52 protein-coding genes and 3 tRNA genes (2 of these 55 only partly in view) are annotated in these 55502 nt (G+C 61.9%); 36 read left to right on the top strand and 19 right to left on the bottom strand.

Features of this window, described 5'->3' with window-relative positions:
* The 5 genes from ACFOKJ_RS09045 to ACFOKJ_RS09025 all read left to right on the top strand — a co-directional run.
* Nucleotides 1-1472, top strand: the 3' portion of a protein-coding gene (locus tag ACFOKJ_RS09045; RefSeq protein ID WP_390278815.1) for a YifB family Mg chelatase-like AAA ATPase. Its footprint begins 46 nt before the window's first position; 1472 of the gene's 1518 nt are visible here — the last part of the coding sequence; the start codon falls outside the window, past its left edge; its stop codon occupies nucleotides 1470-1472.
* 32 nt (nucleotides 1473-1504) lie between these two features.
* Nucleotides 1505-2206 (top strand): SPOR domain-containing protein, encoded by a 702-nt coding sequence (locus tag ACFOKJ_RS09040; RefSeq protein ID WP_390278813.1) that lies wholly within the window; start codon nucleotides 1505-1507, stop codon nucleotides 2204-2206.
* Nucleotides 2207-2220: 14 nt separating this feature from the next.
* Nucleotides 2221-2823: a thiol:disulfide interchange protein DsbA/DsbL gene (locus tag ACFOKJ_RS09035; protein ID WP_390278812.1), complete on the top strand. Its 603-nt coding sequence runs from the start codon at nucleotides 2221-2223 to the stop codon at nucleotides 2821-2823.
* 65 nt (nucleotides 2824-2888) lie between these two features.
* Nucleotides 2889-3707, top strand: a complete 819-nt coding sequence (locus ACFOKJ_RS09030) for an undecaprenyl-diphosphate phosphatase (protein ID WP_390278810.1) — start codon at nucleotides 2889-2891, stop codon at nucleotides 3705-3707.
* Nucleotides 3708-3754: 47 nt separating this feature from the next.
* Nucleotides 3755-3831, top strand: a tRNA-Met gene (locus ACFOKJ_RS09025).
* A 135-nt stretch (nucleotides 3832-3966) separates the two neighbouring features.
* Here ACFOKJ_RS09025 and purB read toward each other — a convergent pair.
* The 3 genes from purB to ffh form a co-directional block, all read right to left on the bottom strand.
* Nucleotides 3967-5337: an adenylosuccinate lyase gene (gene purB, locus ACFOKJ_RS09020; RefSeq protein WP_390278982.1), complete on the bottom strand. Its 1371-nt coding sequence runs from the start codon at nucleotides 5335-5337 to the stop codon at nucleotides 3967-3969.
* 73 nt (nucleotides 5338-5410) lie between these two features.
* Nucleotides 5411-6310, bottom strand: a complete 900-nt coding sequence (locus ACFOKJ_RS09015; RefSeq protein ID WP_390278807.1) for an ATP-grasp domain-containing protein — start codon at nucleotides 6308-6310, stop codon at nucleotides 5411-5413.
* A 58-nt stretch (nucleotides 6311-6368) separates the two neighbouring features.
* Complete coding sequence (ffh, locus tag ACFOKJ_RS09010; RefSeq protein WP_390278805.1) at nucleotides 6369-7733, bottom strand: signal recognition particle protein; 1365 nt, start codon at nucleotides 7731-7733, stop codon at nucleotides 6369-6371.
* A 121-nt stretch (nucleotides 7734-7854) separates the two neighbouring features.
* Here ffh and ACFOKJ_RS09005 point away from each other — a divergent pair, with 121 nt between their 5' ends.
* Both ACFOKJ_RS09005 and ACFOKJ_RS09000 read left to right on the top strand, forming a co-directional pair.
* Nucleotides 7855-8658 (top strand): cytochrome C assembly family protein, encoded by an 804-nt coding sequence (locus ACFOKJ_RS09005; protein ID WP_390278802.1) that lies wholly within the window; start codon nucleotides 7855-7857, stop codon nucleotides 8656-8658.
* A 58-nt stretch (nucleotides 8659-8716) separates the two neighbouring features.
* A complete protein-coding gene (locus ACFOKJ_RS09000; RefSeq protein WP_390278800.1) occupies nucleotides 8717-9025 on the top strand; it encodes a ComEA family DNA-binding protein in 309 nt (102 codons plus the stop codon).
* A gap of 74 nt (nucleotides 9026-9099) precedes the next feature.
* Here the strand turns inward: ACFOKJ_RS09000 and ACFOKJ_RS08995 are convergent, their stop codons facing one another.
* Nucleotides 9100-10908: a diguanylate cyclase domain-containing protein gene (locus tag ACFOKJ_RS08995; protein ID WP_390278798.1), complete on the bottom strand. Its 1809-nt coding sequence runs from the start codon at nucleotides 10906-10908 to the stop codon at nucleotides 9100-9102.
* A 157-nt stretch (nucleotides 10909-11065) separates the two neighbouring features.
* On the bottom strand, nucleotides 11066-11548 hold the full coding sequence (locus ACFOKJ_RS08990) for an Lrp/AsnC family transcriptional regulator (RefSeq protein WP_390278796.1): 483 nt from the start codon (nucleotides 11546-11548) through the stop codon (nucleotides 11066-11068).
* A gap of 334 nt (nucleotides 11549-11882) precedes the next feature.
* On the opposite strand from ACFOKJ_RS08990, the gene hppD reads away from it, so the two are divergent.
* The 5 genes from hppD to ACFOKJ_RS08965 all read left to right on the top strand — a co-directional run bounded on the left by hppD (nucleotide 11883) and on the right by ACFOKJ_RS08965 (nucleotide 15234).
* Nucleotides 11883-12956 (top strand): 4-hydroxyphenylpyruvate dioxygenase, encoded by a 1074-nt coding sequence (hppD, locus tag ACFOKJ_RS08985; protein ID WP_390278793.1) that lies wholly within the window; start codon nucleotides 11883-11885, stop codon nucleotides 12954-12956.
* 131 nt (nucleotides 12957-13087) lie between these two features.
* Complete coding sequence (maiA, locus tag ACFOKJ_RS08980) at nucleotides 13088-13744, top strand: maleylacetoacetate isomerase (protein WP_390278790.1); 657 nt, start codon at nucleotides 13088-13090, stop codon at nucleotides 13742-13744.
* Nucleotides 13745-13867: 123 nt separating this feature from the next.
* Nucleotides 13868-13943 (top strand) — tRNA-Phe (locus tag ACFOKJ_RS08975).
* A gap of 22 nt (nucleotides 13944-13965) precedes the next feature.
* Nucleotides 13966-14041: transfer RNA gene (locus tag ACFOKJ_RS08970), tRNA-Phe, on the top strand.
* A gap of 185 nt (nucleotides 14042-14226) precedes the next feature.
* Nucleotides 14227-15234 carry an HD domain-containing phosphohydrolase gene (locus ACFOKJ_RS08965; RefSeq protein WP_390278787.1) on the top strand — a complete coding sequence of 336 codons (1008 nt, stop codon included), beginning with the start codon at nucleotides 14227-14229 and terminating at the stop codon, nucleotides 15232-15234.
* Nucleotides 15235-15370: 136 nt separating this feature from the next.
* On the opposite strand, the gene ACFOKJ_RS08960 is transcribed toward ACFOKJ_RS08965, so the two are convergent.
* Complete coding sequence (locus tag ACFOKJ_RS08960; protein ID WP_390278784.1) at nucleotides 15371-15970, bottom strand: MarC family protein; 600 nt, start codon at nucleotides 15968-15970, stop codon at nucleotides 15371-15373.
* 93 nt (nucleotides 15971-16063) lie between these two features.
* On the bottom strand, nucleotides 16064-19225 hold the full coding sequence (locus ACFOKJ_RS08955; protein WP_390278781.1) for a THUMP domain-containing protein: 3162 nt from the start codon (nucleotides 19223-19225) through the stop codon (nucleotides 16064-16066).
* Nucleotides 19226-19309: 84 nt separating this feature from the next.
* Here ACFOKJ_RS08955 and mutY point away from each other — a divergent pair, with 84 nt between their 5' ends.
* From mutY to ACFOKJ_RS08900, 11 genes are all read left to right on the top strand, one after another.
* On the top strand, nucleotides 19310-20407 hold the full coding sequence (gene mutY / locus ACFOKJ_RS08950) for an A/G-specific adenine glycosylase (RefSeq protein WP_390278778.1): 1098 nt from the start codon (nucleotides 19310-19312) through the stop codon (nucleotides 20405-20407).
* A gap of 127 nt (nucleotides 20408-20534) precedes the next feature.
* The gene (locus tag ACFOKJ_RS08945; protein ID WP_390278776.1) at nucleotides 20535-22745 is read left to right on the top strand and encodes a RelA/SpoT family protein; all 2211 of its coding nucleotides are present in this window, start codon (nucleotides 20535-20537) and stop codon (nucleotides 22743-22745) included.
* A 103-nt stretch (nucleotides 22746-22848) separates the two neighbouring features.
* Nucleotides 22849-23562 carry a purine-nucleoside phosphorylase gene (gene deoD, locus ACFOKJ_RS08940; protein WP_390278773.1) on the top strand — a complete coding sequence of 238 codons (714 nt, stop codon included), beginning with the start codon at nucleotides 22849-22851 and terminating at the stop codon, nucleotides 23560-23562.
* A gap of 354 nt (nucleotides 23563-23916) precedes the next feature.
* The gene (gene rplM, locus ACFOKJ_RS08935) at nucleotides 23917-24345 is read left to right on the top strand and encodes a 50S ribosomal protein L13 (RefSeq protein WP_390278770.1); all 429 of its coding nucleotides are present in this window, start codon (nucleotides 23917-23919) and stop codon (nucleotides 24343-24345) included.
* A 17-nt stretch (nucleotides 24346-24362) separates the two neighbouring features.
* Complete coding sequence (rpsI, locus tag ACFOKJ_RS08930) at nucleotides 24363-24755, top strand: 30S ribosomal protein S9 (RefSeq protein WP_390278767.1); 393 nt, start codon at nucleotides 24363-24365, stop codon at nucleotides 24753-24755.
* A 183-nt stretch (nucleotides 24756-24938) separates the two neighbouring features.
* Nucleotides 24939-25982, top strand: a complete 1044-nt coding sequence (gene argC / locus ACFOKJ_RS08925; RefSeq protein WP_390278764.1) for an N-acetyl-gamma-glutamyl-phosphate reductase — start codon at nucleotides 24939-24941, stop codon at nucleotides 25980-25982.
* A 181-nt stretch (nucleotides 25983-26163) separates the two neighbouring features.
* Nucleotides 26164-26514 (top strand): iron-sulfur cluster insertion protein ErpA, encoded by a 351-nt coding sequence (gene erpA, locus ACFOKJ_RS08920; RefSeq protein WP_390278761.1) that lies wholly within the window; start codon nucleotides 26164-26166, stop codon nucleotides 26512-26514.
* Nucleotides 26515-26721: 207 nt separating this feature from the next.
* Complete coding sequence (locus tag ACFOKJ_RS08915; RefSeq protein WP_390278758.1) at nucleotides 26722-27582, top strand: CheR family methyltransferase; 861 nt, start codon at nucleotides 26722-26724, stop codon at nucleotides 27580-27582.
* A 354-nt stretch (nucleotides 27583-27936) separates the two neighbouring features.
* Nucleotides 27937-29196, top strand: coding sequence for a D-amino acid dehydrogenase (locus ACFOKJ_RS08910; RefSeq protein WP_390278755.1), 1260 nt, complete (start codon nucleotides 27937-27939; stop codon nucleotides 29194-29196).
* Nucleotides 29197-29274: 78 nt separating this feature from the next.
* A complete protein-coding gene (locus ACFOKJ_RS08905) occupies nucleotides 29275-29661 on the top strand; it encodes a group II truncated hemoglobin (protein WP_390278753.1) in 387 nt (128 codons plus the stop codon).
* Between the two features lie 98 nt (nucleotides 29662-29759).
* Entirely contained in the window at nucleotides 29760-30068 is a 309-nt protein-coding gene (locus ACFOKJ_RS08900; RefSeq protein WP_390278750.1) for a hypothetical protein, read from the top strand.
* A 76-nt stretch (nucleotides 30069-30144) separates the two neighbouring features.
* Here ACFOKJ_RS08900 and folB read toward each other — a convergent pair whose 3' ends face one another.
* Nucleotides 30145-30504 (bottom strand): dihydroneopterin aldolase, encoded by a 360-nt coding sequence (gene folB, locus ACFOKJ_RS08895; protein ID WP_390278747.1) that lies wholly within the window; start codon nucleotides 30502-30504, stop codon nucleotides 30145-30147.
* Between the two features lie 68 nt (nucleotides 30505-30572).
* On the opposite strand from folB, the gene plsY reads away from it, so the two are divergent.
* Both plsY and def read left to right on the top strand, forming a co-directional pair.
* Nucleotides 30573-31199: a glycerol-3-phosphate 1-O-acyltransferase PlsY gene (plsY, locus tag ACFOKJ_RS08890; protein WP_390278744.1), complete on the top strand. Its 627-nt coding sequence runs from the start codon at nucleotides 30573-30575 to the stop codon at nucleotides 31197-31199.
* A gap of 66 nt (nucleotides 31200-31265) precedes the next feature.
* A complete protein-coding gene (gene def, locus ACFOKJ_RS08885) occupies nucleotides 31266-31766 on the top strand; it encodes a peptide deformylase (protein WP_390278741.1) in 501 nt (166 codons plus the stop codon).
* A gap of 45 nt (nucleotides 31767-31811) precedes the next feature.
* Here the strand turns inward: def and ACFOKJ_RS08880 are convergent, their stop codons facing one another.
* The gene (locus tag ACFOKJ_RS08880; RefSeq protein ID WP_390278738.1) at nucleotides 31812-32771 is read right to left on the bottom strand and encodes a histone deacetylase family protein; all 960 of its coding nucleotides are present in this window, start codon (nucleotides 32769-32771) and stop codon (nucleotides 31812-31814) included.
* Between the two features lie 126 nt (nucleotides 32772-32897).
* On the opposite strand from ACFOKJ_RS08880, the gene ACFOKJ_RS08875 reads away from it, so the two are divergent.
* From ACFOKJ_RS08875 to ACFOKJ_RS08865, 3 genes are read left to right on the top strand one after another with little or no spacing between them, the layout of a single operon-like run.
* Nucleotides 32898-33806: an AAA family ATPase gene (locus ACFOKJ_RS08875; RefSeq protein ID WP_390278735.1), complete on the top strand. Its 909-nt coding sequence runs from the start codon at nucleotides 32898-32900 to the stop codon at nucleotides 33804-33806.
* Nucleotides 33790-34731: a DUF58 domain-containing protein gene (locus ACFOKJ_RS08870; protein WP_390278732.1), complete on the top strand. Its 942-nt coding sequence runs from the start codon at nucleotides 33790-33792 to the stop codon at nucleotides 34729-34731. Before ACFOKJ_RS08875 ends, ACFOKJ_RS08870 begins: the two co-directional genes overlap by 17 nt.
* A 10-nt stretch (nucleotides 34732-34741) precedes the next feature.
* Nucleotides 34742-36700, top strand: coding sequence for a transglutaminase family protein (locus ACFOKJ_RS08865; RefSeq protein WP_390278729.1), 1959 nt, complete (start codon nucleotides 34742-34744; stop codon nucleotides 36698-36700).
* A gap of 28 nt (nucleotides 36701-36728) precedes the next feature.
* Here ACFOKJ_RS08865 and rpoS read toward each other — a convergent pair whose 3' ends face one another.
* From rpoS to nadA, 5 genes are all read right to left on the bottom strand, one after another.
* Nucleotides 36729-37676 carry an RNA polymerase sigma factor RpoS gene (rpoS, locus tag ACFOKJ_RS08860; protein WP_390278726.1) on the bottom strand — a complete coding sequence of 316 codons (948 nt, stop codon included), beginning with the start codon at nucleotides 37674-37676 and terminating at the stop codon, nucleotides 36729-36731.
* A gap of 44 nt (nucleotides 37677-37720) precedes the next feature.
* Nucleotides 37721-38809, bottom strand: coding sequence for a peptidoglycan DD-metalloendopeptidase family protein (locus ACFOKJ_RS08855; protein WP_390278724.1), 1089 nt, complete (start codon nucleotides 38807-38809; stop codon nucleotides 37721-37723).
* An 88-nt stretch (nucleotides 38810-38897) separates the two neighbouring features.
* On the bottom strand, nucleotides 38898-39569 hold the full coding sequence (locus ACFOKJ_RS08850) for a protein-L-isoaspartate(D-aspartate) O-methyltransferase (RefSeq protein ID WP_390278721.1): 672 nt from the start codon (nucleotides 39567-39569) through the stop codon (nucleotides 38898-38900).
* A complete protein-coding gene (gene surE, locus ACFOKJ_RS08845) occupies nucleotides 39554-40294 on the bottom strand; it encodes a 5'/3'-nucleotidase SurE (RefSeq protein ID WP_390278719.1) in 741 nt (246 codons plus the stop codon). The genes ACFOKJ_RS08850 and surE overlap by 16 nt, the downstream gene beginning before the upstream one ends.
* Before the next feature lie 141 nt (nucleotides 40295-40435).
* Entirely contained in the window at nucleotides 40436-41353 is a 918-nt protein-coding gene (nadA, locus tag ACFOKJ_RS08840) for a quinolinate synthase NadA (RefSeq protein ID WP_390278717.1), read from the bottom strand.
* 248 nt (nucleotides 41354-41601) lie between these two features.
* On the opposite strand from nadA, the gene ACFOKJ_RS08835 reads away from it, so the two are divergent.
* The 6 genes from ACFOKJ_RS08835 (at nucleotide 41602) to xerD (ending at nucleotide 47290) form a co-directional block, all read left to right on the top strand.
* On the top strand, nucleotides 41602-44307 hold the full coding sequence (locus ACFOKJ_RS08835; RefSeq protein WP_390278714.1) for a bifunctional acetate--CoA ligase family protein/GNAT family N-acetyltransferase: 2706 nt from the start codon (nucleotides 41602-41604) through the stop codon (nucleotides 44305-44307).
* 77 nt (nucleotides 44308-44384) lie between these two features.
* The gene (rpsP, locus tag ACFOKJ_RS08830; RefSeq protein WP_390278712.1) at nucleotides 44385-44630 is read left to right on the top strand and encodes a 30S ribosomal protein S16; all 246 of its coding nucleotides are present in this window, start codon (nucleotides 44385-44387) and stop codon (nucleotides 44628-44630) included.
* A 32-nt stretch (nucleotides 44631-44662) separates the two neighbouring features.
* Nucleotides 44663-45172 carry a ribosome maturation factor RimM gene (gene rimM / locus ACFOKJ_RS08825; RefSeq protein ID WP_390278710.1) on the top strand — a complete coding sequence of 170 codons (510 nt, stop codon included), beginning with the start codon at nucleotides 44663-44665 and terminating at the stop codon, nucleotides 45170-45172.
* A complete protein-coding gene (trmD, locus tag ACFOKJ_RS08820) occupies nucleotides 45172-45942 on the top strand; it encodes a tRNA (guanosine(37)-N1)-methyltransferase TrmD (protein WP_390278708.1) in 771 nt (256 codons plus the stop codon). The genes rimM and trmD overlap by 1 nt, the downstream gene beginning before the upstream one ends.
* A gap of 1 nt (nucleotide 45943) precedes the next feature.
* The gene (rplS, locus tag ACFOKJ_RS08815; RefSeq protein ID WP_390278706.1) at nucleotides 45944-46303 is read left to right on the top strand and encodes a 50S ribosomal protein L19; all 360 of its coding nucleotides are present in this window, start codon (nucleotides 45944-45946) and stop codon (nucleotides 46301-46303) included.
* A gap of 96 nt (nucleotides 46304-46399) precedes the next feature.
* The gene (gene xerD, locus ACFOKJ_RS08810; protein WP_390278704.1) at nucleotides 46400-47290 is read left to right on the top strand and encodes a site-specific tyrosine recombinase XerD; all 891 of its coding nucleotides are present in this window, start codon (nucleotides 46400-46402) and stop codon (nucleotides 47288-47290) included.
* Between the two features lie 118 nt (nucleotides 47291-47408).
* On the opposite strand, the gene clpA is transcribed toward xerD, so the two are convergent.
* Both clpA and clpS read right to left on the bottom strand, forming a co-directional pair.
* Nucleotides 47409-49691, bottom strand: coding sequence for an ATP-dependent Clp protease ATP-binding subunit ClpA (clpA, locus tag ACFOKJ_RS08805; protein ID WP_390278702.1), 2283 nt, complete (start codon nucleotides 49689-49691; stop codon nucleotides 47409-47411).
* Complete coding sequence (gene clpS, locus ACFOKJ_RS08800) at nucleotides 49691-49999, bottom strand: ATP-dependent Clp protease adapter ClpS (protein WP_390278699.1); 309 nt, start codon at nucleotides 49997-49999, stop codon at nucleotides 49691-49693. The genes clpA and clpS overlap by 1 nt, the downstream gene beginning before the upstream one ends.
* Before the next feature lie 238 nt (nucleotides 50000-50237).
* Between clpS and ACFOKJ_RS08795 the strand changes: the two genes are divergently transcribed.
* On the top strand, nucleotides 50238-50441 hold the full coding sequence (locus ACFOKJ_RS08795; protein WP_390278697.1) for a cold-shock protein: 204 nt from the start codon (nucleotides 50238-50240) through the stop codon (nucleotides 50439-50441).
* 118 nt (nucleotides 50442-50559) lie between these two features.
* On the opposite strand, the gene mdtH is transcribed toward ACFOKJ_RS08795, so the two are convergent.
* Nucleotides 50560-51759: a multidrug efflux MFS transporter MdtH gene (gene mdtH / locus ACFOKJ_RS08790; RefSeq protein ID WP_390278696.1), complete on the bottom strand. Its 1200-nt coding sequence runs from the start codon at nucleotides 51757-51759 to the stop codon at nucleotides 50560-50562.
* A 94-nt stretch (nucleotides 51760-51853) separates the two neighbouring features.
* Between mdtH and ACFOKJ_RS08785 the strand changes: the two genes are divergently transcribed.
* On the top strand, nucleotides 51854-52741 hold the full coding sequence (locus ACFOKJ_RS08785) for a LysR family transcriptional regulator (RefSeq protein WP_390278695.1): 888 nt from the start codon (nucleotides 51854-51856) through the stop codon (nucleotides 52739-52741).
* Nucleotides 52742-52821: 80 nt separating this feature from the next.
* Here the strand turns inward: ACFOKJ_RS08785 and icd are convergent, their stop codons facing one another.
* Nucleotides 52822-54066 carry an NADP-dependent isocitrate dehydrogenase gene (icd, locus tag ACFOKJ_RS08780; RefSeq protein ID WP_390278692.1) on the bottom strand — a complete coding sequence of 415 codons (1245 nt, stop codon included), beginning with the start codon at nucleotides 54064-54066 and terminating at the stop codon, nucleotides 52822-52824.
* A 270-nt stretch (nucleotides 54067-54336) separates the two neighbouring features.
* A protein-coding gene (locus tag ACFOKJ_RS08775) for an NADP-dependent isocitrate dehydrogenase (protein ID WP_390278691.1) crosses the window boundary here: on the bottom strand, nucleotides 54337-55502 show its 3' portion. Its footprint extends 1072 nt past the window's final position; 1166 of the gene's 2238 nt are visible here — the last part of the coding sequence; its start codon lies off the right edge, out of view — the gene reads right to left on this strand; it ends in the stop codon at nucleotides 54337-54339.

Raw genomic sequence — 55502 nt, 5'->3', positions numbered from 1 at the left:
CGCAAGAGGTTGCCGTCGAAGCTCACCTGGCCAATGGCCTGCCGGCGTTTACCTTGGTAGGTTTGCCGGATACGGAAGTCAAGGAAAGCCGGGAGCGCGTGCGAGCTGCGCTGCTGCAGTCAGGCTTTGAGTTTCCAGCGCGGCGCATCACTGTCAATCTGGCTCCGGCAGATCTGCCCAAGGAGTCTGGCCGTTTTGATCTGCCGATAGCGGTGGCGCTGCTGGCAGCGGCTGGGCAGCTGCCGGCGCAGGCGCTGGCCGACTACGAGCTGGCAGGCGAGTTGGCGCTCAGCGGCGAGTTGCGTCCGGTGCGTGGGGCGCTGGCGATGGTGGCCGCCGCGCGTGGCAGTGGGCGCAAGTTCATCCTGCCGCGCCAGAGTGCCGAGGAGGCTGCGCTGGTGCCGGATGTGGAAATCTACGCGGCGGATACCCTGGCTGAAGTCTGCGCCCATCTGGCTGGGCTGGCGCCGCTGCCTCGCTGCCTGCAGGACCCCGGCCGGCAGGTCTCCAGTGTGCACTACCCGGACCTGCAAGACGTGCGCGGACAGGGCGCGGCCAAACTGGCGCTGGAGATCGCCGCTGCAGGTTGCCACAACCTGTTGTTGCAGGGGCCACCCGGTACCGGCAAGTCGATGTTGGCCGCAAGATTGCCAGGCCTGCTGCCTCCTATGGCTCCGGATGAGGCGCTGCAAAGCGCGGCTGCCTTATCGTTGAGTGGTGCCGGCTTTGCTGCGGCCAACTGGGGATGCCGCCCATACCGTCATCCGCACCATACCGCTTCGGCGGTGGCGCTGGTCGGCGGTGGCTCCGACCCCCGGCCGGGGGAGATTACGCTGGCACACCATGGGGTACTGTTTCTGGACGAGCTGGCGGAGTTCGACCGCAAGGTGCTGGAAGTGCTGCGGGAACCTCTGGAAACCGGCGAAATCCATATCTCGCGGGCTGCACGGCAGGTGACCTTTCCCGCCCGCTTTCAATTATTGGCAGCGATGAACCCTTGCCCCTGCGGTTTTCTGGGGCATGCACGCAAGGCTTGCCGCTGTACGCCTGAACAAGTCGCACGATATCGCGCTAAAATATCAGGCCCCTTGCTGGACCGGTTCGATCTGATGGTCGAGGTGGGCAGCCTGCCGTTGGCCGAATTGCAGCAACAGCCTGCCGGTGACAGTAGCGCCGTAGTGCAGCAGCGGGTGGTGTGTGCACGCGAGCGGCAATTGCAGCGGCAGGGCAAGGCCAATGCCGCATTGTCGGTGGCCGAGCTGGACGCCGTTTGTGCCGTGCCGGCAGAGCAGCGGGAGTATCTGAACCAGCTGCTGGAAAAACTGGCGCTGTCCGCCCGTGCCTACCATCGGGTATTGCGGGTGGCCAGGACGCTGGCCGATTTGCAGCAGGAAGACGTAGTGGGGCGGCAGCATTTGCTGCAGGCGGTACAGTTCCGTAGAGGGCTGACCAATTTTGGCAAGCAAGAATGACAGTTTGGAATAAACGCTGATTAGCGGGTGATATGAGTAATAAAGATCATAAAAATGCGCGCGGAAGTCGTGCGTCGTCGTCCCGCAAAGCAGGCGGTGGCGGCATGATGGCGGGCATCATTGTTGGCCTGATTGTAGGTGTCGGCATCGCCATCGCCGCCTCCATGTACCTGAGCCGCTCGGCCACTCCATTTACCAATCTGGAGCGCTTGCAGGGCAAGCAGACAGCGTCGCTGCCAGAGGCAGAATTGCTGGAACCCGGTGGCAAGCTGGCTACCGTGCAGCCGGCTTCTCCGCAGGTCAAGCCTGAGAGTGCTCCCCAGCCGGCGTCCGCACCGGTTGGCCGCAAGCCCGCCAGTCCGGCGGCCACTGCGCCGCTTGATGCCGATGGCCAGCGGTTTGATTTCTACAAGATTCTGCCCGGCCAGCAAGATGCCGTTCCGGTGCCCGATAAGGGAACTGCCGATGCTGCCTCCGGCTCGAATAGTGCCGGTCAGCGGTTTTTCCTGCAGGCTGGAGCCTTCCAGTCTGAAAGCGATGCCGACAATATGAAGGCAAGGCTGGCCCTGATGGGGGTCGAAGCCAAGATCCAGTCGCTCAATGTTGCTGACAAAGGCTTGATGCACCGGGTTCGTATCGGCCCGTTCGAGCGGCAGGACGAACTGGACAGTGTGCGTGGCAAGCTGCGCCAGGAGGGCATTGAAGTCTCCGTGGTGAAACTCCCTGTTAAGTGAAACGAAAGATAAACATGAAAAAATGGTTGTTCGCCGTACTGATGGCTGCCAGCAGTTTTGTGCAGGCCGCGATTGTCGAAGGTAAGGATTACGTACTGTTGGCCAAGCCACAGCCTACGCCAGCGGGCAAGGTCGAGGTGATCGAGTTCTTCTCTTATCACTGCATCCATTGCTTCAATCTTGAGCCTTCCATTGCCGCCTGGTCGAAGAAACTGCCCAAGGATGTGCAGTTCCGCCGTGAACAGATCGTGTGGGGGCAGCAGATGGAGCCGCTGGCGCGTTTGTTTGCCACTTTCAAGACCACCAATACGTTGGAGCGTCTGCATGCGCCTGCTCTTACCGCCATGGTGCAGCAGCATGTGAACCTGGCTGACGAAGCCGAGCTGGGCAAATTCCTGGCAGCGCAGAAGGGCCTGGATACCAAGGCCTTCATGCAGGTATACAAATCCTTTGGCATGAATGCGCAGGTGGCGCGGGCCAGCCAGATGACCAGGGACTACGCGATCCAGGGTACGCCGACCATCGTGGTGGCAGGCAAGTACGCAGCCAAGGCAGCCGAGCCGGCCCAGCTGCTGAAAGTGGTAGATGAGCTGATCATCAAGGCGCGCGGTAAATAATCCGCCCGATGCTCATTGCTCAGGCCGCCGATGGCGGCCTGAAATTATTTTGGAAAGGGAAACAAGTGGATGCGTTGTTACTGGGCAAGGCCCTGTTGCTGGGCCTGGTAGAGGGCCTTACCGAGTTCTTGCCGATCTCCAGTACCGGCCACCTGATCGTAGTGGGCGATCTGATCGGCTTTCAGAACGATGGCAAGGTTTTCGAGATCGCCATCCAGTTCGGCGCGATTCTCGCGGTGCTGTTCCTGTATCGTGAGCGCTTCCTCTCGGTGCTGAAAGGGCTGGGCAGCGAGCCACAGGCCCAGCGCTTTGCGGCCAACCTGCTGGTGGCATTCCTGCCGGCGGCGGTGATGGGGCTGCTGTTCATCAAGCAGATCAAGCTGTACCTGTTCAATCCCGTGAGTGTGGCTACCGCGCTGGTGCTGGGCGGGCTGATCATTCTGTTTGCCGAGCGCCGCCAGCATGTGGCACGGGTGCATAGCGTGGATGACATTGGCTGGCGGGATGCTCTGAAAGTCGGTCTGGCCCAGGTGGTGGCTATGATTCCGGGGACATCGCGTTCCGGTGCCACCATCATCGGCGGCATCTTCATCGGGCTCGATCGCAAGGTGGCGGCTGAGTTTTCCTTCTTCCTCGCGGTCCCCACCATGTTCGCTGCTACGGTATACGACCTTTACAAGCACCGCGAGCTGTTGTCGCTGGGTGAGTTGCCGATGTTCGCGGCGGGCTTCGTGGCTGCGTTTTTCAGTGCCATGCTGGCGGTGCGCACGCTAGTGCGCTTTGTCGGCAATCACAGTTATGAGGTGTTCGCCTGGTACCGCATTGCCTTTGGTTTGCTGATCCTGGCAACCTGGTTCTGGGGCCTGGTGGATTGGTCTGTATAAAAAGCTTGACGCGAAACTTACAGTCGGCTAATATGTGTTCTCTCTGACGCGGGGTGGAGCAGTCTGGTAGCTCGTCGGGCTCATAACCCGAAGGTCGTAGGTTCGAATCCTGCCCCCGCAACCAAGTTTCTGAAAGCCGCAAGCATTTGCTTGCGGCTTTTTCATTTCTGCCTCGCCGAATTGGTGAAGTACGGTAGTCGTGATCCAGCAATGAAAAAGCCACCTTGCGGTGGCTTTTGTTTTAGCTTGCGGCCAACGTTCAGATGCGGCGTGCCAGTTCCTCGGCCTTGCCCACGTAACCGGCCGGAGTCAGTTCCAGCAGGCGGGCTTTTTCTGCTTCCGGAATTTCCAGGCCCTTGATGAAGGCAGCCAGGGTGTCGCGGGTGATGCCATCCTTGCCGCGGGTCAGCTCTTTCAGCTGCTCGTACGGGTTGGGTACGCCGTAGCGGCGCATTACGGTCTGGATCGGCTCGGCCAGCAGCTCCCAGGTGGCGTCCAGATCGGAAGCCAGCATCGCCGGGTTGAGTTCCAGCTTGTTCAGACCCTTCATCAGCGCCTTGAAGCCCAGCAGGGTGTAGCCGAAGCCCACGCCCATATTGCGCAGCACGGTGGAGTCGGTCAGGTCACGCTGCCAGCGGGACAGCGGTAGCTTCTCGGCCAGGTGGCCCAGTACGGCGTTAGCCAGGCCCAGGTTGCCTTCCGAGTTTTCGAAGTCGATCGGGTTCACCTTGTGCGGCATGGTGGAACTGCCCACTTCGTCCTTCTTTACTTTCTGCTTGAAGTAGCCCAGAGAGATGTAGCCCCACACGTCGCGGTCCAGGTCGATCAGGATGGTGTTGATGCGCGACAGTTGCTGGTACAGCTCGGCCATGTAGTCGTGCGGTTCGATCTGGATGGTGTACGGGTTGAAGGTCAGACCCAGGCCGGTAACGAAACGGTCGGCCAAGCTTTCCCAGTCCACGCCCGGGTAGGCCACGATGTGGGCGTTGTAGTTGCCTACCGCGCCGTTGATCTTGCCGAGGATTTCCTGCTTCACCAGTTGCTCGCGCTGGCGCTTCAGGCGGTACACCACGTTTGCCAGTTCCTTGCCCATGGTGGACGGGGTGGCCGGCTGGCCGTGGGTGCGGCTCATCATCGGTACCGCAGCCAGCTCGTGCGCCAGGGTGGACAGCTTGCCGATGACTTCATCCAGGCCCGGCAGCATCACGGTGTTGCGCGCGGTTTTCAGCATCAGCGCGTGGCTGAGGTTGTTGATGTCTTCGGAGGTGCAGGCGAAGTGGATGAACTCGCTGGCGGCCATGACTTCCGGGTTGCCGGACAGACGCTCTTTCAGCCAGTACTCGATGGCCTTCACGTCATGGTTGGTGCGTGCTTCGATGGCTTTCACTTCTTCGCCGTGCTGTACGGAGAAGTTGGCGATCACGTCGTCGATCTCGCGGATGGTGGCCTCGGAGAACGGCTTCACTTCCTCGATGCCCGGTTCTGCGGCCAGCATTTTCAGCCATTCCAGCTCTACCTTGATACGGGCTTTCATCAGGCCGTATTCGGAGAAAATGTCGCGCAGCGCTTCGGCTTGGCCGGAGTAGCGGCCGTCGAGCGGGGAGAGGGCGGTCAGCGTGGTCAGGTTCATCACTCAGTGCTTCCAGGTTGCTGGCCAGCGGGGCTGGCCGGTTGCTTCAAATAAAAACGAAATCTGCGGAATCTTATGCCTGCAGGCGGCGGGCAATGCCGCTGGCCAGGGTATCGGCAGCGCTCGGGCAGAAGCGGAAGAACAGCTCCGGCTCGATCATTTCCAGTTCCATGATGGCAAGCGCGCCATCGTTGTCGCGGATCAGGTCCACGCGGGCGTACAGCACGTCGAATGGCACCGCCGCCACGGCAGCCTCGGCGAACAGAATCTCGTCGGCACTTGCCTCGTAACGGTGCACGGTACCGCCGTGGTCGTCCTGCACGCGGAAGTCACCAGCCTTGGCGGTCTTGCGGATGGCGTGGGTGTATTTGCCGTCGATGATCATCAGCGATAGCTCGCCCTGTTCCAGGATGTTGCGCTGGAACGGCTGCAGCATCATCGCTTCCTGCTCGATCAGCTCGCCGAACACGCATTCGTGCTGCTCGCTGTCGGTGGCGGCAAAACGGTAGGTGTGGCGCGCTGAGCCGGAAACCGCCGGCTTGAGGATCACCTCATCCCAGCCGGTTTCGGCCACGATATGGGCCAGCGAACGCGCATCGCCACGTTCGATATAGACCGTGGGCACGATGTTGACGTCTTTTTCTGCCAGCGCGCCCAGGTAGTGCTTGTCGATGTTCCAGTGGATCAGCGCCGCTTCGTTGAACAGGCGGGTGGTCTGGCTGACACGCGCCAGCCAGGGTGCGAATTCGCCGAAGCGGTGGAAGTAGTCCCAGGTAGTGCGGAACACCGCGCTGCGGCAGTCGGCCCAGTCGAAATCAGGGTCGGCCCAGTCCTTGCGGCCAACCTTGAGGCCGAGCTTTTCCAGCGCCTGCAGCACCAGGCCGTCTTCGGTGTGCACCTGGCGGCTGTACCAGTCAGCCTCGTTCAGGGCCAATAGTTCGTGATCGGTCAGGACAATTACGTCGTATTGCATGGTATCGGCGAAAACAGTGCGTAAAAAACGGGCGTATGCAACGCCCGTTCGAGTTGGCTTACATGCCCGGCAGCATGCCTTTCATGCCCTTGAGGCCCTTGAGCATCTTGAACATGCCGCCCTTGGACGAGAACATCTTCATCATTTTCTGCATTTGCTCGAACTGGGCCAGCAACTTGTTCACTTCCTGCACGCTGACGCCGGAGCCGGCGGCAATGCGGCGCTTGCGGCTGGCCTTGATCAGCTCTGGCTTGCGGCGTTCCGCCATGGTCATGGAGTTGATGATGCCTTCGATGCGGCGCATGGATTTTTCCGCCTCGGCACCCTGCACGCCCTTGGCCAGCTGGCCGATTTCGCCCGGCATCTTCTCCAGCATGCTGGTCATGCCGCCCATCTTCTTCATCTGCTGCATCTGGCTCTTGAAATCTTCGAGGTCGAAGCCCTTGCCGGACTTCAGCTTCTTGGCCATCTTGGCCGCTTCTTCCTCGTCGATACCCTTCTGCACGTCCTCGATCAGCGACAGTACGTCACCCATGCCGAGAATACGGCCCGCCAGGCGGTCCGGGTGGAACGGCTCCAGGCCGCTTACCTTTTCGCCCACGCCGATGAACTTGATCGGCTTGCCGGTGATGTGACGTACCGACAGTGCGGCGCCGCCACGCGAGTCGCCGTCCATCTTGGTGAGGATCACGCCGGTAAGCGGCAGCGCCTCGTTGAAGGCCTGGGCGGTGTTCACCGCATCCTGGCCCTGCATGGCGTCTACCACGAACAGGGTTTCGATCGGGTTCAGGCAGGCGTGCAGCGCCTTGATCTCGGCCATCATGGCGTCGTCGATGGCCAGGCGGCCGGCGGTATCCACCATCAGCACATCAAAGAAGTGGCGCTTGGCATGGTCCACGGCTGCGCGGGCGATGTCTTCCGGCTTCTGGCTACCATCGGACGGGAACCACTCCACGCCCACCTGCTCGGCCAGCATTTGCAGCTGCTGGATGGCGGCCGGACGGTATACGTCGGCAGAAACCACCAGCACCTTTTTCTTCTGCGTCTCTTTCAGCAGCTTGGCCAGCTTGCCCACGGTGGTGGTTTTGCCGGCGCCCTGCAAACCTGCCATCAGGATGATGGCGGGTGGCACTGCGGCCAGGTTCAGGGCGTCGTTCTTGTCGCCCATCAGCTTGACCAGCTCTTCGTTCACCACGCCGATCATGGCCTGGCTCGGCGTCAGGCTGCCCAGTACTTCCTGGCCCAGCGCGCGTTCCTTGACGTTGGCGATAAAGGTTTTGACCACGGGCAGCGCCACGTCGGCCTCCAGCAGCGCCATGCGTACTTCGCGCAGCGCGTCCTGGATATTGGTTTCGCTAAGCCGCGCCTGACCGCGCAAGGTTTTCAGCGCACCGGTGAGGCGTGAGGAAAGGTTGTCAAGCATGGGGTGTCCTTATGGTCTGCCAAGTGCATTCCGCTTGGTGTAGACTTCTGCAATCGTCCATTTTACCACGTCCCGGGCTCCCGGCGTGGCACTTCCCCCCAATCAGATGAGTGGCATCCTGTTGATTTTGGTCATTTTGCTGGTGTCCGGTTACCTCGGGCTGTCCTGGCATTTCATCGGTCATTGGCGTGGCATTTCGTCATGGCCGCGGCAGCCGCAGCGCGAGCATTTCCTGCTGGGGGTGCTGCTGACGCTGCATGCCTTGGTGTTGACGCTGCCGGTGGCCCATTTTGGCGCACTGAGCATGGGGCTGGGGACGGTGCTGTCGCTGCTGGGTTGGATCATGCTGCTGATCTTCTGGACCGGCAGTTATTTCGCGCGCATGGATGGCCTGCAGGTGTTCCTGGTACCGCTGGCCGCCATTGGCGTGTTGCTGTCGGAAGTGCTGCCATTGCCTCACACGCTGTATCCGGTGGACAACCCGGCCTTCATCCTGCACCTGTTGATTTCCCTGCTGGCCTACAGCCTGTTCGCGATTGGCGCGCTGCTGGCAATTTTGATGCTGCTGCAGGAAAAGGCGCTGCATGAACACCGCTTCGCACTGGCCAGGCGCATGCCGCCGCTGCTGGTGCTGGAAAACCTGATGTTCCAGACTCTGGGTACCGGCTTTGTGCTGCTGACCCTGAGCCTGATCAGCGGGGTGTTTTTTGCCGAGGAAGTGTTCGGGCATGTGGTGCCGCTGAATCACAAGGTGGTGTTTGCCGTGCTGTCCTGGCTGGTATTCGGCGGGCTGCTGCTTGGTCGCAAGTTGCATGGCTGGCGCGGCCGAATCGCCATTCGCTGGACACTGGCGGGCTTTGCACTGTTGCTAATTGGCTATATCGGTAGCAAGGTGGTGCTGCAATTCTTTTTAAACAGATTCTAGTTTCTCGTCATAGTGCCTGCTCCCTTGTGTTGTGATCTTGAAGACAGGAGCGTGTGCCATGAACAAATTGCTAGCTGCATTATGTGCGCTGTTTTTTTCGCTATCTGCCTGGGCCGTGGTGAATGTGAATACGGCAACCGCGCAGCAACTGGAAGCGGTTAAAGGCCTTGGGCCGGTGAAGGCCAAGGCGATTGTGGATTATCGCAGCAAGAATGGGCCGTTCAAGGTGTATGCCGATCTGGAGAAGGTGCCGGGTATCGGCCCCAAGATGCTGGAAAAAATGAAAACGGAACTGGTTGTCAGTGGTGGGGTGGCAGCGCCAGCTGCCGCGGCCAAGCCGGCGGTGGCGCCAGTTAAAAAACCGTAATGCCGGCTGGATGGTATGACAAGGGCCCGACGACTGTCGGGCCCTTGTCTTATTGGTACTCAGCGAGTTGGTACTCAGCGAGCTGCTTGCGGGCCAACTACCCGGTTACGGCCTTGGTGCTTGGCTTCATACAGTCGGCTGTCGGCCTCGGCCAGCAGATCGTCGATGCTGTCGTGGCGGTGGCGATCCAGGCTGGCAACCCCGATGCTGACGGTGACATGCGTGGATACCGGCGAGGCCATGTGCGGAATGGCCAATTGCCAGATGCGTTGTCGCAGGCCTTCGGCCAACAGGGTGGCCTCGTTGGCCGACAGGTGTGGCAGCAGCACGGCGAACTCCTCGCCGCCGATACGGGCCACCAGCTGCGCTTCCAGCTGGAACTGCTGTGCCAGTTCGCTGGCCAGCTGCCGCAGGCACTGGTCTCCCTCCAGGTGGCCGAAGCAATCGTTGTAGGCCTTGAACAGGTCTACGTCGATCAGCAGCACCGACAGCTCCTGCTTCAGCGCACAGGCAGCGGCAAATTCCTGTTGTTTGCGCAGATCGAACAGGCGCCGGTTGGCCAGTCCGGTGAGGCCGTCGGTGTTGGCGATGCCTTCCAGTTTTTCGTTGGCGCGCGACAGGGCGTGCTGGGTCGCATCCAGCTCTTCCATCTGTTGCTTGCGCAGTAGCACGTTGCTGAGCATTTCTCCTACCAGACGCAGCAGCGACAGTTCCTTGTCCAGCCACTGGCGTGGTCGTGTCACTACGTCACAGCCAAAGAAGCCCAATAGCTGGCGTTGTTGTGCCAGGGTAACTACGGCGATGCTCTGGATGCCGTGGGCGGCAAACTGCTGGCGTTCCTGGTGCCCTTCCGGTGGAATCTCCTCCAGGCTGGAAAAGGCCTGCAACTGCTGGCGCTGCAGCTGTGGAATGAACCACTGCGATTCGGCGATCGGGTAGTTTTCGTAGAAGGCCGCTGTGCTACTGATGCCGGATGCGCACCATTCCTGGTTGTCGTGAATGGTCAGCTCCGGGGTGACGCGAAACAGGTAGCAGCGGTCTACTTCCAGTAGGGTGCCGATGCGCTCCAGTGCGCTGGCGATGGCCTGATGCTGCTCGGCTAGCGGCAGGTGGATGAAGCGGGTGGACAGTTCGGAAATCAGGTGCTGGAAGCGGATCAGGTGCTCCAGTTCGGCGGTGCGCATGGCAACCAGTTCGGCCAGGTGGTCGCGGTGTCTGGCTAGCTCCCGTTCCTGCTGCTGGTGGCTATGCTCGTAGTCATGCTGCAGTTGTTGCAGCTGCTGTAGCGAGCTGGACAGCTGCTGTAATTCATCCTGCTCGCCGTCGCTGGCGGGTTGGCGCAATTTGAGTCTGTCCTGCAGTTGCTGCAAGGGCCGCAGTACCTGCCGCCGCAGGAAGTGGTGGTTGATTGCGGCCAACCCTCCCAGCCCGAGCAGCAGCACCAGCAGACTAAGCAGGCATTCCTGCCACAGCTGCTGTTCCAGCATGGAAAGAGACAGGCCGATGCGCAGCTGTCCCAGTGGCTGGTCGCCGGTACGGGCCGATTGCACCGGCAGCTCCACCACATGGGTGATTGCATTGCGGTTGCCAATCTCCAGTTGCACCGCGCCCTGGTTATTGCGCAGGCTAAGCTGGCTGATGCCTTCCTGCTGCAACAGGTTCTGCAGCAGGTCGCGGGTGGCGGCCTGGTCTACATCCCAGACGCTTTGCGCCAGCAGCGGCATGACTTGCTGTTCGATGCGCTGCGGCAGGTTGACCAGCAGCTGTTGCCTGCTGCGGTGGCCCAGATACAGTTGCAGGCTGAGTACCAGCAGGCAGAACAGGGCAATGAACAACAGTGCCCGCTGCAGCTGCTGCCTGCCCAGGGGGGTGGCAAGCTTCAAGACGGATTTCCTCGGCGCGAAGATGGCAGCGAAGGCTGACGCCCAACTGTCAACCAAATTACTGAAGCTGACAAGATGCAGCCATTGCAGAAGGGGGCGGAATGCACAAGGCCCGGCAAGCCGGGCCTTGTGATGCGTACTGCCGGATTCGAATTCCTTACTGCCCCAGGTGTGAAATCGGCAGCGCGGTGGTCTTCTTGAATTCCTTCAGTACAAAACTGGATTTCACGTCCTCCACGCCGGACTGCTGCAGCAGGTCGTCCATCACGAAGCGGGAGAAATGCTCCAGATCCTCGAAGTACACCTGCAGCAGGTAGTCCATCTCGCCGGTCATGGCGTAGCAGTTCACTACCTCCGGCCAGCGCTGTACGGCTTCCATGAAGCTTTCCAGGTGGCCGCCACCGCGTTTTTCCAGTGATACGCGTACGAAAGCTTGCAGGCCCAGGCCAATCTTGGCTGGTTCAAGCAGGGCTACGTACTGGCGGATCACGCCGGATTCTTCCAGCTGTTTCAGCCGGCGCAGGCAGGGGGAGGGGGAGAGGGCCACTTTTTCAGCCAGCTCGACGTTGGTCAGACGTCCATTGGCTTGCAATGCGGCCAACATCTTGATGTCGGTCTTGTCCAGGGTAGCCATGGGCATACTATCTCCTGATTATCGGTTTGCTCTGGAATATTATTTTAGGTTTTTAATTTTCTCGGCACTATATCGCAAGAAAATTGCCGGCAAGTTTACTTAGAATACCGAGCCATAGCCAGTCATTTATTACGGTGGCAGCAGATCGCCGGGTAGAGCAATACAAGAGGAGAACGCCGTGCTGGCAGTCTGGGGACTGCCGTGCTCGGCCGGCTGTGGCTGTCGGGGTGATGTTCCTGCCAGGCGGCTGTGTTGCATTTTCATCTCCCACTATCCGCGTTGGCTGCCGGCCGGCAACCCGGCACAACAGGCCCCCGTGGGCCGTACAGAGGAGAACTGCATGAAGATGGAACACCACCTGATGAACCCGCTCGCCACTGACGGTTTCGAGTTTGTCGAATACACCGCCCCCGACGCCGAAGGCGTTGCCAAGCTACAGGCGCTGTTCCTGTCGCTGGGGTTCATCGAGATTGCTCGCCATCGCAGCAAGAATGTCAGCCTGTTCCGCCAGGGCGACATCAATTTCATCCTCAATGCCGAACCGAGCCAGCCTGCCACCGAGTTTGCCGGCCAGCATGGTCCATCCGCCTGCGCCATGGCCTGGCGCGTGCAGGATGCCGCCAAGGCCTATGAATATGCGCTGGCACATGGTGCCAAGCCGTATACCCGCCCGATCGGCTACATGGAGTTGAACATCCCGGCGGTGGAAGGCATCGGCGGTTCCGCGCTGTACTTTGTTGACCGCTACGGCAGCAAGGACATCTACGACATCGACTTCGTGCCGCTGGATGGCGTGGACCAGCATCCGGCTGGCGTTGGCCTCAAGGTGATCGATCACCTCACCCACAATGTGTTCCGCGGCAATATGGAGCACTGGGCCGGCTTCTACGAGAACATTGGCAACTTCAAGGAAATCCGCTACTTCGACATCGAAGGCAAGCTCACCGGCCTGGTGTCCAAGGCGATGACCAGTCCGTGCGGCAAGATCCGCATCCCGATCAACGAGTCGTCCGACGACAAGAGCCAGATCGAGGAATTCCTCAAGCAGTACAACGGCGAGGGTATCCAGCACATCGCGCTGACTACCGAGGACATCTACACTACGGTGGAAACCCTGAAGGCGCGCGGCACCCGCTTCCTCGACACGCCGGCCACCTACTACGAAAAAGTGGATCAGCGCGTGCCGAACCACGGCGAAGACCTGGCTCGCCTGCAGAAGAACAGCATCCTGATCGATGGCGCACCGGTGGAAGGCATCCTGCTGCAGATCTTCACCGAAACCGTGATCGGCCCGATCTTCTTCGAGATCATCCAGCGCAAGGGCAATGAAGGCTTTGGTGAAGGCAACTTCCGCGCGCTGTTCGAGTCGATCGAGGAAGATCAGATCCGCCGCGGCGTGCTGTCCGCGGACTAAGTTTCGGCCGTGGTGCCGGTGGCAGGGTTTGGACGATCATGGCCACCCGGCACCATGCGCCGGATTCACGTTGTAGTCTTGGCCGCAGCCGGTGGGTTGCGGCCAACGTTTTTGATACTACGGAGAGCACAATGACCCACCTCGACAGTCCGCGCATCCTGTATGGCTATTTCCGCTCCTCCGCCGCCTACCGGGTGCGCATCGCCCTCAACCTGAAGGGCCTGGACTATGCACAGCAGCCTGTCAGCCTGGTAAAGCGCGAGCAGCGTGGTGACGATTACCTGGCGCTGAATCCACAAGGGCTGGTGCCGGCATTGCTGGATAATGGGGCGCTGCTCACCCAGTCGCTGGCGATCTGCGAATACCTGGACGAAGCCTACCCGGACACGCTTGCGCTGCTGCCGGCAGCACCGGTGCTACGTGCACGGGTGCGCGCGGTGGCGCAAAGCATCGCCTGCGACATTCACCCGCTGAACAACCTGCGTGTGCTCAACTATCTGAAGGCCGAATTGCAGCAGCCGGAAGACGCGTGCAACAGCTGGTACCGGCACTGGGTGGCCACCGGTTTTACCGCGCTGGAACAACAGTTGGCCGCAAGCGCCGGGCAGTATTGCTTTGGCGACGTGCCAACGCTGGCGGATGTCTGTCTGCTGCCGCAGGTATTCAATGCCCGGCGCTTTGCGGTGGATATGGCGCCATACCCGCTGCTGGCTGCCATTGCCGATCGACTGGAAGCGTTGCCTGCTTTCGCTGCTGCTCACCCGTCGCAGCAACCGGATGCTGCGTAAAAAAACAGCAAATTTGAAAAAACCGTCGATTATGGCGGTTTTTTTTCGGGGAAGCCTTGACGCATAAATCCCGGTCTGCTTTAATGCGTCCCTCTGATGCAGCACGCAAGTGCGCAGCAAAGAGGCCAATTAGCTCAGTTGGTAGAGCAACGGATTGAAAATCCGTGTGTCCTTGGTTCGATTCCGAGATTGGCCACCACTTTTGCCTGCACCAGATCTTTGGCCAATTAGCTCAGTTGGTAGAGCAACGGATTGAAAATCCGTGTGTCCTTGGTTCGATTCCGAGATTGGCCACCAAATACTAAAAGCCGCAGTCCCTTGAGGATTGCGGCTTTTTTCATATCTACTAGATTCGATATACTGGCTATTAAAATATCGGCTCCTGCCGGATTGCCATTGTCGCCCCACACGTTCTGCCAGCCAAGGCGGATATCAAACGCTGGCAGCTACCGCTGCCTGCCCGTCTGAAGCGGAAACCAAGCATGGACATGACTGTACTGATTGTGGATGACAACGAGACCAACCTGATGGTGCTGGAGCATATGGTGCGCCGTATCGGGGGCTGCCGGGTGACGTCGATGAGCGAGCCGGAAACCGCGCTGCACTGGAGTCGCTTCCACGAGCCAGACCTGATCCTGACCGATTACATGATGCCGAGCATGGATGGTATTGCGCTGGTGCAGGAGCTGCGTGCGTTGCCGCATATCGCCGATGTGCCCATCATCATGGTGACCACCAATGATATGAAGGCGGTACGGCAGAGCGCGCTGGAAAACGGGGTGACCGACTTCCTGGCCAAGCCGCTGGACCCGGCGGAAACCCGGGCGCGTATCCAGAACCTGCTGCGTCTGCGCGAGGCGCAGCGGCGCTTGAAAGAATCTGCCGCACAGGATCTGATCATGCGACTGTCGCGCATGGCCGAATCGCGCGACCCGGAAACCGGTCTGCACCTGGAGCGCATGGCGCAGTACTCCCGCATTCTGGCCGGGCAGTTGGGTATGGACGAGCATGAGCAGGAGCTGCTGTTGCTGGCGGCGCCAATGCACGATATCGGCAAGGTCGCGATTCCAGACAATGTGCTGCTGAAGCCGGGGCGGCTGGACGATGACGAGCTGGTGGTCATGAAAACCCATGCCGCGCGTGGTGCCGAGTTCCTGTATGGCAGTGCCTCGCCGCTGCTCGACATGGCCTATCACATCGCCATGACCCACCATGAAAAATTTGATGGTAGTGGCTATCCCCACGGGCTGGCAGGCGAGGCCATTCCACTGGTTGGCCGCATCGTGGCGGTAGCGGATGTATTTGATGCGCTGACCTCTGCACGCCCCTACAAGGCCGCCTGGCCGCTGGAAGACGCGCAGGCGTTTTTGCGCGAGCAAAGCGGCAAGCATTTTGACCCGCAGGTAGTGGACGCCTTCTTTGCCGCCCAGGGCGAGATCATGGCGGTATACGAACGCCTGCACGATGACCCGAACAATGCTGCGGGTTGAGCCTCTGCAGGCCTGATGCCCGCAGCCAGGCGCTGGCCGTGCCTGGCTGGCTGTTTCTGCTACCGATCAAGGACAAACGCCGCGCCCCGGTAACGGAGCGCGGCGTTTGTTTTTCCTTGCCGGCCGGCGTTGTCTATCAGGCCAGCTTCTTGATATACGCCGCCACGCCGCCCAGCAGCATTTCGATGGAAATGGCTGTGAGGATCAGACCCATCAGCCGTTCCATCGCCGTCATTGCCTGTTCGCCCAGCAGGCGGTGAATCTTGCCGGAGAACAGGAATACCAGCAGCGTCACCAGCATGGTGAGCGTTAGCGCGCCGATCCATTCCAGCATGCGTTCCGGCTCGCGGGTGGACATCAGCAGCACGGTGGCCATGGCCGATGGGCCGGCGATCAGCGGCACGGCAATCGGCACGATGAAGGGCTCGCCGGTGATTTGATTGGCGCTGTGGCTGCCTTCCCCCGGAAAGATCATCTTCAGTGCGATCAGGAACAGGATCACCCCGCCGGCCACGCGCAGGCTCTCGTCGGTCAGGTGCATCACTTCCAGGAAGCCCTTGCCGAAGAACATGAAGGTCAGCAGCACGATGTAGGCGATCAGGCATTCGCGGTATACCACCTTGCGGCGGCGTTCCGGCTTGACCTTTTTCAGTGCCGAGATGAATAGCGGAATATTGCCCAGCGGGTCGGTAATCAGGATCAGCAGTACGGTGGCGGACAGAAAGGAAGTGTTCATCTTGAGTTCCTGTTGGCAGCTTCTGTTGGCAGGCCTTGAATGCAGAAAAGGGCGTATTGAGACGCCCTTTTTCACCATAGCTTACAAATTGTGCTACTGGCTATCGTCGGCCGCTTTTTCCTTGCGGTTGGAGCCGGCCACCAGTTCGAAGCCGTAGACATGGCAGGCCAGCGGGCCGTTGAACAGCGGCGGGCGGCTGCTGGTGGACAGGCGCATCAGCGACGGTAAACGGGTATCTGCAGTCATGAAGTGCGCGTGCCAGCCGGCAAAGTTGCGCTTCAGCCAGGTGGCCAGCAGCGGGTACAGCTCGGCCAGCGCGTCCTGTTCGTCCAGGCGTACACCGTACGGCGGGTTGCACACGATCAGGCCACTGTCGGCCGGTGCGGCCAACTCGGTGGCATCGCCGCAGCTCAAGGTAACCAGCTGCTCGATCTCGGCGCGAGCCAGGTTGCGGCGGGCAATGGCAACCAGTTCCGGATCGCGATCGTTGCCGTACAGCGGCAGGCTGTCGAGTTTGCGTTGCGCCAGCAAGGCGTCATTACGGACGCTGTGCCACAGGATGTCGTTATGGCCGCTTAGCTGCTCGAAGGCGAAGTGGCGGTCGCGGCCCGGGGCGCGGTTCAGTGCGATATCGGCAGCTTCCACCAGGAAGGTGCCGCTGCCGCACATCGGGTCCAGCAGCGGCTGGCTGCCGTTGTAGCCAGCCAGCAGCAGGATGCCGGCGGCCAGGTTCTCGCGCAGCGGCGCCTCGCCGGTTTCTTCGCGCCAGCCGCGTTTGAACAGTGCTTCGCCGCTGGTGTCGAGGTAAATCTGCACGTCGAAGCCGGAGATGAATACGCGGATACGCATGTCCGGGTGGCGGGTGTCCACGCTGGGGCGCTCGCCGCAGGCTTCGCGGAAGCGGTCGCAGATGGCGTCCTTCACCAGCAGCGACACATAGTCCATGCTGCGCAGGCGCGCATGGCCATCGGTGTTCACCTTGATGGTGCAGCCCACCGCGAACAGCGCCGGCCAGTCGATGGCGCGCGCCAGTTCGTAGATGTCACGTTCCTCGCGGAAGCTGCCCTGGCTCAGTTGCATCAGCAGGCGGCTGGCCACGCGCGAATGCAGGTTGACGCGCATCATCACTTCGCGGTTGCCGATGAAGGCAATGCCGCCGTCGGTGAGCTGCAGCTCGCTACCGCCTTGCTGGGTGATCTCGTCGGCCAGGATTTTTTCCAGGCCGCGCGGGCAGCTGGCAAACAGTGCCAGCTCGTTTTCCTGCAGCGCACGAAACTGGGTTTTCACGAACGCGGTGCGGCCAACCTTGTCGGAGCGTTCGCCGCCTTCCTGCTGGCCTTTGCCGAACAGGGTACGCGGCTGTGCCTCATCATCACGGCGGAAGCCGCCTTCACGGCGCTCGCCGCCGAAACGCGGTTTATCCCCAGCGCCGTGGCGCGGTTTATCAAAGCTACGCTCGCCACGCGGCTGGAACTCGCCTTCGCGACGCTCGCCGCCGAAACGCGGTTTATCCCCAGCGCCGTCGCGCGGTTTATCAAAGCTACGCTCGCCACGCGGCAGGAACTCGCCTTCGCGACGCTCGCCGCCGAAGCGCGGCTTGTCCCCAGCGCCGTGGCGCGGTTGATCAAAGTTGCGCTCGCCACGCGGCTGGAACTCGCCTTCGCGACGCTCGCCACCGAAGCGCGGCTTGTCCCCTGCGCCGTGGCGCGGTTGATCAAAGTTGCGCTCGCCACGCGGCTGGAATTCGCCTTCGCGACGCTCGCCACCGAAGCGCGGCTTGTCCACAGCGCCGTGGCGCGGTTGATCAAAGTTGCGCGGCTGATCAGCGGTGCGCGGTGCCTCGGTTTGCTCGTCGTTCACCCGCTTCAGGAAGCTGGTGCGCGGAGCCTGGGCGGCAGGGGCGGCGGTTGGTGTTGCGCCTGCGTCGTCCTGTTCCGGGCGTGGTGGCGGGGCCACGTAGTCGGGGTGGGCCTTGCCGCCACGGCCGGCAACGCGGTCGCGGGTGTAGCGCCTTTCCTGTTGCGGCGCTTCCGCGGCCGGCGGGTTGGCCGCAGGCGTTTTGCCACCAAACAGGGTACGGGGTTTCTCGATGGCATGATCGCCGCGCGGCTGGAACTCGTGGCGCTGGTGCTGGCTGCTGCCTTCGCGTTTCAGACCGTCGTTACGGCGGAAGCCGCCTTCACGGTGATCGTGCTGGCGATGGTGGCCATGTTCGCGCTCGCCACCTTCAGTTTTGAAACCGCCTTCGCGCGGTGCGTTGCCACCGAAGCGCGGCTTGTCGAACTGACGGTCGCCACGCGGCTGGAATTCGCCTTCGCGCTTGAAACCGCCTTCGCGACGTTGCTCGTTGCCGCCAAAGCGTGGCTTGTCGAATTGGCGATCGCCACGCGGCTGGAATTCACCTTCGCGCTTGAAACCGCCTTCGCGACGTTGCTCGTTGCTGCCAAAGCGCGGCTTGTCGAATTGACGGTCGCCACGCGGCTGGAATTCGCCTTCGCGCTTGAAGCCGCCTTCACGACGCTGTTCGTTACCGCCAAAGCGCGGTTTGTCGAACTGACGCTCGCCACGCGGCTGGAACTCACCCTCACGCTTGAAGCCACCTTCGCGGTGCTCGTTGTTGTAGTGCGGCTTGTCGAACTGACGCTCGCCACGCGGCTGGAACTCGCCTTCACGCTTGAAGCCGCCTTCGCGACGCTGTTCGTTGCCGCCAAAGCGGGGCTTGTCGAACTGACGGTCGCCACGCGGCTGGAACTCGCCTTCGCGCTTGAAACCGCCTTCGCGACGCTGTTCGTTACCGCCAAAGCGGGGCTTGTCGAACTGACGCTCACCACGCGGCTGGAACTCGCCTTCGCGTTTGAAACCACCTTCGCGGCGCTGTTCGTCGCCGCCAAAGCGTGGCTTGTCAAACTGACGGTCGCCGCGCGGCTGGAACTCGCCTTCGCGCTTGAAACCGCCTTCGCGACGCTGTTCGTTACCGCCAAAGCGGGGCTTGTCGAATTGGCGATCTCCACGTGGCTGGACCTCGCCTTCGCGCTTGAAGCCGCCTTCGCGAGGCTGCTTGTCGCCAAAGCGCGGTTTGTCAGCCCCATGCTTGCTGAAGCCACCTTCGCGGCGCTCCGGGTTGCCAAAGCGCGGCTTGCCCTGGGCCTGGCCACTTCCCGGCGGCTGTTGCCCTGCGGCAGGGGTATTGCGCTCGGCGGGAGTGGTGGGCTGGCGGCGCAGGGCGGCGCGCTGGCGGGAGCGGAAGGTGGACATAAAGCGGTAATCCTTTGAAAACAATCCGTCATTCTAGCCTATTCGCCGCCCCCCCGCTTGGTTGCGGCCAACCTTTGGTTTACCATGGCCGGTTCGATTTCTATAAGCAATGGTGTCTTGGCGGTGGAACAGCAATTCGCGCCCCGGCTGGTGGCCTGGCAAAAGACGCACGGCAGGCACGGCCTGCCGTGGCAGGTGCGCGACCCGTACCGGGTGTGGCTGTCGGAGATCATGCTGCAGCAGACCCAGGTGGCTGCCGTGCTGGGCTACTATCCGCGCTTTCTCGACCGTTTCCCCGATCTGGCCACCCTGGCTGCGGCGCCGGTGGACGATGTGCTGGCCTGCTGGAGTGGTCTGGGCTACTACACCCGCGCCCGCAACCTGCACAAGGCGGCGCAGATGGTGGTGAGTGATTTCGGTGGTGTGTTCCCTGCCGAACGTCACGCCATCGAGACGCTGCCCGGCATTGGCCGCTCTACCGCCGCGGCGATTGCCGCCTTCTGCTTCGGCCGACGCGAAACCATTCTGGATGGCAACGTCAAACGCGTGCTGGCACGCTGTTTTGGTGTCGATGGCTACCCCGGCGACAAGCAGGTGGAGGCGCAGATGTGGCAGTTGGCCGAACGCTTGCTGCCGGCTGACAACGCCGACATGGTGGCCTACACCCAGGGCCTGATGGACCTGGGGGCCACGGTGTGCAGCCGCGGCAAGCCGGCCTGTACCGCCTGCCCGATGGTGGATGGCTGCGTGGCCGCGCGCGAAGGGCGCACCGCCGAGCTGCCGGTAAAAAAGCCAAAGAAGGCGGTGCCGGAGCGCGAAACGGTGATGCTGCTGGCGCTGCGCCAGGGCGAGGTGCTACTGGAACGCCGCCCGCCCACTGGCATCTGGGGCGGGCTGCTGTCGCTGCCGCAGTTCGAATCCACGCTGGCAGTGGCAGACTGGCTTGCGGCCAACGGTGACGGCGAGCTGCGTCCAGCCTGGCCACCGTTGCTGCATGTGTTTACCCATTTTAAATTACACATCACGCCCCAATGTGTGGACGTGACCCGGCTTTCCGGCACGGTGTGCGCCGATGCTGGATGGCAGTGGCTGCCGCTGCGCGCGGCGCTGGATGCCGGCGTGCCGGCCCCGGTGCGCCGCCTGCTGCTGCAGGCGTTGTCGGGTGAAGTGCCTACTGAATGAGTTGGCGCATGTTCATGCTCGCGCGAGCTGGGGCGAGACAAAGCGGTTTCAATGCGCTGTCGCCGCTGTGCAGCAGATCGTGAACAGGCTCTTAGCAGCGGCGTTGGCCGCAAGGTTGGATTGATACATGGTTTCCGTAGTCCGTTCCGTGGCCGATACCCTGGCCGACGCCGCCGATCCGGCCACCTGGCTGGCCCACCTTGGTGCTTCGCTCAGCAGCGAGGAGCGCGCCATGCTCACCCGCGCTTTCGATGCCGCGCGTGAGCTTTATGCCGGCAAGACTCTGCCGCACACCGGCGAGGATGTGTTCAGCCATGCTGTGGCCGCGGCGGCCATCGTGGCCGATCTCAACCTGCTGCCGGATGCCATCGCCGCCACGCTGCTGTTCGCGGTGCCGGAATATCGCAATGATTGGCAGGAATGGCTGCCCAAGAGCTTCAATCGTGCTGTGCTGACATTGGTGGAAGGCGGCAACCGTGTGCAGCGCCTCACCGAGCTGGCGCGTATCGACAAGCTGGCCACACCGGACGACCGTGCCAAGCAGGCGGAAACCATGCGCAAGATGCTGCTGGCGATGGTGGCCGACATCCGCGTGGTGCTGATCGAGCTGGCCTGGCGTACCCAGACCATGCACTACCTGGCCGAGGTGCCGGACGAGCGCGTACGGCGGCAGATTGCGCAGGAAACGCTGGACCTGTTTGCGCCGCTGGCCAACCGCCTGGGCGTGTGGCAGATCAAGTGGGAGCTGGAAGACCTGGGCTTCCGCCACACCGAGCCGGATAACTACAAGAAGATTGCCAAGCTGCTGGACGAGCGGCGCCTGGAACGCATCGACTACATCGAGCGCGTGCTGGACACGCTGCGTGGCGAGCTGAAAAAAGCCGGCATCAAGGGCGAGGTGGCAGGTCGGCCCAAGCACATCTATTCCATCTGGAAGAAGATGAAGAAGAAAAAGCTCGATTTTTCCGAGCTGTACGACATCCGCGCGGTGCGTATCCTGGTGGAGCGGCTGCAGGACTGCTATACCGTGCTGGGCCTGATCCACAGCATGTGGCAGCCGATACCCGGCGAGTTCGACGATTACATCAGCAACCCCAAGGCCAATGATTACCGCAGCCTGCATACCGCCGTGATCGGCCCGGAAGATCGCGGCGTGGAGGTGCAGATCCGTACCTTCGAGATGCACGAGCACGCCGAGTTCGGCGTGGCCGCACACTGGCGCTACAAGGAGGGTGGGCGCGGTGATGCGCAGTACGAGGAGAAGATTTCCTGGCTGCGCCAGCTGCTGGACTGGCGCGAGGAAATGTCCGGCTCGGACAAGGGCGATCTGGCCGATGCCTTCAAGACCGAGCTGTTCTCCGACACCATCTATGTGCTGACGCCGCAGGGCCGGGTGCTGGCACTGCCGCATGGCGCCACGCCCATCGACTTTGCCTACGCGCTGCACACCGACGTGGGGCACCGTTGCCGTGGCGCCAAGGTGGAAGGCCACATCGTGCCGCTGTCCACCCCGCTGCAGAACGGGCAGCGGGTGGAGGTGCTCACCGCCAAGGATGGCGGCCCGTCGGTGAACTGGCTGCACGAAGGCTGGGTCAAGAGCCCGCGCGCCATTGCCAAGATCCGCCAATTCATTCGCCAGCAGAATGCCGACGCGGTACGCGAGACCGGGCGGCAGATCTTCGAGCGCGAGCTGGCACGCCACCCGCAGGTGCAGCCCAACCTGTCGGCGCTGGCCGAGAAGCTGGGCTACGATCGGCTGGACGAGCTGTATGGCGCCATCGGTCACGGCGAAGTCAGCCTGCGTGCGTTGGCCAATGGCATCGAAAGCTTTGCACCGCCGCCGGTGGTGGAGCTGACCGCCGACGACATCGTGCGCCGCAGTAAGGGCAGCCACGATGCCGGCGGCGTGCTCATCGAAGGTGTGGGCAACCTGATGACGATCCTCGCCAAGTGCTGCAAACCGGCGCCGCCGGACAGCGTGGTGGGCTTTGTCACCCGTGGGCGCGGCATCTCCATTCACCGCAGCAACTGCATCACTCTCAAGCGGCTGTCCGCCGATGCGCCGGAGCGCCTGATCGCCGCCGACTGGGGCGAGCAGAAGAGCAGCGTGTTCCCCATCGACCTGGAGGTGCACGCCGCCGATCGTCCGGGGCTGTTGCGCGATATTTCCGACGTGTTCTCACGCGAGAAGCTCAACGTCATCGGCGTCAACACCCTGTCGCGCAACCAGAAGGCCAAGCTACGCTTCACGGTGGAGGTTCGCCACGTGCGCGACATCAGCCGCGTGCTGGCGCATGTGATGGAAGTGCGCGGCGTGCAGGAAGCGCGCCGCGTCTAAACCGCTGCCAGGCTTACATGCGGCCAACCCTGGCGGGTGCTGAATACCGCGTGCCGCTCCAGTTGTCGTCACGCACCGGCTGTTTGAGATACGGAGGCAACACATGGCAACTCCCCATATCGGCGCCGAAAAAGGCGATTTCGCCGACATCGTGCTGATGCCGGGTGACCCGCTGCGCGCCAAACTGATCGCGGAAACCTATCTGCAGGACGCGGTGCAGGTGACAGCGGTGCGCAATGTCTTCGGCTACACCGGCAGCTATCGCGGCCGCCGGCTGTCGGTAATGGCGCACGGTATGGGAATTCCGTCGGCCAGCATCTACTGCACCGAGTTGATCAAGGAGTACGGCGTGCAGACCATCATCCGCATCGGCTCCTGCGGCTCGGTGGATGGCGAGCGGCTCAAGCTGCGCGACGTGGTGATGGCCATGGGGGCTTGCACCGACAGCAAGGTCAACCGCATGCGCCTGCTGGATCACGATTACGCGGCCACCGCTGACTTCGGGCTGCTGCGCCGCGCGGTGGAAACCGCCGAGCGTCTGGGCAAGCCGGTGCAGGTGGGCAATGTGTTTTCCACCGACCTGTTCTACGGCGTACAGCCGCAGCTGCTGGATGCACTCCACAGCATGAATGTGCATGCGGTGGAGATGGAAATAGCCGGCATCTACGGTGTTGCGGCGCAATACGGTGCGCGGGCGCTGGGCATACTTACGGTGTCGGATGTGATACCAACGGGGGAGGCGCTGGACGCCGAGGCGCGGCAAAGCAGCTTCCGCGACATGATGGAGATTGCGCTGGAAACCGCGCTGCAGCTGTAATCCGGGGCTTTTTCAGCCTGTTGCAGTTGGCCGCATGTGGTATGCGGCCAACCTTTTTGGTGCGATGCACAAAATTATCTTGCCAAAATCAAACACCCGCATGATAATCAAAGCGCATCAGGACGTTTCACCCTCGTGTGCGTTTTGGTGTTGTCTCCTCCATCCTCCTTCAATAGGTGGAACTTGGCGCAATCAGTCAGTCTGATTGCGCTCTTTTTTTGCTTTTCCCGCCCGTTGTTGCGTCCCTGCTTTTTCTTTGCCGCACAAGGCCTTGAACCGGTAGTTTGGTTTGACAGCCGTAAGGCCTCTGTAATAGAATCCGGAACTTTCAAGAATTACGATGGAAGAGTTTCCATGAAGACCTTTTCTGCCAAGCCGCATGAGGTAAAGCGCGAGTGGTTCGTGGTCGACGCCCAAGACAAAGTACTGGGCCGTCTGGCTGCTGAAATCGCTCGTCGCCTGCGTGGCAAGCACAAGCCGGAATTCACTCCGCACGTTGATACCGGTGACTACATCGTTGTCGTTAACGTAGACAAACTGCGCGTTACCGGTAACAAGGCGCTGGACAAGAAGTACTACCGTCACTCCGGCTACCCGGGCGGTATCTACGAACGCAACTTCACCGAACTGCAAAACCAGTTCCCGGAGCGCGTTCTGGAAAAAGCCGTGAAGGGCATGCTGCCGAAAGGTCCGCTGGGCTACGCCATGATCAAGAAGCTCAAGGTATACGCCGGCACCGAACACCCGCACGCCGCACAACAGCCGAAAGTGCTGGAATTCTGATTCTCGAGGCAAGATAGATGAACGGTAAATACTACTACGGCACCGGCCGTCGCAAGAGCTCGGTAGCTCGTGTGTTCATGCAAAAAGGCTCCGGTCAGATCATCGTTAACGGCAAGCCGGTTGACCAGTACTTCGCTCGCGAAACCGGTCGCATGGTTATCCGTCAGCCGCTGCAGCTGACCGAGCACCTGGAATCGTTCGACATCATGGTCAACGTTTCCGGTGGCGGCGAAACCGGCCAGTCCGGCGCGATCCGCCTGGGCATCACCCGTGCCCTGATCGACTTCAGCGCCGAGCTGAAGCCGGCTCTGTCCACCGCAGGCTTCGTTACCCGCGATGCCCGTGAAGTGGAACGTAAGAAAGTTGGTCTGCGCAAGGCCCGTCGTCGCAAGCAGTTCTCCAAGCGTTAATCTGCTTGTTGCGATGTACAGAAAAGCCACCGTTCGCGGTGGCTTTTTGTTTTGCTGGCAGGCGGCAAGTCGGCGGCCAGTGCCAAGTCACCCTGTGGGGGGACTTTTTTCTTTGTTGCATTGCACTGTCGCACTCCTTACCATGTCGCCTTTGCGACATTTTTTTATATCAAGGAGCCTCGCATGATCAAAGTGGGCATCGTCGGCGGCACCGGTTACACCGGTGTCGAGCTGTTGCGTCTGTTGGCTAACCATCCGGGGGCGGAAGTCGTTGCCGTAACCTCGCGCAAGGAAGCCGGCATGAAAGTTGCCGAGATGTTCCCTTCGCTGCGAGGCCGTGTGGATGTGGCATTCACTACCCCGGACGAAAGCGATCTCAAGCAGTGCGACGTGGTGTTCTTCGCCACTCCGCACGGCGTGGCCATGGCGCAGGCGCGCGAACTGCTGGAAGCCGGGGTGAAGGTGATCGACCTGGCTGCGGATTTCCGCCTGAAAGACCCGGCAGTATTCGCCAAGTGGTATGCGATGGAGCATAGCTGCACCGACTTGCTGGCCGAGGCGGTATATGGCCTGCCGGAGGTGAATCGCGAGGCGATCAAGGCCGCGCGGCTGATTGGCATGGCCGGCTGCTACCCGACTTCGGTACAGCTGGGCCTGTTGCCGCTGCTGGAAGGCGGCAAGCAATACATCGATACCCAGACTCTGATCGCCGACTGCAAATCCGGTGTGTCCGGTGCTGGTCGCAAGGCAGAGGTGGGTACGCTGTTTGCCGAGGCCGGCGACAATTTCAAGGCCTATGGTGTGAAGGGCCACCGCCACTCGCCGGAAATCGAGCAGGGTCTGAGCACGATTCATGGCGCGCCGGTGAAGCTGACCTTCGTGCCGCACCTGACACCGATGATTCGTGGCATCCATTCCACTATCTACGCACGTATCCAGCCGGAAGGTCGCGATGTGGATTACCAGCAACTGTTCGAGCAGCGTTTTGCTGCCGAGCCGTTCGTGGATGTGCTGCCGGCCGGTAGCTGCCCGGAAACCCGCTCGGTGCGCGGTGCCAATACCGCCCGCATCGCGGTGCATCGCCCGAACAATGGTGACCTGCTGATCATCCTGGTAGTGGAGGACAACCTGGTGAAAGGGGCATCCGGTCAGGCGGTGCAGGTGATGAACCTGATGTTCGACCAGCCGGAAAACGCCGGCCTGGATATTGTTCCGTTGCTGCCCTGAGCCCCTGTTTGCAGGCTACTGCGCATGGGCGATGCCGCGTGGCTGGGCTGCGACTCGCCCTTGCAGCCCGCTGGTAAACCGGCAGCAAGCTTGAAAGCTCGCCAAGCGGCCCAATATCCGACTAAAATACTAGGATGAAAGGTCGCCGCCGCGGCCTGTCCCGTTGTGAAAGGCTTGAGACATGACTGCTGCAACCGAAACCCTGTCCCCGATCATCTTTACCGAGGCTGCCTGCGACAAGGTGCGCGACCTGGTAGCAGAAGAGGGCAATCCTGACCTGAAACTGCGCGTGTTCGTGACCGGCGGCGGCTGCTCTGGCTTCCAGTACGGTTTCACGTTTGACGAAATCGCCAACGAGGACGATACCGCTATTGAACGCGGTGGCGTGGTATTCCTGGTTGATCCGATGAGCTACCAGTACCTGGTTGGCGCCGAAATCGACTATCAGGACAGCCTGGAAGGCTCGCAGTTCGTGATCCGCAATCCGAATGCCCAGACCACCTGCGGCTGTGGCTCGTCCTTTTCGGTATAATCCGGTTTCCGGATGATGAAGACCCGGGCAATGCCCGGGTTTTTCTTTTGGGTACCTCTAAAAACACCCGCTTTCCTTGCGATACTGCGTTGCTCACGAAAAATTTCTCCTTACATATCAAATATATGCTGCGGCGAAATTTTTCACTCGCGCCTTGTCTCGCTTAGAAATCAGGGTTTTTCGAGGCGCCCTTTTGTGGAGCAAGGGATGCAGAACAAGATACCGCCCATCGAGTTGCCCAAGTTCGAGCTGAAGCGTGAATTCGGTTTCAGCGACCAGGACTTCGAGCGCATCCGCGCGCTGATCCACAAGGAAGCGGGCATTGCCCTCAACCCCACCAAGAAGGACATGGTGTACGGCCGACTGGTGCGGCGTATCCGCGAGCTGAAGCTGCCCACTTTTGCTGCCTATATCGACTTTCTGCAGAGCATTGCCGGCAAGCGCGAGTTCGAGCAATTCGTTAACGCGCTTACCACCAATCTGACGTTCTTCTTTCGCGAAGAGCATCACTTCCAAATCCTGGGCGAGTTCCTGAGGTCGCTTGCCGGCAAGGGCGAGATCAATCTCTGGTGTTCGGCGGCATCCTCCGGCGAGGAGCCGTACTCCATCGCCATGACGGCGCTGGAGTCTTTCCCCGGCAGCAAGCCGCCGATTCACATCATTGCCACCGATCTCGATACCAGCATGCTAGAGGTTGGCCGCAAGGGCATCTATAGCGCGGAAAAGATAGCCAAGTTGCCGGCCGGTTACGCGGTGAAATACTTCGACAAGCTGCCGGATGGCAGCTATCAGGCCAAGGCCCTGCTGCGCGATCTGATCCAGTTCTCGCGACTGAACCTGATTGATGGCAACTGGGGCATGCGCAAGCAGTTCGATGCCATTTTCTGCCGCAATGTGATGATCTATTTCGATCGCGATACCCAGTTCGCGGTGCTGAAGAAATTCCACCCGCTGCTCAAGTCGCATGGCCTGCTGTTTGTTGGCCATTCGGAAAACTTCTACTTTGCCTCCGACTACTTTGCGCTCAAGGGCAAGACGGTGTATCAGCTGGCCAAGCCCAAGGCATAGCATGCTTGGCATGCTGCACTCGCAGCATTATTATCGAACTGTCTGACAATAAACGGCCCACCAGGGCCGTTTGTTTTATCACCAGGAAGGCTTGCCGATGCAAGCGCTTGGCTGGCGCGGTCCGGCTATGCCGGGTCCGGCAACGCGTAAATGGGTAGGGCGCCTCGAAATACCCGGATTTTTAAGCGAGACAAGACTCGAGCGAAAAATGTCGACGCAGCATGTATTTGATATGTAAGGAGATATTTTTCGTGAGCAACGCAGTGTCGCGACGAAGCTGGAGTTTTTCGAGGTGACTGGTTGTTGGTCAGCAGCCAGAACGGCCCGCAAGGGCCATTGCTTTTGGAGTGTGCGATGAAGGTGGTGGTGCTGGGGGCGGGCATTATCGGGATCAGTACGGCCTGGTTCCTGCGGCAGGCAGGACACGAGGTGGAGGTGATCGACCGTGCCAGCGGCCCGGCGCGGGAAACCAGTTTTGCCAATGGTGGCCAGATATCGGTGAGCCAGTCGGAGCCATGGGCGCATCCGGCCACGCCGTGGCAGGTGCTCAAGTGGTTGCCGCGCGGCGATGCGCCGCTGTTGTTCCGGCCGTGTTTCGAGCCGCAGCAATGGCGCTGGATAGCCGGCTTTCTCGGCGAATGCCGTCACCGCCGTCATGCGGCCAACCTCAAGGCCATGGTCGCGCTGGGGCGGTACAGCCAGCAGGCCTTTGCCGAACTGCGCCAGCAGATATCCCCAAGCTACGCGCATCGGCAGCAGGGCATTCTGGCGCTGTTGTTCAACCGCCGCGAAGTACGCCACGCCGCCCATGCCTGCCGGCTGCTGGCCGCTGAGGGCATCCGGCGCGAGGTGATCAGTGTCAGCGAAGCGGTTGCCCGCGAACCGGCGCTGGCCAGCATTGCGCCACGCATGCTGGCTGCCACCTGGTGCCAGAGCGATGAATCCGGCGATGTGCATCGTTTCTGCAGCCAGCTGGCCGAGGCATGTGTGGTTGCCGGTGTGACATTTCGCTACCAGACCCGCATCAATGCGCTGGAGCCTGCCGGCGCGCGCATTGCCAGGGTATCGATTACCGGGGCGGATGGTGCGTACGACAGCGTGAGTGCCGATGCCTTCGTGCTGGCGCTGGGAAGTCACAGCCCGCTGCTGCTGCAGCCGCTAGGGCTGCGCTTGCCGGTATACCCGCTGAAGGGCTACTCCGCTACCGTGCCGGTGCAGGACGACAGCCTGGCGCCACAAATCAGCATTACCGACGAATCGCACAAACTGGTGTTCTCGCGGCTGGACAACAGCTTGCGTATTGCCGGCACCGCCGAGCTGTCAGGCTATTCCAGCCATCTCAATCCACTGCGTTGCGAGGCCCTGTTGCGCCGCGCGCGCGAGCTGTTCGGCGATGCCTGCGACTGGCAGGCTGCGCGTTTCTGGAGCGGTTTGCGGCCCGCCACTCCGGGTAACGTGCCGCTGATCGGACGCTACTGCTTTGACAACCTGTGGCTGAATACCGGCCATGGCACGCTGGGCTGGACCGAAGGCCCTGGCTCCGGGCGGGCGCTGGCGGCGCTGATGTCCGGGCTGGCGCCGGCAGTGAACTTTCCATTTCTGCGTGCCGGGTAACGAGCTTGTTGATGCAGGGCAGAGCAGGGTTGGCCGCACGTGCTACCATGCCGCCCTGTTTAACGCGGGGAGGCGACAATGCAGGAAATGACCCCTTACGAATTGCTGGGCGGTGCCGGCGTGGTGCGTTGGCTTACCGACCGCTTCTACGACATCATGGATAGCGATCCGGCGGTAAAGCCGTTGCGCGACATGCATCCGACCGACCTGGCCGGCTCGCGCGAGAAGCTGTACATGTTCCTGTCCGGCTGGCTGGGCGGACCGCAGTTGTTCATCGAACAGTTCGGCCATCCACGGCTGCGCATGCGCCACATGCCGTTTGCGGTGGACAGCGAGGCGCGCGACATGTGGATGCAGTGCATGACGCAGGCGGTAAACGAGCTGGTGTGCGAGGACTGGTTGAAGGCCAAGCTGCTGGAGGCGTTCTACAACACTGCCGATTTCATGCGCAATCAGGAAGAGTAATTCCACCTGGCGAGTTGTAAACGGCGCTTGCATGTGCCGGCAGATGAGCCATGCTGAGATGAGCGACGCATACTGGTCGATCCTGCGGGACGGTGATCATGAAGTGCTCATTCTTTTACGTGCTGCTGCTTGGCACGCTCAGCCTGCCGGCGCTGGCAGCCTGTCCACCGGAAGCGTGGATGTGTGCCGGGCCGCTCAGCGCCTCCGGCCGTGGCAATGTCGCTGCGCCGGTCGACATGCAGGAGACCGTGGTGTTACAGGCCGGCTCGTTCAGCCTGGCGCGGGAAGGCGGTGGGCGTGGCGAGCGCATCAGCCTGCGGCCAACCTGGCAGCTGGACGAGGACACCAGACTGTCGTTCAAGCTTGGCCGCAACAAGGCTGAGCTGCGGCTGAAAATGGACTGGTAGCCTTGTGAGGCAATGGTCAGCCAATGCAAATGGCCCGCTGTGTGCGGGCCATTTGTCTGCTGCGCGGCGGCTGTGCTCAATGCGCGCGGTGGCCGCGTTCTATCATCACACCGACGTGTTTCACATCCGGCAGGATGTTCAGCTTGGTCACCGCCACCTTCACCCACGGCGCACCGAACTCCTCGCGCACGATGCGGGCGATATGTTCGGCCAGCGCCTCGATCAGCAGAAAGTGTTGCTCGGCCAGCGAATTGCGTACCCGTTCCACTACCTCGCCGTAGTGAATGGTGTCGCCAATGTCGTCGCTATGGCACGGCACTTCGCTGGGGATGCCGTATTCGATGTCCAGCAGGACGGTTTGGGACGCGGTGCGCTCCCAGTCATACACGCCAATCACCGTTTCGGCGCGCACTTCGCGCAAGTAAATAATGTCCATCGTTGCGGGCTTTGGGTTTACTGCCCGATACCGTAAAATGCCAAGCCTTGCATTCTAGTGGATAAGACATGACCACAACAGCATTTGCCTTCATTTTGGGCGCCTACCTGCTGGGTTCCCTGTCGTTTGCCGTGATTGTGTCGCGGCTGATGGGCATGGCGGATCCGCGTACCTACGGCTCCGGCAACCCGGGAGCCACCAATGTGCTGCGCAGCGGCAAGAAGCTGGCCGCTGTGCTGACCTTGCTGGGCGACGGTCTCAAGGGCTGGGTGGCGGTGGCGCTGGTGCAGGCGTTCGGCCCGGCTTATGGCCTGGGCGAGCAGGGCGTGGCCATGGCCGGTCTTGCCGTGTTGATCGGCCACATGTGGCCGGTGTTCTTCGGCTTCAAGGGCGGCAAGGGTGTGGCCACCGCGGTGGGCGTACTGTTCGGCTTCAATGCCTGGCTGGCGTTGGCCGCACTGGCTACCTGGCTGTTCATGGCCTTCGTGGTGAAGATTTCGTCGCTGTCCGCCATTACCGCCTGCGTGCTGGTGCCGGTTTATGCCTACTTTATTGTCGGACCGCAAAGCGTGTACTTCGGCAGCTGCATCATCATTGCGATTCTGGTGGTTCATCGCCACAAATCCAATCTGATCAAGCTGCTTACCGGGCAGGAAGACAAGATCGGCAAGCCGTCCTCCGGCAGCGAGTCCTGAGCTGATTGTCAGCCACGCTGCGTGCCGGGGCGGTGCGCAGCGTGATCGGGCTTTCGGAAGCCGCTGATGACTGTTCGCCCCATTCTTACCCTTGCCGATCCCGCCCTGCGCCAGCCCGCGCGGGCGGTTGACGATTTCACCGGCGTGGCCACGCTGGTGTCCGATCTGCTCGATACCTTGTATGCCACCCGTAATGCAGTGGGTTTGTCTGCCCCGCAGCTGGGCGAGCCGCTGGCGGTGGCGGTTGTGGATGTCAGCGAGCGGCGCGACTCGCCGCTGGTGCTGATCAACCCGCAGCTGCTCACTAGCAGCGGCTACGATGTCAACACCGAAGGCTGCCTGTCGGTGCCAGGTGTGCATGGCAAGGTTGGCCGTGCCAACCGCATCGAGCTGCAGGCTCAGCGGCTGGATGGCGACTGGCAGCAACTCAAGGCTGCCGATTTTCTCGCCGCGGCCATCCAGCATGAGCTGGATCATCTGGCGGGCCGGCTGTTTATTGACCAGCTGCCGCGCTGGCGGCAGCGCTGGCTGTACTGGCGCCATCCGCAGTGGCAGCGTGCTGGCTGACAGAAAAACGGCCCCGTAGCGGGGCCGTTGTGGTATGTGGCGGGCTCAGCCGTCGGACAGTACCTTCACATGGGCGGTAACACTGCGTGCCAGCGCCGACAGGTCGTAGCCGCCTTCCAGTGCAGATACGATGCGGCCTTCACTGTACTGGGCCGCGATCATCATCAGTTGGCGGGTGACCCATTCGTAGTCGGCTTCCACCAGCCCCAGCGAGCCCATATCGTCCTCGCGGTGGGCGTCAAAGCCGGCGGAGATGAAGATCAGCTGCGGCTTGAATTCATGCAGCCGTGGTAGCCATTGATATTCCACCGCCTCGCGGAACTCGCGGCCACTGCTGCCGGCCTTCAGTGGCACGTTTAGCATGTTGTCGCCCATCGGCACATCGCCGCAGTAAGGGTAGAACGGATGCTGGAAGGTGGACACCATCAGTACGCGCGGGTCGTCCTTGAAGATTTCCTCGGTGCCGTTGCCGTGGTGGACGTCGAAATCGATGACAGCCACCCGTTCCAGCCGGTACTGCGACAGCGCATGTGCCACGCCCACGGCGATATTGTTGAAGAAGCAGAAGCCCATCGCCTTGGCGCTTTCGGCATGGTGGCCGGGCGGGCGGATGGCGCAGAAGGCATTCGGCGCTTCACCGCCCATCACCATCTCCACTGCCTTGACCACCGCGCCGGCGGCATGCAGCGCGGCTGGCAGCGTGCCGGGGTTCATCGCGGTGTCGGGGTCGACACGGAAGGTTCCCACCGACGGCGCACAGGATTCGATGTATTCCACGTAGTGCGGCGGGTGGATGCGGGCCAGTTGCTGCTCGCTTACCGCTGGTGCTTCCACCTCATTGAGGCTATCAAAGATTTGTGAGGCTTTTAATTGGTCACGGATGGCAACCAGGCGTTCCGGGCATTCCGGGTGGCCCACGCCCATATTGTGTTGCAGACAGCTGGAGTGAGAGATGAAGGCGGTCAGGCCGCCGCCGGGAAGATGGGATTTCAGCCAGGTCAACACGCGCGTTTCCTTGTCTCCGGCCGCAGTGCTGTCATGCTGGGGATGCTGGATGCTGCCGGCGCTATTGCTTTGTAGGGGTAATCTGGATATGTTTTTTTGATAAATACTGCGCGTAAGCGAGGGCAAATGCAATCGGTCTCTTTTGCGAATCGTCAACTTAATGCCTTGATTCTGGGCAAGCCGCAGGCCACCCGGCTTGCACTTGCCTGCCTGCTGGCTGGCGGCCATCTGCTGATCGAGGATGTCCCGGGGGTGGGCAAGACCACCCTGGCGCACAGTCTTGCGGCGGTGCTGGGCCTGAGCTATCGGCGGGTGCAGTTCACCAGCGACCTGCTGCCGGCCGATGTGCTGGGCAGCAGCGTGTTCCTGCCGGCGGAGTCGCGTTTTGAGTTTCGCCCCGGGCCGGTGTTTTCACAGCTACTGTTGGCTGATGAGATCAATCGTGCCTCGCCCAAGGTGCAGTCGGCGCTGCTGGAGGCGATGGAAGAGCAGCAGGTATCGGTGGATGGGGTGACCCACAGCCTGCCGTCGCCGTTTTTTGTGATCGCGACCCAGAACCCGTTTGGCCAGCAGGGTACCTACCCGCTGCCGGAGTCGCAGCTGGATCGCTTCCTGATGCGTATCTCGCTGGGCTACCCGCCGGCGGAGGCCGAATTGCGACTGTTGCAGGAGGGGGATCGCCGCCAGTTGCTGCCCAAGCTGCAGGCGGCGCTGAACCCGGCGCAGCTGCAGGTGCTGCAAGGGCAGGTGGCAGCGCTGCATGTGGCGCCGGCACTGGCGGCCTATGTGCTGGCGTTGCTGCAGGCCACGCGGCAGAACGAGCAGTTCGTGCACGGACTCAGCCCGCGTGCCGGGCTGGGGCTGTTGGCCGCGGCCAAGGCCTGGGCGCTGCTGGAGGATCGCGACCATGTCCTGCCGGAGGATATCAAGGCGGTATTCGTGGCCGTGGTGGCGCACCGGCTGACACCGCGCCAGCCCGGCAGCAGTAGCGTGGAGCTGGCCCAACGGCTGCTGGATCATGTCCCGCTGGCGTAAGGCGCTGGATGGCTGGATGTCGCGCCGCGCGCCACGGGCGCCGCAGGTCACCCTTACCCAGAATCGCATCTACCTGCTGCCGACCCGTTTCGGGTTGCTGATGCTGGCAGTGGCGGTGCTGGTGTGGGTCGGGGCGCTGAATTACGCCGTCAGCCTGGCCTATGTGTTGTCGTTCTGGATTCTGGCCTTACTGCTGCTGTCGGTGTTCCTGGCCTATCGCCAGCTGGCCGGTCTGGCCCTGCGCGCGCAGTCAGCCGGCGCGGTATTTGCCGGTGATGATGCCGAATTCGTGGTGCAGCTGGCCTGGCCACACGATGAAGCTGGTCGGGTGCGCCTGGGCTGGTTATCCGGTGGTGCGCGCGAGCGCTGGCTGCCGGATGGCACGGCGCGGCTGTCGCTGGGCGGGACGGTACGCGGCCAGTTGCAGATGCCGGCACTGCGGGTGTGGACAGAATCGCCATTGGGCCTGGTGCGGGCGTTTGCGCCACTGCGACTGGCAGCGGTGGCATGGGTCTATCCCCGTCCGCTGCAGGATGTGCCGCGCCCTGCGGTCGGCAACGGGGAGCCGCAGGATGTGGCGCAGCAGCAGGGTGGCGATGAGTTTGCCGGCCTGACTACCTGGCAGCCGCAGCAGGGCATGCGCCGCATTGCCTGGCGTGTGTATGCCCGCAACCAGACGCTGGCGGCCCGCGACTATGCCAGCGAAGTGCCACAAGGTTGTCAGCAGGTACTGGACTGGTTCGACTACCCGCCGCAGATGGCGCTGGAGGAGCGCTTGTCCCGCTTGTGCTGGCGGCTGTTGCAACTGCAGCAGTCTGCGGACGAGATACTGTTGAATCTTCCACAACAGCAGCTGCTGCTCACGGGCGACATCACGCCGGGTTTGCTGGCGCTGGCGCAATACAGGGTGCGCGATGGCAGCTGAGCACAATCACGTGCCTGACTTGACGGTGCTGGCGGCCTTGCTGATTACCGCACTGCCACTGTTCCTGTGGCTGCCGGGCTGGGTGCCGCTGCTGTTCACCCTGTTGCTGGGCTGGCGGGCATGGCTGGCGTGGCAGCACCGCCAACTACCTTCCCGTGTCTGGCTGATTCTGGGACTGCTGCTGCCGGTGCTGGCTTTGTGGCTTACCTTGCGCACCCTGGTTGGCCGCGAGGGCGGGGTTGCTTTCCTGCTGTTGCTGGCAGCAGGCAAGGCGCTGGAAACGCGGGATAGGCGAGACTGGCGGGTATTGCTGGCGATTGGCTTCTTTCTGGCTTCCACGCCGCTGCTGTTCGAGCAGGGGCCACTGGCAGCGGCCTGGCTGGTGCTCAGCCTGTTCATGCTGACCTGGGCCATGGTGCTGCTGTCTGGCGAGTCGGCGCGCATCAGCCCGCGGCTGGCGGCGCAAGCGCTGCTGCTGTCGTTTCCGGTGATGCTGGTGCTGTTCGTGGTGATGCCGCGCTTGCCGGGGCCGCTGTGGAGCATGCCGTCGGAAGACCGGCGTGCCACCACCGGGCTGGCCGACAGCATGAGCCCCGGCAGTGTTGGCCGCATGATTCCCTCGCGCGAGCCGGCATTTACCGCGCAGTTCTTTGGAAGACAGCCGCAGCCGGCCGAGCTGTACTGGCGGGTGATGGTGTTCGACCAGTTTGACGGCCTGAGCTGGAGTGGCGGTTTTCTGCCGTTCAGCACGCCAGCCAGGTTGCCGGTGGATCGGCCGTTGCTGCGCTATGACGTGGTGGCGGAGCCTTACCGTGGCCTGCTGCCGCAGCTGGAGCAGGCGGCAGAACTGGGCGAAGGCGTACGGCTGGTACCGCCGCAGCGTCTGAGTCGTAATGACATCACCAATAACAGCCGGCTGCGCTATCGTGCCAGCAGCTATGCCACCGACTATTACCTGGAAGACTTGTCCCCGCGGCTGCAGCAGTATTACACCCGGCTGCCGCCCGGCAATCCGCGCAGTGTGGCGCAGGGGCAGTTGTGGGCGCGGCGCTACCCGCAGTCTGCCGCCCGCCTGGCAGCCGTGCGCAGCTGGCTGACGGAGCAGGGGCTGCGCTATACGCTGACGCCTCCGCAGCTGCAGGGTGATGTGGTGGATGGCTTCCTGTTCGGCAGCCGGCAAGGATTTTGCGAGCATTTTGCATCGGCCTTCACCGTGCTGGCGCGCGCCGCCGGCTTGCCGGCCCGGGTGGTAGTGGGTTTCCAGGGGGGGGAATACAACGCGGGTAGCAACTTCTGGCTGGTGCGCTCCTCCGATGCCCACGCCTGGAGCGAAGTGTGGCTGGAGGGGCGCTGGCAGCGGGTGGATGCTACCGCGCTGGTGGCGCCGCAGCGCAGTGTGCAGGGTATCGAGCAGGCTTTGCCAGCGGCTGCGCCCAGCATGCCGGTGCTGGGCGGGCGCCCGCCGGGCTGGTTGCGCTGGTTCGGGCAGCAATGGGATGCGGCCAACTTTGGCTGGCAGCGCTGGGTGGTCGGTTACGATGCGGTGCGGCAGCGCGACCTGTTCCAGCGCCTTGGGCTGGATGGGGTGTCGATCGGTACGGTACTGGCCGTGTTTGCCGGCGGCATGCTGCTGGTGCTGGGGCCATTGCTTGCCTGGCTGTTGTGGCGGCCGCGCAGGGCTGCCAATGCGCAACAGGCTGCCTGGCGACAACTGCTGCGTCGCCTGCAGCGTGCCGGTATCGTAGCCAGGGAAAGCGATACCGCCAGCCAGCTGCTGGCCCAGGCGCAAGGCCTGGCCGCCGAGGATTTGCAGCAGCTGCAGCAGCTACTGGCATTGTGGCAGCGCTGGCAGTATGCGCCGGATGCCAGCGCGGCGATGGGGGTGCAGTGGCGACGCCTGCTGCGTCGGTTCCGTCCGCGGCACGTGGCGCGCGTGGCGGCCAAAACAAAACCGCCGCTAGCAGGCTAGCGGCGGTGGGGTGAGGGCGGAGCCGGTGTCAGATCAGGAAGTCCTTGGTGACGCCACGGCGGCGCAGAATGCGGCGCAGATGTTCCAGACCCTCGATCTGGATCTGGCGCACGCGCTCACGGGTCAGGCTCAGTGCGGTAGCCAGCTCTTCCAGTGTGCATACCTCATGGCCGTTCAGGCCGTAGCGGCGTTCGATCACCATGCGCTGCTTGTCGGTTAGCTGTGCCAGCCATTCGTGCACGAAGTGCTCGATCTGGGCATTGTGCAGCTGGATATCCGGTTCCTCATGCTGCTCGTCCGGAATGGATTCGCCAATCGACAGCATCGGGTCGATATCCAGTGGTGCATCCAGCGATGCCATGCGCTCGTTCAGGTTCAGCACCTTGCGCACTTCTTCCACATGCTTGCCGGTGAGGTGGGCAATGTCTTCCACGGTCGGTTCGCGGCCCATCTGGCTTTCCAGGTGGCGCGAGGCGCGCAGGTAGACGTTGAGCTCCTTGATGACGTGCACCGGTAGGCGGATGGTGCGTGACTGGTTCATGATGGCGCGCTCGATGCTCTGGCGAATCCACCAGGTGGCATAGGTGGAAAAACGGAAGCCGCGTTCCGGGTCGAACTTTTCCAGCGCGTGCATCAGGCCGATGTTGCCTTCCTCGATCAGGTCGAGCAGGGCCAGGCCGCGATTGATGTAGTGTTTGGCAATGTTCACAACCAGGCGCAGGTTGTGTTCGATCATCTTCTGCCGGGCCGCGAAATCCCCCTGTACCACGCGGCGGGCCAGTTCCACTTCTTCACTTGGCGTCAGCAGGGCATTGCTGCCGATGTCGTTGAGGTAGATCTGGGTAACGTCGGCGATCTCCTCGTATTCCTTGCTGCTGCTGGCCTCTTCCGCCTCTTCGGCCTCGGCCTGTTGCGTGGTTTCTGCCTCGGCTTCCTCGTCCAGCACTTCTTCCAGCAGGTCCAGTTCGTCGCTCATGATATTCCCCCGCTTGTGTTGTGCCCAAGACGGGGGTTAGGCCGTCATGGGCGCTGTTCCAGGTACTTGCTCGGGTCTACGGGCTTGCCGAGTTGACGGATCTCGAAATGCAGCTTGACCTGATCCGTATCGGTATTACCCATTTCGGCAATCTTCTGCCCTTTTTTAACGGATTGACCTTCCTTCACCAGCAACTGGTTGTTATGGGCATAGGCGGACAGGTAGGTTTTGTCGTGGCGCAGGATGATGAGCTTGCCATAGCCACGCAGACCGTTACCGCTGTACACCACCTTGCCATCGGCTGCTGCCATCACGGGTTGCCCCGCCTTGCCGCCGATGTCGAGGCCCTTGTTTTGATCAGAGAAGCCCCTGATCACGTTGCCTTGGGTTGGCCATCCCCAGTCCGGCCCCGTGGTGGGGGCCTTGTCATCCGCAGCCTTGGGGGCGGCGGCAACCGGCGCGGATGCCTCTGTCTTTGGTGCTGCCTTGACAGCGGCCGGCGCACTGGACTGTACCGGGCTTGCAGTCTTGCCATTACCTTCACTCAGGGCCGGTAGGCTCTTGCTGGCCTCTTCCGAGTAGGGCAGCTTCAGCGCCTTGGGATAGCGCCGGGTGTCTGCCCTGTTTACTGCTGCCTCGGCACTGCTGGGTGCCTGGGCATCAACCGGCGCTTGCCCATTGGCCGGTTTGCCTGCGACTGGCTGCACGCTCTGCCCGCTCAGTTGAGCAGTGGCAGTTCCGGGTGGAGTCAGGCGCAGTACCTGCCCCACCTTGATGGTGTAGCCGTCCAACTGGTTCCATTCAGCCAGATCCTGGTAGCGCAGACCGTTGTTGACGGCGATGCGGTACAGGGTTTCTCCCGGCTGTACGGTATGACTGGTCTTTGCCGGCCCGATCGCCTTGGCTTGCGGGCTACCACCAATGGCCATCGCCTGCGTCGCGGTCCGGTTGCCGTTGGTGATCGGCGCGGTGGCAGCCGCACTTGGCTGGCTGCCGTTGTTCAGCACGCTGGGAGAACCACGCACGATCTGGGCAGGAGTGTCCTGCTGCAGTTGGGCGCAAGCGCTCAGCAGCAACACGCCAAGCAATGGACTAAAGCGATAGAGTAGTTTGCGACGCGAGTAGTTTTGCATTGGTTTACGATTTATATGCCAGCATTCCATACAAAGTAAATTGTCTGATAAGACTGGTAGGAAAGGATTGTTGCGTTTTTGCCGTGCATCACTGCTTGCCGGGCAACAGCGGTACGAATTTGGCGGCTTCCAGGCGGGTCTTGCGGATGCCTTCAGCCGTGTTCTCGTACAGCCACAGATGTTGCTCCTGCTGATCGCCCACAGGCAGGATCAGCCTGCCGCCTGCGGCCAACTGTTCCAGCAGTGCCGGTGGTACCTGGCGCGCTGCAGCGGTAATGATGATGCCATCAAACGGGGCGATGTCGGGAAGCCCCTGGTGGCCATCGCCATGCACCAGCCGGGCATGTACCAGCTTGGCATTGCGCAGGTTCTGTCTGGCTTTGTCCAGAATGCCGGCCAGACGTTCAATCGAGAATACCTGGGCGCCGGCTTTCAACAGCACTGCGGTCTGGTAGCCGCAGCCGGTGCCGATTTCCAGTATCTTGCCCGGATTGCTGCGACCCTCCAGCAGCTTTTCCGTCATGCGCGCCACTGTCAGCGGCTGCGAGATGGTCTGCCCCAGGCCAATGGGTAGCGATACATCGTCGTAGGCCCGGGTAGCCAGTGCCTGGTCGATGAACAGGTGACGCGGCACCTCGAACATGGCCGCCAGCACGCGCTCATCCTTGATGCCTTGCTGGCGCAGGCGCTCCAGCATCCGCATGCGGGTACGTTCCGACAGCATGCCGTAGTTGTTGCCGGCTACTAGGGGTTGAGCCATGTGTTGATTTCACCCAGTTGGTCACGGGCAGTCAGGTCGATCATCAGCGGTGTGATCGACACCTGCTTGCGGCGGATGGCGTTGAAGTCGGTGCCGTCGCCGGCATCCTGCTCCGGGCCGACCGGCCCCACCCAGTATACGGTGTCGCCACGCGGGTTCTGTGCGCGAATCACCGGTTCGGCCATGTGCCGCCGCCCAAGGCGGGTGACCTCGCAACTGCCAAGCTCGGCCAATGGCACATCCGGTATGTTGACGTTCAGTAGCATGGGCCTCGCGAACGGCCGGGCGATGAAGCGCTGCACCAGCTCTGCTGCCACATGCGCGGCGGTGTCGAAGTTGCCATGGCGGCCGGCCAGCGAGAAGGCAATGGCCGGAATGCCCAGCAGGAAGCCTTCGGTAGCGGCAGCCACGGTGCCGGAATACAGCGTGTCTTCGCCCATATTGGGGCCGTGGTTGATGCCGGAGACGATCAGGTCGGGGCGGTGCGGCAGAAAACCGGTAACTGCCACATGCACGCAGTCGGTTGGGGTGCCGTTGACATAATGGAAGCCGCTGGCAGCCCGCTTGACCGACAGCGGGCGATCCAGTGTCAGCGAGTTGCTGGCTCCACTGCGGTCACGCTCGGGCGCGACAACCACGACGTCGGCAAACTGGCTCAGGCTGCTGGCCAGGGCGGCCAGACCGGGGGCGAAATAACCGTCGTCGTTGCTGATCAGGATTCTCATGTCGCGCTTTCTGTTGGATGCCTGATTGTATCCATCTCCGGCGGTATCGAAAACTTGTTCCGAAAGCAAAACAGCCCGCCGGGACGGCGGGCTGAGAGGGGGAGGCGATACCGAAGCGGGTATCGCACCGCAAAGCGGCGACTAGCGGTAGTAACGCTGGCTGAATTCCAGCATGCGTTCGATCGGCAGGCGCGCGGCATCCATTTCGGCCTCGCTCAAGTAGTCGATGCGGGTGCCGACACCTTGCTGCGCACGCTTTACTGCCTCGATGGTGTTCATCTTCATGTACGGACAGGAGTTGCACTGGCAGCCGGCGTAGATCGGTGCCTGGCGGATGTCCAGGTCCGGGCGGGCCAGACGCATGTTGTACAGAATGCCGTCTTCGGTGGCGACGAAGATCACGTCTGTCACATCGCCGCTGTAGGCTTTCACCCAGTTGAGCATGCCGGAAGTGGAACCGACATATTCAGCGCGCTTCAGAACCGGCAGCGGGCTTTCCGGGTGGGCGATCAGGTGGGCCGGGGTGGCGCTGGCGCTCAGCGCCTCGTCCAGCGCGGCCTCGTTGAACTTGTCGTGCACCTCGCATACCGCCGACCACAGCGGCATGTTGTAGCCGTACTGGTAGTTCAGGTAGGCGCCCATATTGCGATCCGGGGAGAAGATCACCTGTTTGCCCTGCTGGTACAGGTCGGCGATGATGTCGTCCACGTTGCGGCTGGTGACGATCCAGTCGGAAATCGCCTTGTGCGCGGCGGAAGAGTTGATATAAGACACATGCACGTGATCGGGGTAGCTCTCGCGCCACTGTCGCAGTGCTGCAACATCGGTCTGGGTAACCAGCGAACAGGTGGAGCCGGCATCCGGCAGGATCACCTCTGCCTGCGGGTTGAGGATCTTGGCGGTTTCCGCCATGAAACGCACGCCGGCGAAAACAATAATGTCCGCATTGGATTCACGGGCGAACAGGGACAGTTCCAGACTGTCGCCGACCTTGTCGGCCATTTGCTGGATTTCCGGCTGGGTGTAGTAGTGGGCGAGGGTGACGACGCGTTTGCTCATGTGCTGCTCCCGGGTGGGACGGCCTCGGTAAGTCGGGTTTATCGTTTGATGCGGCGCAACATCGTTGTGCCGCCAAACCGGGAAGATTAGCAATAATAGACAGGCGACGCTACTGCCGGCTGTCGCTTGATGCGGCTGGCAAGTCGCGGCCAACCCCTTCAGCCCATGGCCATGCCACTGCCGGCTGTGGCCATGGCTGGCAGCCATCTTGCTAGCAGCTGAGCTGTTTTGAATCGGAAACCATCATCATGAAGCCGCATTATCTGACTGCACTGTTTTCGCCGCGCAATGTTGCCGTGGTGGGCGCCAGCGATACTCCCGGTTCGGTAGGGCAGGCGGTATTCGCCAACCTGCTGGCCGGCAATTTCCAGGGCAAGCTGTACCCGGTGAATCTCAACCACAAGGTGGTGGGCGGTATTCCGGCGCAGCCGTCGGTGAAGCTGATCGAGGGACCGGTGGACATGGCGGTGGTCACCACCGCACTGCGCAGCCTGCCGGCCATCGTCAAGGACTGCGGCAAGAAGGGGGTGAAGGGCATTCTGCTGGCCAAGGACTTCGCGGACTCCGAGGAGCAGGAGCGCGCGGCGCTGGCCGAGGCGCTGTCCATTGCCAAGCATTACGGCATCCGCATCCTCGGCCCCAATGTGCTGGGGTTGATGCGGCCGGTGGCTGGTTTCAATGCCAGTAACTACAACAGCCGGGTCAAGGCCGGCAACCTGGCGCTGGTGTCGCAGTCTTCCGCACTCTGCACGGCGATGCTGGACTGGGCCGACAGCAAGGGCATCGGCTTTTCCAGCGTGGTGTCGGTGGGCGAGGCGCTGGATGTGGAGTTCGGCGAAATCCTGGATTACCTAGTGTCCGACAACTTTACCCAGGGCATCCTGCTGCACGTGCATCACGTGCACGATGCCCGCCGTTTCATGAGCGCGCTGCGAGCCGCGGCGCGTACCAAGCCGGTGGTGGTGGTGAAGTCCGGGCGCTACGAGGATGACGTGACCGGCCTGACGCATTCGTCCAACCTGGTGGAAAGCGGTGATGTATTCGATGCCGCGCTGTCACGTGCCGGTGTGCTGCGCGTGTCCACCATCGCGCAGCTGTTTACTGCCGCCAAGGTGCTTGCGGCCAACTACCGGGTGCAGGGGCGGCGGCTGGCCATCGTGACCAACGGCATCGGCCCCGGCGTGCTGGCGGCGGACAGTGCCTATATGTATGGCGTGGAGCTGGCCAGGCTGTCGGACGAAAGTATGGCCTTGCTGAATGATGCGCTGCCGGCCAACTGGTCGCATGCCAACCCGGTGGACATCATCGGCGATGCCAGCCCGGTGCGTTTTCGCACGGCGGTAAAGGTCTGCCTGGATGACCCCAATGTCGATGGCGTGCTGGTGATCTTTACCCCGCAGGCCGGCACCGATCATCTCACCACCGCGCAGTTGATGGTGGGTTTGCAGCGTGAATCCACCAAGCCGATGTTCCTGTCCTGGCTGGGCGACGCCAAGGTGTCGGAAAGCCGCGAACTGTTCTCGCGCGCCAAGTGTGCGCATTTCCGGGCGCCGGAATTCGCCATCGAGGTGTTCCGCAACCTGGCGTCCTACCATCACAACCAGAAAATGTTGCTGCAGACCCCGGCGCCGCTGGAAGGTGCACAGGTGGTGCCGGATGTATCGCGTGCCCGGGCGGTGATTGCCGCGGCACAGCAGCAGGGGCGGGCAGTGCTGTCCGAGCGTGAAAGCAAGGATGTGCTGGCCGCATTCCATATTCCGGTAAACCCGGCACGGCTGGCGCGGGATGTCGACGAGGCGGCAACGTTGGCCGCAGAGATCGGCTACCCGGTGGTGCTGAAGATCGATTCGCCGGACATCATCTACAAGTCGGATGTTGGCGGGGTGGAGCTGAACATCGCCAACGAGCCCAGCCTGCGGGAGGCGCATGCCGCCATTCTGGCGCGGGCGCAGGCGGCGCGCCCGGATGCCCGCATCGAAGGCATCTCGGTGCAGGCGATGCGCAAGCGCCGTAACGCCCGCGAGCTGATGGTGGGGGTGACGCACGATGTCTCGTTCGGCCCGGTGATTACCTTCGGCGCCGGAGGCATCGCGGTGGAGGTCATGCAGGATCGTGCGCTCAGCCTGCCGCCGGTCAACCAGTACCTGGTCGAGCGCATGATAGACAAGACGCGCATCGGCAAGGTGCTGGGCGAGTTCAAGAACATGCCGCCTATCGACATGGAGGCGCTCAAGAGTGTGCTGCTGCACGTATCCGAGCTGGTGTGCGAGCTGCCGGAAGTGCGCGAGATGGACATCAACCCGCTGATGGCAGACGAGCAGGGGGTGCTGGCGCTGGACGCGCGCATCATCATCCAGCCGCCGGCCAGCCGTGGCAAACCCTACGGCCACATGGCCATCATGCCGTACCCGATGCATATGGTGCATTGCGCGATGCTGAAGGATGGCACCCCGGTAATCATCCGCCCGGTGCGCCCGGAAGACGCGCACATGCAGCAGGATTTCGTGCGCAACCTGTCGGAAGAAAGCCGTTACAACCGCTACATGTCCAGCATCAAGCAGTTGTCGCAATCCATGCTGGTGCGCTTCACCCAGCTCGACTACGACCGCGAGATGGCGCTGGCGATGATACGCGAGGCCGATGGTGTGGAAGAGCAGCTGGCGGTGGCGCGCTATGTTACCGATCCGGACAACGAAAGCTGCGAGTTCGCGCTGGAAGTGGCCGACCACTGGCAAGGCAAGGGTATCGGCGTGATCCTGATGAATGCCTTGTTCGATGCCGCACGGGAACAGGGGCTGAAAGTGATGGTGGGCGAGGTGCTGGCGGGCAACAAGGGCATGCTGAAGCTGATGTCGCGGCTGGGCTTCAGCGTGCAGGTTCACCCCGAAGATCGCGCACTTACCATCGTCACCAAGGAGCTGTGGCCACAGGCATCTGCGCAGCCGGCCCAATAAGCACTTGCGGCGTAAGGGAAAAGTGCCATAGAATCGGGGGCTTTTCTACGAATCCGAATTTTTAGGGATAATCGACAATGGTAGTTATTCGCCTGTCTCGCGGCGGTTCCAAGAACCGTCCGTTCTACAACGTAGTTGTAACCGACTCCCGCAACCGTCGTGACGGTCGCTTCATCGAGCGTCTGGGCTTCTACAACGCAGTTGCCAACGACAAGCAAGAGCGCGTGCGTCTGGCAATGGACCGCGTTAACCACTGGATCGGCAACGGCGCTCAGGTGTCCGACGCTGTAGCCAAGCTGCTGAAAGAGCAGTCCGCTGCCTGATTTGTTATTCAGACAGAACGGAAGCAAGGCGCATGCGTGACGCAGATCTGGTGGTAATGGGGTTCGTCCGCGGCGCCTTTGGTGTTCGTGGCTGGGTGAAAATCCAGGCCGACACCGAACACGCCGACAGCCTGTTCGACTACCCGCAGTGGTGGTTGAAGCAGAAAAACGGCGAATGGAAGTCCTACACTTTCGAAGACGGAGCCATCCAGCCCAAGGCGCTGGTGGTGAAGTTCGAAGAAGTCGACGACCGCGATATCGCGGAAGCCATGCGTGGCATGCAGATCGCCATTCCCCGGGCAGACTTGCCCACCCCGCCGGACGACGAGTTCTACTGGGTGGACCTGATCGGCCTCGAAGTCGTCAACCGTGACAACGTGGTGCTGGGCAAGGTGCTGAACCTGCTGGAAACCGGCGCCAACGATGTGCTGGTTGTCCGTGGTGAAACGGAAGAGCGGCTGATTCCTTTTGTGTCGGATTACATTGTCGATGTCGATCTGGCCGCAAAACGCATCACCGTGGACTGGGGTCTGGACTATTGATGCAGCTTGATGCCATCACGCTGTTTCCGGAGATGTTCGAGGCGCTGACCCGCTTTGGTGTCACCCGCCGCGCACTGGAACAGTCGATCTGGCAGTTTGCTGCCTGGAATCCGCGCGACTTCGCTACCGACAACTACCGTACCGTGGATGACCGCCCCTATGGTGGAGGCCCCGGCATGGTGATGCTGGTAGAGCCGCTGGAAAAGGCCATCGCTGCCGCGCGCGCCCGTCAGGCCGCGCAAGGGGTTGGCCGCAGCCACGTGGTTTACCTGTCACCGCAGGGCAACAGGCTCAGCCACGCCAAGGCGGTGGAGCTGTCGCAACGTCCAGGTTTGATCCTGCTGTGCGGGCGTTACGAAGGTATCGACGAGCGTCTGATCGACAGCGAAGTCGATGAAGAAATCTCGGTGGGGGACTATGTCCTCTCCGGCGGCGAATTGCCGGCCATGGTGTTGATGGATGCCGTGCTGCGCCTGCTGCCGGGGGTGTTGAATGACGCGCAGTCCGCGTATGAAGACTCGTTTGTGGACGGGCTTCTGGACTGCCCGCACTACACCCGGCCGGAAGAATATCGTGGCGTGCGGGTACCGGATGTACTGATGTCCGGCAACCACGCCATGATCGCCAAGTGGCGACTGAAGCAGGCCCTGGGGCGCACTTTCGAGCGCCGCCCCGAATTGCTGGCGTCGCGCACATTGACCAAACAGGAATCTCGGCTGCTGGCGGAGTATCAGCAGGAACAAGATTCCGGCAAAAACAAGGAGCATTAACATGGATCTGATCCAGCAACTGGAACAGGAAGAAATCGCCCGTCTGGGTAAAACCATCCCTGAATTTGCACCGGGCGATACCGTTATCGTTCAGGTAAAAGTAAAGGAAGGTAACCGCGAGCGTCTGCAGGCTTACGAAGGCGTGGTAATCGCCAAGCGTAGCCGCGGTCTGAACAGCTCCTTCATCGTGCGCAAGCTGTCTTCCGGCGAAGGCGTTGAGCGTACTTTCCAGACTTACTCCCCGCTGCTGGCTTCCATCGAAGTGAAGCGTCGCGGTGACGTACGTCGTGCCAAGCTGTACTACCTGCGTGGTCGTACCGGCAAGTCCGCACGTATCAAGGAAAAACTGGTTCGCAAGTAAGCCGTTACGGTTTGACTTGTCGTACCTTGAGAGCGCTGGCAATTGCCGGCGCTTTTTTCTTGTCCATCTAATTTTTCCTGGGTTGGCCGCACCCCCATGACGCTTGCCGCATCGCTGCACCTGGACAATTTCCTCGACATGCTATGGCTCGCCGACAATCTGTCGGCCAACACCCTGGCGGCCTACCGTCGAGATCTGACGCGTCTGGAGCAGCTGCTGTTGCCGTATGGCCATAATCTCGATACCGCCGATATGCCGGCGCTGGAGCAGGTGATGCTGCAGCTGATTGAGCACGACAAGCCCAGCACCCGTGCCCGCCGACTGTCCGCCGCGCGGCGGTTTTACCATTACCTGTGCCAGCAGAAGCTGCGCGACGATGACCCAACGGTGCATCTGCAGGCGCCGCGGCTGGGCCTGCGCCTGCCTGGCGCGCTGTCGGAAGATCATGTCGAGGCGCTGCTGCAGGCGCCGGATGTGGACAGCACGCTGGGGCTGCGCGACCGGGCATTGATTGAGACGCTGTACGCCACCGGCCTGCGTGTCAGTGAGCTGGTGGGGCTGACACTGCCGCAGCTGCATCTGGGCGAGGGTTATGTGCGCATCGTCGGCAAGGGCAACAAGGAGCGGCTGGTGCCGCTGGGTGAAGTGGCCGAAGACTGGCTGCGGCGCTACCTGGCGGAAAGCCGCCCGCTGATTCTGGGCACCGCGCGCAGCGAGGACTTGTTTGTCAGCAACCGCAAGCAGGCGATGACACGACAGATGGCCTGGCACCTTATCGTGAAGTACGGCCGCCAGGCCGGCATTCCCCCGCTGTCGCCGCACACGCTGCGCCATGCCTTTGCCACCCACTTGGTGAACCACGGCGCCGATCTGCGCGTGGTGCAGCTGTTGCTGGGCCACGCCAGCCTGTCCACTACCCAGATCTACACCCATGTCGCCCGCGAGCGCCTGAAGGCCCTGCACGCCGCCCACCATCCACGCGGCTGAGTGTTGGCCGCATGCTGGCCCCCGGATGCGCTGCGCCTATCCGGGCTATGCAGCCTAGCCGTATGGCCAGCAAACAAAACGCCCCGCATTGCGGGGCGTTGCTCATGCGACAGCCGGCTTACACCGCGGCTTCGGCCAACTCGCCAAAGGTCAGTGCCACCTTGCCCTCGCTGTCCAGATCCACCGTCACTTCGCCGCCATGTGCCAGCTTGCCGAACAGCAGTTCGTCGGCCAGCGCCTTGCGGATGGTGTCCTGGATCAGGCGCGCCATCGGGCGGGCACCCATCAGCGGATCGAAGCCTTTCTTCGCCAGATGCTGACGCAGCGCGTCGCTGAAGTGGATTTCCACCTTCTTGTCCGACAGCTGCTGTTCCAGCTGCATCAGGAACTTGTCCACTACCTGCAGGATGATTTCCTCGTCCAGCATGCGGAACGGAATGATGGCATCCAGCCGGTTGCGGAATTCCGGGCTGAACAGACGCTTGATGTCGGCCATCTCGTCGCCGGTCTGCTTGCTATTGGTAAAGCCGATGGCAGCCTTGGACAGCGATTCGGCGCCGGCGTTGGTGGTCATGATGATCACCACGTTGCGGAAGTCCGCCTTGCGGCCGTTATTGTCGGTCAGCGTGCCGTGGTCCATCACCTGCAGCAGCACATTGAAGATGTCCGGATGCGCCTTCTCGATCTCGTCCAGCAGCAGCACCGCGTACGGATGCTTGTTGACCTGCTCGGTCAGCAGACCACCCTGCTCGAAGCCGACATAGCCCGGCGGCGCGCCGATCAGTCGCGACACTGCATGGCGTTCCATGTACTCCGACATGTCGAAGCGGATCAGCTCCACGCCCAGGAAGTAGGACAGCTGCTTGGCCACTTCGGTCTTGCCCACCCCGGTGGGGCCGGAGAACAGGAAGGAGCCGATGGGCTTCTGCGGGTTGCCAAGACCGGAGCGCGACATCTTGATGGCTGCGGCCAACGCTTCGATCGCCTTGTCCTGGCCGAACACCACGTTTTTCAGATCGCGATCCAGGTTCTTCAGCACGTTGCGGTCGTCGCTGGAGATGGTCTTGGCCGGGATGCGTGCGATCTTGGCAATGATGTCCTCGATCTCGCCCTTGCTGATCACCTTCTTCTGCCGCGATTTGGGCAGAATCTTCTGCGCCGCGCCGGCTTCGTCGATCACGTCGATGGCCTTGTCCGGCAGGTGGCGGTCGTTGATGTAGCGCGCCGACAGCTCGGCAGCAGTAGAGAGCGCCGACTGGGTGTACTTCACGCCATGGTGCGCCTCGAAGCGGCTCTTCAACCCCTTCAGGATCTCGATGGTCTGCTCCACCGAAGGCTCGGGTACATCAATCTTCTGGAAGCGACGCGACAGTGCGCTGTCCTTCTCGAAGATGCCGCGGTATTCACCGTAGGTGGTGGCACCAATGCAGCGCAGGCTGCCATTGGACAGTGCCGGCTTCAGCAGGTTGGACGCATCCAGCGTGCCGCCCGAGGCCGCGCCGGCCCCGATCAGGGTATGAATCTCGTCGATGAACAGAATGGCATGGCTGTCTTCCGCCAGCTGCTTGATCACCTGTTTCAGGCGCTGTTCGAAATCGCCGCGGTACTTGGTGCCGGCCAGCAGCGCGCCCATGTCCAGCGAGTACACCGTGGCGCGGGTCAGCACCTCCGGTACTTCGCCAGCCACGATGCGGCGCGCCAGGCCTTCGGCGATGGCGGTTTTGCCCACGCCGGCCTCACCCACCAGCAGCGGGTTGTTCTTGCGGCGGCGGCACAGAATCTGGATCACGCGCTCCACTTCATGCTCGCGGCCGATCAGCGGGTCGATCTTGCCGTCACGCGCTTGCTGGTTCAGGTTCTGGGTGTAGTTCTCCAGCGCGCCACCCGGTGAGCTGCCACCATCCTCGCCTTCGCTCTCGCCACTGTCGTGGTGATCCTGGCTGCCGCTGTTCGGGGCCGGTTTGGAGCTTTGCTTAGTGATGCCATGGGAGATGAAATTCACCACATCCAGGCGGGAGATGCCTTGCTGGTGCAGGTAGTACACGGCGTGCGAATCCTTTTCGCCAAAGATGGCGACCAGGATGTTGGCCCCGGTGACTTCCTTCTTGCCCGACGACTGCACGTGCAGGATGGCGCGCTGGATTACGCGCTGGAAACCCAGCGTGGGTTGAGTTTCCACGTCGGCTTCCCCTGGTACTGTCGGGGTGTGTTCGTCGATGAAGTCGGTCAGCTGTTTTTTCAGCTGTTCGAGATTGGCACCGCAGGCGCGCAGAACTTCGGCTGCAGACGGGTTGTCGGTCATCGCCAAGAGCAGGTGCTCAACGCTGATGAATTCATGCCGCTTGCGCCGTGCATCCATGAACGCCATGTGCAGGCTTACTTCCAGTTCCTGGGCAATCATCAGTTTTCCTCCATGACACACTGCAAGGGATGCTGGTGCGTCTGTGCGTGCTGCAAAACTTGTGCAACTTTGGTGGCAGCAATGTCTTTGGTGTAAACGCCACAAAGACCTCGGCCTTCATTGTGAACCTGCAACATGACGCGGGTGGCCTTTTCCGCATCCATATGGAAGAAGTGTTGCAGCACTTCGACCACAAAGTCCATCGGGGTAAAATCATCGTTTAACAACAAGACCTTATACAGAGGAGGCGGATTCGCCTTGGTTTTGCTTGCCTCTGTAACAACATCTTCCTTGTACTGCGTAGACATGGGAGCCTTCTGCGAATTCGCGCTTAATTCAATTTTGGTTCGGGCCGGGGGTTTTTCAAGGGCTGCTGCTTTGTATAGTGCTGTCTTGACGATGTCACACGCAAAGCGTAGAAATGCAGGCGGTGTGCCGTTGTAACGCGTTTACCGTAAACATTACAGTACATGCCGCAACGCGCAAGCTCCTAAACAATTTGCAGGCCTCACCAGCCTGTTTGTCTACATCGAGGTTTAAAGGCTCATGGCAACTGGTATCGTTAAGTGGTTCAACGACGCTAAAGGTTTTGGTTTCATCACTCCGGACGAAGGTGGTGAAGACCTGTTCGCGCATTTTTCCGCGATCAATGTACAAGGTTTCAAATCGCTGGCCGAAGGCCAGCGCGTGAGCTTTGACGTGACTCAAGGCCCGAAAGGCAAGCAGGCATCCAACATCCAGAAGGTGTAAGCGATCCGCTGTGCCGACTGAACAAGGCCGCATCCCAGGATGCGGCCTTGTTACTGTTGATAAAGTCCTTTTGCATCGCAAAAGGACTTTTGTTTTGTTAACGGGAAAGCTGCTGTTTTCAGACCGGCAGCCAGCCACCCAGCCGGCGTGGATAGAGCTGGCGATACAGCGCCAGCATGGTGGCAATGCCGACTGCGGTCAGCACCAGCCATGGCAGGGCGGGCGAGCCGCTGGCGCGCGAGATGTCCAGCAGCCAGCCGCCGCCCAGGTAGCCAGCGGCGCCGCCCAGCGCCAGCCCCAGGCGGCTGGTACCGGTGTAGCCGGCACGGGCCTCGGCGGCGGCCATGCTGGCCAGCAGCGTTTCACGCGCCGGCTCGGTAATCAGCGAGCCGATGTAGAACAGCGCCAGAATCACGAATGCCGGTAGTGTGCTGCGCACCTGGCTCATCAGCAGCAGGCTGAGGCACATCAGGCCGATACCGCACAGGATGCGGCTGGCGTTGCTGGCATGGCGCTCGCCCAGCCGTGCCAGCGGGTACAGCAGGGTGAGCGACAGCACGGTTTCCAGCGCATACATCCAGCCTACTGCCTGATTGCTGCCGCTGAGCTGTTTGAGCACCACCGGCACCAGCAGCATGATTTGCACTCCCAGCGCGTAGTAGCCACTGAGTGTCAGTACCAGCCGCATATAGGTCTTGTCGGCCAGCACGATGCGGATAGACGCCAACGGGGATGCGCGGCGCGTGGCCACGCGGTAGGCCGGTAGCAGCCACAGGTTGGCCGCGGCGGCCAGCACGAACACCGCACAGCCCCCCATGCCCACCCACCAGAAGTCGAAGTGCAACAGCCAGGAGCCGATCATGGCGCCGGCGACGGCAGCGGCGCTTTCTACCATCATCAGCAGGGTATAGAAGCGGTTGCGCTCCACCGGCCGGGTCAGCTTGATCACCAGCGCCGAGCGTGGCGGATCGAACAGCGTGCCGCCGAGGCCAGACAGCACGCAGGAAAATACCAGCATGGCGGTGCTATCCGCCTCGGCCATGGCGGCGAAGCCGGCGGCGCGCAGCAGCATGCCGCCGACGATCAGCGGGCGGGCGCCGTAGCGGTCGGCCAGCGAGCCGCCAAGCAGCCCCAGGCCCTGCTGCAGCAGCTGGCGTACCGCCAGCGCCAGCCCCACCGCGGTGGCGGCCCAGCCCAGCTGGTCGACAAAGTGCAGGCTGATCAGCGGGAACACCGTGAAAAAGCCGAACACCACCAGCGCGGTGTCGAAAAAAATGAAGTAGCGCCCCAGGCGCCGTGCCCGTGCCATGCGTGCCATGATGGTTCCATGCCCTGAGTTGGTGCCCTATTGTCATGGTCTGTCAGCTATCATTGAAGCCGTTGACTGCTAATATTTTCTATTGGTTTTTCTTATGTCTATTTCGATAGATGATCTGACGCTGCTGCTGGATATCGTGGCCTGTGGCAGCTTCAGTCAGGCGGCAGCCAGGCGCGGCTGGTCGCAGCCGCAGGTAAGCCAGCGCATCGCCGCGCTGGAGCAGGAAATCGGCACCCAGCTGTTTCTGCGGCACCGTCGTGGTGCCGTGGCCACTGCTGCCTGCCAGGCTTTTCTGCCGGCCGCACGGGCCGCGCTGGCGGCACTGGAGGAGGGCCGCAAGGCGGTGCAGGGCGCGCCGGCGCTGCCACGGGTGACGCTGGCCTGCCTGCCGTCGCTGGCGTCGGTGATCTTCGGCCCGGTGCTGCTGGCGCTGGCCGAGGCGCCATTCGAAATCCGCTGCAGTACCGATCACTCGCCGGCCATCATGGAACGGCTGCTCACCGGCGCCGCCGAGGTGGGCTTCGTGCTGAAGTGCCCGCCGATGGCCGGTATCCAGATGGAACGCATCTGGTGCTCGCCGATTGTGCCGGTGGTGAACAAGCGCCACCCGCTGGCGCAGGCGGGTGTGCTGACCCTGGCCGAGGTGGCTAACCAGCGGCTGGCGCCGCAATTCTGGGGCGATGGCTGCGACGAGCTGCTGGCGCTGCTGCGGCCGCATCGCACGGTGCGCTCGCCACTGCACGCCATCCAGCCGGCCAGTGCGGCGCGCGAGCTGGCGATGGAGCACGGTTTCCTGACTTTTTCGCCGGAGGTGGCGGTGAAGCGCGACTTGCGCGAGGGCAGGCTGGTGAAGCTGCAGATCAGCGACCTGCCGCTGTGGCAGTGGGAGGTGATGATGGCCTGGCGCGCCGGCAAGCGGCCGGATGCACCCAAGCAGCAGGTGCTGGACACGGTGCGGGCGATGGCGCCGGACTGGGCGTAGCAGCTTGCGGCCAACGTTGGCCGCAAGGTCATGACGCATAAGGCCCGCGGAGCGGGCCTTGTGCGTCACTACGGCATGGCTTACATCCGCGCGATCATGGCGTCGCCGAACGCCGAGCAACTGATCTCGGTGGCGCCGTCCATCAGGCGTGCAAAGTCGTAGGTTACCTGCTTGTCGGCAATGGCGGCTTCCATCGAGCGGATCACCAGATCGGCAGCTTCCTTCCAGCCCAGGTGGCGCAGCATCATCTCGGCGGAGAGGATCAGCGAGCCCGGGTTTACCTTGTCGAGGCCGGCGTACTTCGGCGCGGTGCCGTGGGTGGCTTCGAAGCAGGCGTACTGGTCGGAGATATTGGCACCCGGCGCGATGCCGATGCCGCCTACCTGCGCCGCCAGCGCGTCGGAGATGTAGTCGCCGTTCAGGTTCAGCGTGGCCACCACGTCGTACTCGGCCGGGCGCAGCAGGATCTGCTGCAGGAAGGCGTCGGCAATGGCGTCCTTGACGATGATGTCGCGGCCGGTTTTCGGGTTTGCAAACTTGCACCACGGGCCGCCATCAATCGGCTGGGCGCCGAATTCGTCCTGCGCCAGCTTGTAAGCCACATCACGGAACAGCCCTTCCGTGAACTTCATGATGTTGCCCTTGTGCACGATGGTCACCGACTTGCGATCGTTGTCGATGGCGTACTGGATGGCGGCGCGTACCAGGCGCTGGGTGCCCTCGATGGACACCGGCTTGATGCCGATGCCGGAGGTCTCCGGGAAGCGCATCTTCTTCACGCCCATCTCGTCCTGCAGGAACTTGATGATTTTCTTCGCGCCTTCGGACTGCGCCGCCCATTCGATGCCGGCGTAGATGTCCTCGGTGTTTTCGCGGAAGATCACCATGTTCACCAGCTCCGGGTGCTTCAGCGGCGAAGGCACGCCCTGGAAGTACTGCACCGGACGCACGCACTGGTAAAGGTCCAGCTCCTGGCGCAGCGCCACGTTCAGCGAGCGGATGCCGCCGCCCACCGGCGTGGTCATCGGGCCCTTGATCGATACCGAGTATTCCTTCAGCGCGTCGAAGGTTTCACGCGGCAGCCATTCGTCCGGGCCGTACAGGCGAGTGGATTTCTCGCCGGCGTACACTTCCATCCAGTGGATTTGCTTGCTGCCGCCGTAAGCTTTCTGTACCGCGGCGTCGATTACCTTGATCATTACCGGGGTGATGTCGATGCCGATGCCGTCCCCTTCGATGAATGGAATGATCGGGTTGTTGGGAATCGGCTGGCCCGGAACGATCTTCTGTCCGCCTGCCGGTACCTTGATATGGGATGCGCTCATCAATGACTCCTCAAGTGTTGACCTTTGGCGTGGCTACGCGCACTGCGGCACTGTGCCTGTAGCACCCTGCGTTACAGGCGACTCCTGCTTGTTATTGTTAGCTCATGGTTGGCCGCAGCGGTATCTGTGTGCGATGTCGTGCCACGCCGCAGCATTGTAGCCGAGCAAGCACTTGACGGAACATGATCGCCGGCAAGAGTCGGCGCGCAAGGTGAAAAAGAAAAACGCCAGGGCATGCCCTGGCGTTGTGCTGGTGGTGCTACGCGCGGATTAGGCCAGTGCGGCGGCCAGTGCGGCGTTGAAGGTGGCGCTCGGGCGCATTACCGCATTGCACTTGGCGGCATCAACCAGGTAGTAGCCGCCGATATCGGCCGGCTGGCCCTGTACTGCCTTCAGCTCGGCGATGATCTGCTGTTCGCTGTCGGCCAGGGTCTTGGCCAGCGGGGCAAACTGGGCTGCCAGCGCGGCATCTTCAGTCTGTGCGGCCAACGCCTGTGCCCAGTACATGGCCAGGTAGAACTGGCTGCCACGGTTGTCCAGCTCGCCGGTGCGGCGCGACGGCGACTTGTCGTTGTCCAGCAGCTTGCCGGTGGCCTCGTCCAGGGTCTTGGCCAGCAGCTTGGCCTTGCTGTTACCGGTCTTGATGCCCAGCTCTTCCAGCGATACCGCCAGCGCCAGGAATTCACCCAGCGAATCCCAGCGCAGGTGGTTTTCTTCCAGCAGCTGCTGCACGTGCTTCGGCGCGGAACCGCCGGCACCGGTTTCGTACATGCCGCCACCGGCCATCAGCGGCACGATGGACAGCATCTTGGCCGAGGTGCCCAGTTCCATGATCGGGAACAGGTCGGTCAGGTAGTCGCGCAGGATGTTGCCGGTAACCGAGATGGTATCCAGGCCGCGGGCCACGCGCTCCAGGGTGTAACGCATGGCGCGAACCTGCGACATGATGTGGATGTCCAGACCGCTGGTGTCGTAGTCCTTCAGGTAGGTCTGTACCTTCTTGATCAGCTCGTTTTCGTGCGGACGGTACGGGTCCAGCCAGAACACTGCCGGCATGCCGGAGTTGCGGGCGCGGGTTACCGCCAGCTTCACCCAGTCGCGGATCGGTGCATCTTTTACCTGGCACATACGCCAGATGTCGCCGGCTTCCACGTTCTGCGACAGCAGCACTTCGCCGGTGGCCAGGTCAACGATGTTGGCTACGCCGTCTGCCGGAATTTCGAAGGTCTTGTCGTGGGAGCCGTATTCCTCGGCCTTCTGCGCCATCAGGCCGACGTTCGGTACGGTGCCCATGGTGCGCGGGTCGAAGTTGCCGTGCCATTTGCAGAAGTTGATCATCTCCTGGTAAATGCGGGCAAAGGTCGATTCCGGCATTACCGCCTTGCAGTCGGCCGGCTTGCCGTCGGCGCCCCACATCTTGCCGCCGTTGCGGATCA

The organism is Vogesella amnigena (assembly GCF_042648905.1).
Taxonomy (GTDB): domain Bacteria; phylum Pseudomonadota; class Gammaproteobacteria; order Burkholderiales; family Chromobacteriaceae; genus Vogesella; species Vogesella amnigena.
Note: the sequence above shows the minus strand (reverse complement) of the source record. Positions and strands in the feature narration are given on the sequence as shown.

What these genes read in the sequence shown, in the direction of transcription:
- ACFOKJ_RS09040 (WP_390278813.1), top strand. Translation starts at nt 1,505, where the DNA reads ATGAGTAATAAAGATCATAAAAATGCGCGCGGAAGTCGTGCGTCGTCG.
- ACFOKJ_RS09035 (WP_390278812.1), top strand. Translation starts at nt 2,221, where the DNA reads ATGAAAAAATGGTTGTTCGCCGTACTGATGGCTGCCAGCAGTTTTGTG.
- purB (WP_390278982.1), bottom strand. Translation starts at nt 5,337, where the DNA reads ATGAACCTGACCACGCTGACCGCCCTCTCCCCGCTCGACGGCCGCTAC.
- ACFOKJ_RS09015 (WP_390278807.1), bottom strand. Translation starts at nt 6,310, where the DNA reads ATGCAATACGACGTAATTGTCCTGACCGATCACGAACTATTGGCCCTG.
- ffh (WP_390278805.1), bottom strand. Translation starts at nt 7,733, where the DNA reads ATGCTTGACAACCTTTCCTCACGCCTCACCGGTGCGCTGAAAACCTTG.
- ACFOKJ_RS09000 (WP_390278800.1), top strand. Translation starts at nt 8,717, where the DNA reads ATGAACAAATTGCTAGCTGCATTATGTGCGCTGTTTTTTTCGCTATCT.
- ACFOKJ_RS08990 (WP_390278796.1), bottom strand. Translation starts at nt 11,548, where the DNA reads ATGCCCATGGCTACCCTGGACAAGACCGACATCAAGATGTTGGCCGCA.
- hppD (WP_390278793.1), top strand. Translation starts at nt 11,883, where the DNA reads ATGAAGATGGAACACCACCTGATGAACCCGCTCGCCACTGACGGTTTC.
- maiA (WP_390278790.1), top strand. Translation starts at nt 13,088, where the DNA reads ATGACCCACCTCGACAGTCCGCGCATCCTGTATGGCTATTTCCGCTCC.
- ACFOKJ_RS08965 (WP_390278787.1), top strand. Translation starts at nt 14,227, where the DNA reads ATGGACATGACTGTACTGATTGTGGATGACAACGAGACCAACCTGATG.
- ACFOKJ_RS08960 (WP_390278784.1), bottom strand. Translation starts at nt 15,970, where the DNA reads ATGAACACTTCCTTTCTGTCCGCCACCGTACTGCTGATCCTGATTACC.
- ACFOKJ_RS08955 (WP_390278781.1), bottom strand. Translation starts at nt 19,225, where the DNA reads ATGTCCACCTTCCGCTCCCGCCAGCGCGCCGCCCTGCGCCGCCAGCCC.
- mutY (WP_390278778.1), top strand. Translation starts at nt 19,310, where the DNA reads ATGGCCGGTTCGATTTCTATAAGCAATGGTGTCTTGGCGGTGGAACAG.
- ACFOKJ_RS08945 (WP_390278776.1), top strand. Translation starts at nt 20,535, where the DNA reads ATGGTTTCCGTAGTCCGTTCCGTGGCCGATACCCTGGCCGACGCCGCC.
- deoD (WP_390278773.1), top strand. Translation starts at nt 22,849, where the DNA reads ATGGCAACTCCCCATATCGGCGCCGAAAAAGGCGATTTCGCCGACATC.
- rplM (WP_390278770.1), top strand. Translation starts at nt 23,917, where the DNA reads ATGAAGACCTTTTCTGCCAAGCCGCATGAGGTAAAGCGCGAGTGGTTC.
- rpsI (WP_390278767.1), top strand. Translation starts at nt 24,363, where the DNA reads ATGAACGGTAAATACTACTACGGCACCGGCCGTCGCAAGAGCTCGGTA.
- argC (WP_390278764.1), top strand. Translation starts at nt 24,939, where the DNA reads ATGATCAAAGTGGGCATCGTCGGCGGCACCGGTTACACCGGTGTCGAG.
- erpA (WP_390278761.1), top strand. Translation starts at nt 26,164, where the DNA reads ATGACTGCTGCAACCGAAACCCTGTCCCCGATCATCTTTACCGAGGCT.
- ACFOKJ_RS08915 (WP_390278758.1), top strand. Translation starts at nt 26,722, where the DNA reads ATGCAGAACAAGATACCGCCCATCGAGTTGCCCAAGTTCGAGCTGAAG.
- ACFOKJ_RS08910 (WP_390278755.1), top strand. Translation starts at nt 27,937, where the DNA reads ATGAAGGTGGTGGTGCTGGGGGCGGGCATTATCGGGATCAGTACGGCC.
- ACFOKJ_RS08905 (WP_390278753.1), top strand. Translation starts at nt 29,275, where the DNA reads ATGCAGGAAATGACCCCTTACGAATTGCTGGGCGGTGCCGGCGTGGTG.
- ACFOKJ_RS08900 (WP_390278750.1), top strand. Translation starts at nt 29,760, where the DNA reads ATGAAGTGCTCATTCTTTTACGTGCTGCTGCTTGGCACGCTCAGCCTG.
- folB (WP_390278747.1), bottom strand. Translation starts at nt 30,504, where the DNA reads ATGGACATTATTTACTTGCGCGAAGTGCGCGCCGAAACGGTGATTGGC.
- plsY (WP_390278744.1), top strand. Translation starts at nt 30,573, where the DNA reads ATGACCACAACAGCATTTGCCTTCATTTTGGGCGCCTACCTGCTGGGT.
- def (WP_390278741.1), top strand. Translation starts at nt 31,266, where the DNA reads ATGACTGTTCGCCCCATTCTTACCCTTGCCGATCCCGCCCTGCGCCAG.
- ACFOKJ_RS08875 (WP_390278735.1), top strand. Translation starts at nt 32,898, where the DNA reads ATGCAATCGGTCTCTTTTGCGAATCGTCAACTTAATGCCTTGATTCTG.
- ACFOKJ_RS08870 (WP_390278732.1), top strand. Translation starts at nt 33,790, where the DNA reads ATGTCCCGCTGGCGTAAGGCGCTGGATGGCTGGATGTCGCGCCGCGCG.
- rpoS (WP_390278726.1), bottom strand. Translation starts at nt 37,676, where the DNA reads ATGAGCGACGAACTGGACCTGCTGGAAGAAGTGCTGGACGAGGAAGCC.
- ACFOKJ_RS08855 (WP_390278724.1), bottom strand. Translation starts at nt 38,809, where the DNA reads ATGCAAAACTACTCGCGTCGCAAACTACTCTATCGCTTTAGTCCATTG.
- ACFOKJ_RS08850 (WP_390278721.1), bottom strand. Translation starts at nt 39,569, where the DNA reads ATGGCTCAACCCCTAGTAGCCGGCAACAACTACGGCATGCTGTCGGAA.
- surE (WP_390278719.1), bottom strand. Translation starts at nt 40,294, where the DNA reads ATGAGAATCCTGATCAGCAACGACGACGGTTATTTCGCCCCCGGTCTG.
- nadA (WP_390278717.1), bottom strand. Translation starts at nt 41,353, where the DNA reads ATGAGCAAACGCGTCGTCACCCTCGCCCACTACTACACCCAGCCGGAA.
- ACFOKJ_RS08835 (WP_390278714.1), top strand. Translation starts at nt 41,602, where the DNA reads ATGAAGCCGCATTATCTGACTGCACTGTTTTCGCCGCGCAATGTTGCC.
- rpsP (WP_390278712.1), top strand. Translation starts at nt 44,385, where the DNA reads ATGGTAGTTATTCGCCTGTCTCGCGGCGGTTCCAAGAACCGTCCGTTC.
- rimM (WP_390278710.1), top strand. Translation starts at nt 44,663, where the DNA reads ATGCGTGACGCAGATCTGGTGGTAATGGGGTTCGTCCGCGGCGCCTTT.
- trmD (WP_390278708.1), top strand. Translation starts at nt 45,172, where the DNA reads ATGCAGCTTGATGCCATCACGCTGTTTCCGGAGATGTTCGAGGCGCTG.
- rplS (WP_390278706.1), top strand. Translation starts at nt 45,944, where the DNA reads ATGGATCTGATCCAGCAACTGGAACAGGAAGAAATCGCCCGTCTGGGT.
- xerD (WP_390278704.1), top strand. Translation starts at nt 46,400, where the DNA reads ATGACGCTTGCCGCATCGCTGCACCTGGACAATTTCCTCGACATGCTA.
- clpA (WP_390278702.1), bottom strand. Translation starts at nt 49,691, where the DNA reads ATGATTGCCCAGGAACTGGAAGTAAGCCTGCACATGGCGTTCATGGAT.
- clpS (WP_390278699.1), bottom strand. Translation starts at nt 49,999, where the DNA reads ATGTCTACGCAGTACAAGGAAGATGTTGTTACAGAGGCAAGCAAAACC.
- ACFOKJ_RS08795 (WP_390278697.1), top strand. Translation starts at nt 50,238, where the DNA reads ATGGCAACTGGTATCGTTAAGTGGTTCAACGACGCTAAAGGTTTTGGT.
- mdtH (WP_390278696.1), bottom strand. Translation starts at nt 51,759, where the DNA reads ATGGCACGCATGGCACGGGCACGGCGCCTGGGGCGCTACTTCATTTTT.
- ACFOKJ_RS08785 (WP_390278695.1), top strand. Translation starts at nt 51,854, where the DNA reads ATGTCTATTTCGATAGATGATCTGACGCTGCTGCTGGATATCGTGGCC.
- icd (WP_390278692.1), bottom strand. Translation starts at nt 54,066, where the DNA reads ATGAGCGCATCCCATATCAAGGTACCGGCAGGCGGACAGAAGATCGTT.